Origin of the sequence: Burkholderia sp. Ac-20353 (genome assembly GCF_017104785.1) — a bacterium.
GTDB lineage: Bacteria > Pseudomonadota > Gammaproteobacteria > Burkholderiales > Burkholderiaceae > Burkholderia.
The window spans coordinates 1-47,181 of the sequence record NZ_JAAGPL010000060.1; the positions used below are offsets into that span (position 1 = coordinate 1).

Annotated in this window: 51 protein-coding genes, 4 tRNA genes and 1 rRNA gene; 54 read left to right on the forward strand and 2 right to left on the reverse strand. The window is 62.0% G+C overall.

Annotated features, from left to right (window positions below):
• The 50 genes from rrf to dsbD form a co-directional block, all read left to right on the forward strand.
• Positions 1–102: ribosomal RNA gene (gene rrf / locus G3N94_RS18560) — 5S ribosomal RNA — on the forward strand; the annotation flags it as partial.
• A 1,471-nt stretch (positions 103–1,573) separates the two neighbouring features.
• Positions 1,574–1,659 (forward strand) — tRNA-Tyr (locus tag G3N94_RS18565).
• A 43-nt stretch (positions 1,660–1,702) separates the two neighbouring features.
• A tRNA-Gly gene (locus G3N94_RS18570) sits at positions 1,703–1,776 on the forward strand.
• Between the two features lie 24 nt (positions 1,777–1,800).
• Positions 1,801–1,875: transfer RNA gene (locus G3N94_RS18575), tRNA-Thr, on the forward strand.
• A gap of 63 nt (positions 1,876–1,938) precedes the next feature.
• Positions 1,939–3,129 carry an elongation factor Tu gene (gene tuf / locus G3N94_RS18580; RefSeq protein WP_017333531.1) on the forward strand — a complete coding sequence of 397 codons (1,191 nt, stop codon included), beginning with the start codon at positions 1,939–1,941 and terminating at the stop codon, positions 3,127–3,129.
• A 59-nt stretch (positions 3,130–3,188) separates the two neighbouring features.
• Positions 3,189–3,264 (forward strand) — tRNA-Trp (locus G3N94_RS18585).
• A gap of 43 nt (positions 3,265–3,307) precedes the next feature.
• Positions 3,308–3,688 (forward strand): preprotein translocase subunit SecE, encoded by a 381-nt coding sequence (gene secE / locus G3N94_RS18590; protein ID WP_124599303.1) that lies wholly within the window; start codon positions 3,308–3,310, stop codon positions 3,686–3,688.
• Position 3,689: 1 nt separating this feature from the next.
• Positions 3,690–4,247, forward strand: a complete 558-nt coding sequence (gene nusG, locus G3N94_RS18595; RefSeq protein WP_060001114.1) for a transcription termination/antitermination protein NusG — start codon at positions 3,690–3,692, stop codon at positions 4,245–4,247.
• Between the two features lie 142 nt (positions 4,248–4,389).
• Positions 4,390–4,821: a 50S ribosomal protein L11 gene (rplK, locus tag G3N94_RS18600; protein WP_006477201.1), complete on the forward strand. Its 432-nt coding sequence runs from the start codon at positions 4,390–4,392 to the stop codon at positions 4,819–4,821.
• The gene (gene rplA, locus G3N94_RS18605; protein WP_006482906.1) at positions 4,822–5,520 is read left to right on the forward strand and encodes a 50S ribosomal protein L1; all 699 of its coding nucleotides are present in this window, start codon (positions 4,822–4,824) and stop codon (positions 5,518–5,520) included.
• Between the two features lie 297 nt (positions 5,521–5,817).
• Positions 5,818–6,315, forward strand: coding sequence for a 50S ribosomal protein L10 (rplJ, locus tag G3N94_RS18610; protein ID WP_038715103.1), 498 nt, complete (start codon positions 5,818–5,820; stop codon positions 6,313–6,315).
• A gap of 63 nt (positions 6,316–6,378) precedes the next feature.
• A complete protein-coding gene (gene rplL / locus G3N94_RS18615; RefSeq protein ID WP_011350669.1) occupies positions 6,379–6,753 on the forward strand; it encodes a 50S ribosomal protein L7/L12 in 375 nt (124 codons plus the stop codon).
• Between the two features lie 378 nt (positions 6,754–7,131).
• Positions 7,132–11,238: a DNA-directed RNA polymerase subunit beta gene (rpoB, locus tag G3N94_RS18620; protein ID WP_205794074.1), complete on the forward strand. Its 4,107-nt coding sequence runs from the start codon at positions 7,132–7,134 to the stop codon at positions 11,236–11,238.
• A gap of 21 nt (positions 11,239–11,259) precedes the next feature.
• Positions 11,260–15,513 carry a DNA-directed RNA polymerase subunit beta' gene (gene rpoC / locus G3N94_RS18625; RefSeq protein ID WP_205794075.1) on the forward strand — a complete coding sequence of 1,418 codons (4,254 nt, stop codon included), beginning with the start codon at positions 11,260–11,262 and terminating at the stop codon, positions 15,511–15,513.
• A gap of 236 nt (positions 15,514–15,749) precedes the next feature.
• Positions 15,750–17,597 carry a DNA helicase RecQ gene (gene recQ, locus G3N94_RS18630; protein WP_205794076.1) on the forward strand — a complete coding sequence of 616 codons (1,848 nt, stop codon included), beginning with the start codon at positions 15,750–15,752 and terminating at the stop codon, positions 17,595–17,597.
• 227 nt (positions 17,598–17,824) lie between these two features.
• Positions 17,825–18,205 carry a 30S ribosomal protein S12 gene (gene rpsL / locus G3N94_RS18635; protein WP_006400662.1) on the forward strand — a complete coding sequence of 127 codons (381 nt, stop codon included), beginning with the start codon at positions 17,825–17,827 and terminating at the stop codon, positions 18,203–18,205.
• Between the two features lie 172 nt (positions 18,206–18,377).
• Entirely contained in the window at positions 18,378–18,848 is a 471-nt protein-coding gene (gene rpsG / locus G3N94_RS18640) for a 30S ribosomal protein S7 (RefSeq protein WP_006477195.1), read from the forward strand.
• 123 nt (positions 18,849–18,971) lie between these two features.
• Positions 18,972–21,074, forward strand: coding sequence for an elongation factor G (gene fusA / locus G3N94_RS18645; protein WP_205794077.1), 2,103 nt, complete (start codon positions 18,972–18,974; stop codon positions 21,072–21,074).
• Positions 21,075–21,116: 42 nt separating this feature from the next.
• Positions 21,117–22,307: an elongation factor Tu gene (gene tuf, locus G3N94_RS18650; RefSeq protein WP_017333531.1), complete on the forward strand. Its 1,191-nt coding sequence runs from the start codon at positions 21,117–21,119 to the stop codon at positions 22,305–22,307.
• A 142-nt stretch (positions 22,308–22,449) separates the two neighbouring features.
• Positions 22,450–22,761: a 30S ribosomal protein S10 gene (gene rpsJ, locus G3N94_RS18655; protein WP_004199280.1), complete on the forward strand. Its 312-nt coding sequence runs from the start codon at positions 22,450–22,452 to the stop codon at positions 22,759–22,761.
• Between the two features lie 177 nt (positions 22,762–22,938).
• Positions 22,939–23,589 (forward strand): 50S ribosomal protein L3, encoded by a 651-nt coding sequence (rplC, locus tag G3N94_RS18660; RefSeq protein WP_124599309.1) that lies wholly within the window; start codon positions 22,939–22,941, stop codon positions 23,587–23,589.
• Positions 23,589–24,209: a 50S ribosomal protein L4 gene (gene rplD / locus G3N94_RS18665; RefSeq protein ID WP_042582908.1), complete on the forward strand. Its 621-nt coding sequence runs from the start codon at positions 23,589–23,591 to the stop codon at positions 24,207–24,209. Before rplC ends, rplD begins: the two co-directional genes overlap by 1 nt.
• On the forward strand, positions 24,206–24,520 hold the full coding sequence (gene rplW / locus G3N94_RS18670) for a 50S ribosomal protein L23 (RefSeq protein WP_004199275.1): 315 nt from the start codon (positions 24,206–24,208) through the stop codon (positions 24,518–24,520). The genes rplD and rplW overlap by 4 nt, the downstream gene beginning before the upstream one ends.
• 2 nt (positions 24,521–24,522) lie before the next feature.
• On the forward strand, positions 24,523–25,350 hold the full coding sequence (gene rplB, locus G3N94_RS18675; RefSeq protein ID WP_205794078.1) for a 50S ribosomal protein L2: 828 nt from the start codon (positions 24,523–24,525) through the stop codon (positions 25,348–25,350).
• 10 nt (positions 25,351–25,360) lie between these two features.
• On the forward strand, positions 25,361–25,636 hold the full coding sequence (gene rpsS, locus G3N94_RS18680; protein ID WP_004199273.1) for a 30S ribosomal protein S19: 276 nt from the start codon (positions 25,361–25,363) through the stop codon (positions 25,634–25,636).
• 12 nt (positions 25,637–25,648) lie between these two features.
• Entirely contained in the window at positions 25,649–25,978 is a 330-nt protein-coding gene (gene rplV / locus G3N94_RS18685) for a 50S ribosomal protein L22 (RefSeq protein WP_004199272.1), read from the forward strand.
• 11 nt (positions 25,979–25,989) lie between these two features.
• A complete protein-coding gene (rpsC, locus tag G3N94_RS18690) occupies positions 25,990–26,790 on the forward strand; it encodes a 30S ribosomal protein S3 (protein WP_006400654.1) in 801 nt (266 codons plus the stop codon).
• 2 nt (positions 26,791–26,792) lie between these two features.
• Positions 26,793–27,209: a 50S ribosomal protein L16 gene (gene rplP, locus G3N94_RS18695; protein ID WP_006752927.1), complete on the forward strand. Its 417-nt coding sequence runs from the start codon at positions 26,793–26,795 to the stop codon at positions 27,207–27,209.
• A 9-nt stretch (positions 27,210–27,218) separates the two neighbouring features.
• The gene (rpmC, locus tag G3N94_RS18700; protein WP_006400652.1) at positions 27,219–27,413 is read left to right on the forward strand and encodes a 50S ribosomal protein L29; all 195 of its coding nucleotides are present in this window, start codon (positions 27,219–27,221) and stop codon (positions 27,411–27,413) included.
• Entirely contained in the window at positions 27,410–27,682 is a 273-nt protein-coding gene (gene rpsQ / locus G3N94_RS18705; protein ID WP_047899582.1) for a 30S ribosomal protein S17, read from the forward strand. Before rpmC ends, rpsQ begins: the two co-directional genes overlap by 4 nt.
• Positions 27,683–27,992: 310 nt before the next feature.
• The gene (gene rplN / locus G3N94_RS18710; RefSeq protein ID WP_004197951.1) at positions 27,993–28,361 is read left to right on the forward strand and encodes a 50S ribosomal protein L14; all 369 of its coding nucleotides are present in this window, start codon (positions 27,993–27,995) and stop codon (positions 28,359–28,361) included.
• Between the two features lie 9 nt (positions 28,362–28,370).
• Positions 28,371–28,679, forward strand: a complete 309-nt coding sequence (gene rplX, locus G3N94_RS18715; RefSeq protein ID WP_205794079.1) for a 50S ribosomal protein L24 — start codon at positions 28,371–28,373, stop codon at positions 28,677–28,679.
• A 16-nt stretch (positions 28,680–28,695) separates the two neighbouring features.
• Entirely contained in the window at positions 28,696–29,235 is a 540-nt protein-coding gene (rplE, locus tag G3N94_RS18720) for a 50S ribosomal protein L5 (protein ID WP_004202757.1), read from the forward strand.
• A gap of 7 nt (positions 29,236–29,242) precedes the next feature.
• Entirely contained in the window at positions 29,243–29,548 is a 306-nt protein-coding gene (gene rpsN / locus G3N94_RS18725) for a 30S ribosomal protein S14 (RefSeq protein WP_006400648.1), read from the forward strand.
• A 14-nt stretch (positions 29,549–29,562) separates the two neighbouring features.
• On the forward strand, positions 29,563–29,958 hold the full coding sequence (gene rpsH / locus G3N94_RS18730) for a 30S ribosomal protein S8 (protein ID WP_011350677.1): 396 nt from the start codon (positions 29,563–29,565) through the stop codon (positions 29,956–29,958).
• 18 nt (positions 29,959–29,976) lie between these two features.
• Positions 29,977–30,507, forward strand: coding sequence for a 50S ribosomal protein L6 (rplF, locus tag G3N94_RS18735; protein ID WP_205794080.1), 531 nt, complete (start codon positions 29,977–29,979; stop codon positions 30,505–30,507).
• A 12-nt stretch (positions 30,508–30,519) separates the two neighbouring features.
• Positions 30,520–30,885, forward strand: a complete 366-nt coding sequence (gene rplR, locus G3N94_RS18740; protein WP_006400645.1) for a 50S ribosomal protein L18 — start codon at positions 30,520–30,522, stop codon at positions 30,883–30,885.
• 14 nt (positions 30,886–30,899) lie between these two features.
• Entirely contained in the window at positions 30,900–31,418 is a 519-nt protein-coding gene (rpsE, locus tag G3N94_RS18745) for a 30S ribosomal protein S5 (RefSeq protein ID WP_006752931.1), read from the forward strand.
• Positions 31,419–31,433: 15 nt separating this feature from the next.
• Complete coding sequence (gene rpmD / locus G3N94_RS18750; protein WP_006400644.1) at positions 31,434–31,616, forward strand: 50S ribosomal protein L30; 183 nt, start codon at positions 31,434–31,436, stop codon at positions 31,614–31,616.
• A gap of 26 nt (positions 31,617–31,642) precedes the next feature.
• Positions 31,643–32,077, forward strand: a complete 435-nt coding sequence (gene rplO / locus G3N94_RS18755) for a 50S ribosomal protein L15 (RefSeq protein WP_059759907.1) — start codon at positions 31,643–31,645, stop codon at positions 32,075–32,077.
• A 44-nt stretch (positions 32,078–32,121) separates the two neighbouring features.
• A complete protein-coding gene (secY, locus tag G3N94_RS18760) occupies positions 32,122–33,471 on the forward strand; it encodes a preprotein translocase subunit SecY (protein ID WP_205794081.1) in 1,350 nt (449 codons plus the stop codon).
• 9 nt (positions 33,472–33,480) lie between these two features.
• Positions 33,481–33,699, forward strand: coding sequence for a translation initiation factor IF-1 (gene infA / locus G3N94_RS18765; protein ID WP_004521905.1), 219 nt, complete (start codon positions 33,481–33,483; stop codon positions 33,697–33,699).
• A gap of 20 nt (positions 33,700–33,719) precedes the next feature.
• Entirely contained in the window at positions 33,720–33,836 is a 117-nt protein-coding gene (gene rpmJ, locus G3N94_RS18770) for a 50S ribosomal protein L36 (protein ID WP_004199844.1), read from the forward strand.
• Positions 33,837–33,874: 38 nt separating this feature from the next.
• Positions 33,875–34,240 (forward strand): 30S ribosomal protein S13, encoded by a 366-nt coding sequence (rpsM, locus tag G3N94_RS18775; RefSeq protein WP_205794082.1) that lies wholly within the window; start codon positions 33,875–33,877, stop codon positions 34,238–34,240.
• 28 nt (positions 34,241–34,268) lie between these two features.
• On the forward strand, positions 34,269–34,670 hold the full coding sequence (rpsK, locus tag G3N94_RS18780) for a 30S ribosomal protein S11 (protein WP_010092939.1): 402 nt from the start codon (positions 34,269–34,271) through the stop codon (positions 34,668–34,670).
• Between the two features lie 140 nt (positions 34,671–34,810).
• Positions 34,811–35,434 (forward strand): 30S ribosomal protein S4, encoded by a 624-nt coding sequence (rpsD, locus tag G3N94_RS18785; protein WP_205794083.1) that lies wholly within the window; start codon positions 34,811–34,813, stop codon positions 35,432–35,434.
• A 124-nt stretch (positions 35,435–35,558) separates the two neighbouring features.
• Positions 35,559–36,536 (forward strand): DNA-directed RNA polymerase subunit alpha, encoded by a 978-nt coding sequence (gene rpoA / locus G3N94_RS18790; RefSeq protein ID WP_205794084.1) that lies wholly within the window; start codon positions 35,559–35,561, stop codon positions 36,534–36,536.
• A gap of 138 nt (positions 36,537–36,674) precedes the next feature.
• A complete protein-coding gene (rplQ, locus tag G3N94_RS18795) occupies positions 36,675–37,070 on the forward strand; it encodes a 50S ribosomal protein L17 (RefSeq protein ID WP_006400638.1) in 396 nt (131 codons plus the stop codon).
• 194 nt (positions 37,071–37,264) lie between these two features.
• Positions 37,265–37,591, forward strand: a complete 327-nt coding sequence (gene cutA, locus G3N94_RS18800) for a divalent-cation tolerance protein CutA (RefSeq protein ID WP_205794085.1) — start codon at positions 37,265–37,267, stop codon at positions 37,589–37,591.
• Positions 37,584–39,449: a protein-disulfide reductase DsbD gene (dsbD, locus tag G3N94_RS18805; protein ID WP_205794086.1), complete on the forward strand. Its 1,866-nt coding sequence runs from the start codon at positions 37,584–37,586 to the stop codon at positions 39,447–39,449. The genes cutA and dsbD overlap by 8 nt, the downstream gene beginning before the upstream one ends.
• A 135-nt stretch (positions 39,450–39,584) precedes the next feature.
• Here dsbD and hemB read toward each other — a convergent pair whose 3' ends face one another.
• Positions 39,585–40,583 carry a porphobilinogen synthase gene (gene hemB, locus G3N94_RS18810; RefSeq protein WP_205794087.1) on the reverse strand — a complete coding sequence of 333 codons (999 nt, stop codon included), beginning with the start codon at positions 40,581–40,583 and terminating at the stop codon, positions 39,585–39,587.
• Positions 40,584–40,836: 253 nt separating this feature from the next.
• Positions 40,837–41,496, reverse strand: a complete 660-nt coding sequence (gene yihA / locus G3N94_RS18815) for a ribosome biogenesis GTP-binding protein YihA/YsxC (protein WP_205794088.1) — start codon at positions 41,494–41,496, stop codon at positions 40,837–40,839.
• 215 nt (positions 41,497–41,711) lie between these two features.
• Here yihA and G3N94_RS18820 point away from each other — a divergent pair, with 215 nt between their 5' ends.
• The 4 genes from G3N94_RS18820 to msrP all read left to right on the forward strand — a co-directional run bounded on the left by G3N94_RS18820 (position 41,712) and on the right by msrP (position 47,135).
• Entirely contained in the window at positions 41,712–42,365 is a 654-nt protein-coding gene (locus tag G3N94_RS18820) for a c-type cytochrome (protein ID WP_205794089.1), read from the forward strand.
• Between the two features lie 205 nt (positions 42,366–42,570).
• Complete coding sequence (locus tag G3N94_RS18825; RefSeq protein WP_205794090.1) at positions 42,571–44,775, forward strand: cytochrome c biogenesis protein ResB; 2,205 nt, start codon at positions 42,571–42,573, stop codon at positions 44,773–44,775.
• A gap of 4 nt (positions 44,776–44,779) precedes the next feature.
• Complete coding sequence (gene ccsB, locus G3N94_RS18830; RefSeq protein WP_205794091.1) at positions 44,780–45,970, forward strand: c-type cytochrome biogenesis protein CcsB; 1,191 nt, start codon at positions 44,780–44,782, stop codon at positions 45,968–45,970.
• Between the two features lie 169 nt (positions 45,971–46,139).
• Complete coding sequence (msrP, locus tag G3N94_RS18835) at positions 46,140–47,135, forward strand: protein-methionine-sulfoxide reductase catalytic subunit MsrP (protein ID WP_205794092.1); 996 nt, start codon at positions 46,140–46,142, stop codon at positions 47,133–47,135.
• Positions 47,136–47,181: the final 46 nt, after the last annotated feature.

A 47,181-nucleotide genomic window follows, 5' to 3' on the forward strand; every position in this document is an offset into this window, starting at 1 on the left:
TAGCGAGTCGGTCCCACCCCTTCCCATCCCGAACAGGACCGTGAAACGACTCTACGCCGATGATAGTGCGGATTCCCGTGTGAAAGTAGGTAATCGTCAGGCTCCCCTAAGCCAGAAACCCCCGCCCAAAAGGCGGGGGTTTTTGCATTGGCGCGCCGGAAATGCGTGGGCCCCCCATGCGATACCGTCCCGGTGTCCAGTCCCGCTTCCTCCTTGATGGACCGAACGGCATCCCTGACCTTCGCGCCGTCGCCGTTCCGGCAGTGCGCCGAGGCATCAACTCAGATTCCAGGGCGACGCCGCATCTTTGGATGCCCGGCGGGGCGTCTGGCGCAGCCGGTCGTGCGCCGGCCAGGGTGCCGTGTGATCTTGGCGTCCCGGGGCAGCGGATCGCCGGCCGTGGTGCTCGACGGATCCGCCAGGCGGGCGGTCGCCGTATTGGCGTCCCGTCTCTGGCACCCCAGGGCGTTTTTGACCTCTCCCGATTATCATCCGGCCCCGATGAGCTGCTGCCCGTTTGGCGAACCGTTCGTGTGGCCGGTGTCGTTGCACGAGCGCGGTCGCAAATCATTCGGGGCTCACTCATCGCCCACACTGCGAGGAACCGTAGCGGTCGGCAGTAGCTCGCCGGTATCATCGCGATTCCCGATTCGTCAGGCTACACGGATATTCTCATTGGGGCGGTGTGCGAGGCGTCTGCGGTAGCGTGAGGACGGCGCGCTGCTGCCTCAACACTTCCTCTTTCCGATGATGTTGCACGGTTTCCGCATACGCGTTAAGTGCCGCAAACAGCCGATCCCGCCATGACGAGAACTGCCGCGTCTAACGCAAACCATTGGTGTCTCCGTCGGCCCAGTTGAGGTAACGCGCCCGAGGCAATCATGGCCCTTGAGCGCTTCTTTGACGCCTTTCTTGGCCTGGCCTGGCCGTCTTCACGGAGTCGCGTGTCGCGCGCGTCGATTCGGCCCCGTATGGATGCGCTCAGCTCGATCGAGGCCGCTGGTCCCGATCGAACACGTTGCAGCTCGGGCATCGGTGTATCTGGATAAGCCAGGCGAGAGGGAAATGTGCAGCTCCTCCAGGAGCGGAGCGAGATGTTCTCGCGCGTAGCGCCTTCGAGACCAGCGGGGATCCGCACGGACGTGCGGCAGTGCAAGCGAAACACCACACCGAAACAAAATCGGGCGGTTCGGTGACGTGCCTGCCGGCGTCGGCCGATCGCGCCGGAGGGGCGCGCACCGCCCCGAAATTGCGTCCAGATATGCTCGGCACGAAATTTGCGGGATTTTTGCGTATACCCACTTGGCTTTCTTGCCGGAAGGCCGTATGATGGCGGTCTTCTGATTTTTCGGCGTGAGTGCAAATTCACGTGAGAATCGGAATTTGACGAAGATGTGGGGCAACACCGTGCCAGACATGAACTTCGTCGCTCGCGCAGGGTTCCCCTTGCTGCGATGTCGACGATGGGCTTGTTTGGGGCGAGTCGGCCAGGCACTCTCGGAGAGAATGAAAATAATCTTCGCGATGTGCTTGACACGAGTTCGATGTACCCCCATAATCGTCAGTTCTCTACGGAGGGGTGCCCGAGTGGCTAAAGGGGGCAGACTGTAAATCTGTTGGCTTACGCCTACGTTGGTTCGAATCCAACCTCCTCCACCAAGATATCAACGCAGAGAGCGGCAGGGAATCGTTAGTAGCCCGTGCGGGTGTAGCTCAATGGTAGAGCAGAAGCCTTCCAAGCTTACGACGAGGGTTCGATTCCCTTCACCCGCTCCAGTTCGTGCAGTTGAAGCGTAAAGCGCCCATGTGGCTCAGTGGTAGAGCACTCCCTTGGTAAGGGAGAGGTCGGCAGTTCGATCCTGCCCATGGGCACCAGCAGTATAGTCAGTGTCTGTTTGCGCGCGGCGCAACCTATGAAATTCCTTTTGGGAGTCGAAAATGGCCAAGGGTAAATTCGAGCGGACCAAGCCGCACGTGAACGTTGGTACGATCGGTCACGTTGACCACGGCAAGACGACGCTGACGGCAGCGATCACGACGGTGCTGACGAAGAAGTTCGGCGGCGAAGCGAAGGCATACGACCAGATCGACGCGGCACCGGAAGAAAAGGCGCGCGGCATCACGATCAACACCGCACACGTCGAGTACGAAACGGCTAACCGCCACTACGCACACGTCGACTGCCCGGGCCACGCTGACTATGTGAAGAACATGATCACGGGCGCGGCGCAGATGGACGGCGCGATCCTGGTTTGCTCGGCAGCAGACGGCCCGATGCCGCAAACGCGTGAGCACATCCTGCTGGCACGTCAGGTTGGCGTTCCGTACATCATCGTGTTCCTGAACAAGTGCGACATGGTGGACGACGCTGAACTGCTCGAGCTGGTCGAGATGGAAGTTCGCGAACTCCTGTCGAAGTACGACTTCCCGGGCGACGACACCCCGATCGTGAAGGGTTCGGCGAAGCTGGCGCTGGAAGGCGACACGGGCGAGCTGGGCGAAGTGGCGATCATGAACCTGGCCGACGCACTGGACACGTACATCCCGACGCCGGAGCGCGCGGTTGACGGTGCGTTCCTGATGCCGGTGGAAGACGTGTTCTCGATCTCGGGTCGCGGCACGGTGGTGACGGGTCGCGTCGAGCGCGGCATCGTGAAGGTCGGCGAAGAAATCGAAATCGTCGGTATCAAGCCGACGGTGAAGACGACCTGCACGGGCGTGGAAATGTTCCGCAAGCTGCTGGACCAGGGTCAGGCAGGCGACAACGTCGGTATCCTGCTGCGCGGCACGAAGCGTGAAGACGTGGAGCGTGGCCAGGTTCTGGCGAAGCCGGGTTCGATCACGCCGCACACGCACTTCACGGCTGAAGTGTACGTGCTGAGCAAGGACGAAGGCGGCCGTCACACGCCGTTCTTCAACAACTACCGTCCGCAGTTCTACTTCCGTACGACGGACGTGACGGGCTCGATCGAGCTGCCGAAGGACAAGGAAATGGTGATGCCGGGCGACAACGTGTCGATCACGGTGAAGCTGATTGCGCCGATCGCGATGGAAGAAGGTCTGCGCTTTGCAATCCGCGAAGGCGGCCGCACCGTCGGTGCTGGCGTCGTCGCCAAGATCATCGAGTAAGCCAGTTATTCGTTGATCGACAGTTTTGGGGCTGGCATAAGCCAGTCCCAACATGGTCTAGGGGTATAGCTCAACTGGCAGAGCGTCGGTCTCCAAAACCGAAGGTTGGGGGTTCGATTCCCTCTGCCCCTGCCAAAAAATAGCCACGTGTCCAGCGTGGCGTTTGTTTTAAGGTGTTATGGCGAATCCATCCGTCGAAACTGTAAATACCTCCGGCGATAAGCTGATGCTGGCCCTGGGCGTATTGTTGGTGTTGGCCGGATTCGTGGGCTTCTTCTGGCTCGGTGGCCAGCAATGGTATGTCCGCGGTGCCGCATTGGCGGTAGGTTTGATCGCCGGCGTGGCCGTCGGGCTGATGTCCGCGCCTGGCAAGAGCCTGATCGCTTTTGCCAAGGATTCGTACAAGGAAGTCCGGAAGGTCGTTTGGCCCACCCGCAAGGAAGCAACGCAAACCACGCTCGTCGTGTTCGGTTTCGTGCTCGTGATGGCAATTTTCCTCTGGTTGAGTGACAAATCCATCGAGTGGGTGATTTTCTCGGCGATTCTGGGTTGGAAATGATATGAGCGATATTCCGGCATCCCCGAGCGGAAAGCGTTGGTACGTGGTGCACGCCTACTCCGGCATGGAGAAGAGCGTGCAACGTGCGCTTCAGGAGCGCATCGAACGTGCTGGCATGCAGGACAAATTCGGTCAGATCCTGGTTCCGACCGAAGAAGTGGTCGAAGTCAAGGGCGGCCACAAGGCTGTGACAGAGCGTCGTTTCTTCCCCGGCTACGTGCTGGTAGAGATGGAAATGACGGACGAAACGTGGCACCTCGTGAAGAATACCGCGAAGGTCACCGGTTTCGTCGGCGGTGCGCGTAACCGCCCGACGCCGATTTCCCCCAAGGAAGTCGAGAAGATCATGTCGCAGATGCAGGAAGGCGTCGAGAAACCGCGCCCCAAGACCCTGTTCGAGGTCGGCGAGATGGTTCGGGTCAAGGAAGGCCCGTTCACGGACTTCAATGGCACCGTCGAAGAAGTGAACTACGAAAAATCGCGTGTGCGTGTGTCGGTCACGATCTTCGGTCGCGCTACGCCGGTCGAACTCGAATTCGGCCAGGTCGAAAAAGTTTGATCCCGATTCGGTGGGCAGCCTCGGCTGCCCACCTTCGCGCTTACGGCCCGCGTCATGGCCGTTGAGGAGCGTCAGTAGCCAGCGGCGAAAGCGCGTTATTACTCACCGAACGCCTACTCCGGCGTTCCAATGAGGTTCACAAATGGCAAAGAAGATTATCGGCTTTATCAAGCTGCAGATTCCTGCAGGTAAAGCCAACCCGTCGCCGCCGGTCGGTCCGGCACTGGGCCAGCGCGGCCTGAACATCATGGAGTTCTGCAAGGCGTTCAACGCGCAGACTCAAGGCATGGAGCCGGGTCTGCCGGTGCCGGTGGTCATCACGGCATTCGCTGACAAGAGCTTCACGTTCGTGATGAAGACGCCGCCGGCGACCGTCCTGATCAAGAAGGCGGCGAAGGTGGACAAGGGCTCGAGCAAGCCGCACACCGACAAGGTCGGTTCGATCACGCGCGCTCAAGCTGAAGAAATCGCGAAAACCAAGATGCCGGACCTCACGGCAGCTGACCTGGACGCAGCCGTTCGCACCATCGCTGGTAGCGCACGCTCGATGGGCATCACCGTGGAGGGTGTGTAAATGGCTAAGATCTCCAAGCGCCGTCAGGCATTTGCCGCCAAGGTCGACCGTCAGAAGCTGTACGCGATCGAAGACGCACTGAGCCTCGTGAAGGAATGCGCGAGCGCGAAGTTCGACGAGTCGATCGACGTTGCAGTCCAGCTCGGCATCGATGCAAAGAAGTCGGACCAGGTCGTTCGTGGTTCGGTCGTTCTGCCGGCCGGTACGGGCAAGTCGGTTCGCGTTGCTGTGTTCGCGCAAGGCGAGAAGGCTGAGCAAGCACGTGCAGCAGGCGCGGAAATCGTCGGTATGGAAGACCTGGCAGAGCAGATCAAGGCTGGCCAGATGGACTTCGATATCGTGATCGCTTCGCCGGACACGATGCGTATCGTCGGTACGCTGGGTCAGATCCTCGGCCCGCGCGGCCTGATGCCGAACCCGAAGGTCGGTACCGTGACGCCGGACGTCGCGACCGCCGTCAAGAACGCGAAGGCTGGTCAGGTCCAGTTCCGCGTCGACAAGGCCGGTATCATCCACGCAACGATCGGCCGTGCGTCGTTCGAGCCGACCGCGCTGCGTTCGAACCTGTCGGCGCTGATCGAAGCGCTGCAAAAGGCGAAGCCGGCAACGAGCAAGGGCGTGTACCTGCGCAAGATCGCACTGTCGAGCACGATGGGCGTCGGCGTGCGTGTCGACCAGGCTACGCTGGCCGCGCAGTAAGCAAGAATTCGGGCCGCTTCGCATTGCGTAGCGGCCCTAAAGGGCTTTGGGCGGTTGTTCGTGCTGTTCGGCGGGCAACCGGTTATCAAAGACCGTTGGTGGGAGAGCAGCAGTCAGGCGATCCCTTAATTCAAGCCAACGCAGATGGCGAACCCGAAAAAGTTTTGCAGTGGTGAAGCCGCAGGCCGCGAAGCGATTCGCGGCGTGAGGTGGAAATACTCCTAACGAGGTCGGACGCCGTTGTTGAACGAGGTACGTGAGGTTTCGTGCCGAACGTATCGTTTCTGGAGGCTAACCGTGCCGCTTAATAGAGAAGACAAGCAAGCCGTCGTCGCTGAGGTTGCCGCGCAAGTCGCGAAGGCCCAGACCGTTGTGCTGGCTGAGTATCGTGGAATTGCGGTTGGCGATCTGACCAAGCTGCGCGCGAAAGCGCGTGAGCAACAGGTTTACCTGCGCGTTCTGAAGAACACGCTGGCGCGTCGCGCCGTTGAAGGTACGCCGTTTGCTCCGCTGGCAGAGCAGATGACTGGCCCCCTGATCTACGGCATCTCGGAAGATGCAATTGCTGCTGCGAAGGTCGTCAACGACTTCAGCAAGAGCAATGACAAGTTGGTCATCAAGGCTGGTTCGTTCGATGGCAAGGTGATGGACAAGGCTGGCGTGCAAGCGCTGGCAAGCATCCCGAGCCGTGAAGAACTGCTCTCGAAGCTGCTGTTCGTTATGCAATCGCCTGTTTCCGGCTTTGCGCGCGCTCTGGCCGCGCTGGCTGAGAAGAAGCAAGCCGAAGCTGCGTAATCGAACGTGCATCAGCGTCACTGATCGCTGGCTGTATCCGTATTCAATTTAGGAGTATTTCAAATGGCAATCGCAAAAGAAGACATCCTGGCAGCAGTCGAAGGGATGACCGTTCTGGAACTGAACGAACTGGTCAAGGCGTTCGAAGAGAAGTTTGGCGTGTCGGCAGCTGCTGTTGCAGTCGCTGGCCCGGCAGGCGGCGGCGCTGCTGCTGCTGCTGAAGAGCAGACCGAATTCACGGTCATGCTGCTCGAAGCAGGCGGCAACAAGGTTGCAGTCATCAAGGCAGTTCGCGAACTGACGGGCCTGGGCCTGAAGGAAGCGAAGGACCTGGTTGACGGCGCACCGAAGCCCGTCAAGGAAGCAGTGCCGAAGGCTGCTGCTGACGAAGCCAAGAAGAAGCTGGAAGACGCAGGCGCGAAGGCCGAAATCAAGTAAGTTCCGACGCGCTGTGCGAAGGCTGGCGGTATTTCCACCGCCGGCCTTTTTGTGCTTTGTGGGGACGTTATTCTGGCACTCTTTCGGGAGCCCGAATAATCGCCCCCAGAGGCCAAAGATAACCGCCGAATCGTTGTCATTGCATGGCGATTGGCGTTTCTCTTTGTCTTCTGAAGCGACTGCAGAAGGCAAGTTTGGTCGGGTAGCGGGCAACACAGGCATCCGCTGCCGTCAGCCAGCGGTTGGTAGCGGCCAACCACCAAGCTTCTCGGCTCGTTCAAGCCGTCGGACGGCCATCGGGTCTCAGTCGGTGAACACTCGGGTTTGACACGTCCAGGTATTCCGCCTCGATAGCACCCGCCGTGATTCGGAGATCGTATGCAATATTCCTTCACCGAGAAGAAGCGCATTCGCAAGAGTTTCGCGAAGCGCCCCATCGTTCACCAAGTTCCTTTCTTGCTGGCTACCCAGCTTGAATCATTCAGCACGTTTCTGCAAGCCGATGTTCTGATGGCGCAACGCAAGCCTGAAGGTTTGCAGGCTGCTTTCACATCGGTATTTCCCATTGTTTCGCACAATGGTTTTGCGCGTCTCGAGTTCGTGAGCTACGCGCTGTCCTCGCCGGCGTTCAACATCAAGGAATGCCAGCAGCGAGGCCTGACGTACTGCTCCGCGCTGCGCGCGAAGGTGCGTTTGGTCATCCTCGACAAGGAATCGCCGAACAAGCCGGTCGTCAAGGAAGTGAAGGAGCAGGAAGTGTACATGGGCGAAATTCCGCTCATGACGCCGACGGGCTCGTTCGTCATCAACGGCACCGAGCGTGTGATCGTCTCGCAGCTGCACCGTTCGCCGGGCGTGTTCTTCGAGCACGACAAGGGCAAGACGCACAGCTCGGGCAAGCTGCTGTTCTCGGCACGGATCATTCCGTACCGCGGCTCGTGGCTCGACTTCGAATTCGATCCGAAGGACATCCTGTACTTCCGCGTCGACCGCCGCCGCAAGATGCCGGTCACGATCCTGCTGAAGGCGATCGGCCTCACGCCGGAACAGATCCTCGCGAACTTCTTCGTGTTCGACAACTTCACGCTGATGGGCGAAGGCGCGCAACTCGAGTTCGTGCCGGAGCGCCTGCGCGGTGAAGTCGCGCGTTTCGACATCACGGATCGCGACGGCAAGGTCATCGTCCAGAAGGACAAGCGGATCAACGCGAAGCACATTCGCGATCTCGAAGCCGCGAAGACCAAGTACATCTCGGTGCCGGAAGACTATCTTCTCGGCCGCGTGCTGGCGAAGAACGTCGTCGACGGCGATACGGGCGAATTGATCGCGAACGCGAACGAAGAGATCACGGAAAGCGTGCTCGACAAGCTGCGCGACGCGGGCATCAAGGACATCCAGACGCTCTACACGAACGACCTGGACCAGGGCCCGTACATCTCGTCGACGCTGCGTGTCGACGAAACGGCCGACAAGACGGCTGCGCGCATCGCGATCTACCGCATGATGCGTCCGGGCGAGCCGCCGACCGAAGAAGCGGTCGAGGCGCTGTTCAACCGCCTGTTCTACAGCGAAGAAGCGTACGACCTGTCGAAGGTCGGCCGCATGAAGTTCAACCGCCGCGTCGGCCGTGATGAAATCACCGGCCCGATGACGCTGGACGATGACGACATCCTCGCGACGATCAAGATCCTCGTCGAACTGCGCAACGGCAAGGGCGAAGTGGACGACATCGACCACCTCGGCAACCGTCGCGTGCGTTGCGTCGGCGAACTGGCGGAAAATCAGTTCCGCGCAGGCCTCGTGCGCGTCGAGCGCGCAGTCAAGGAACGCCTCGGCCAGGCCGAAAGCGAAAACCTGATGCCGCACGACCTGATCAACTCGAAGCCGATTTCGTCGGCGATTCGCGAGTTCTTCGGCTCGTCGCAGTTGTCGCAGTTCATGGACCAGACCAACCCGCTGTCGGAAATCACGCACAAGCGCCGTATTTCCGCGCTGGGCCCGGGCGGTCTGACGCGCGAGCGCGCGGGCTTCGAAGTCCGCGACGTGCACCCGACCCACTACGGCCGCGTGTGCCCGATCGAAACGCCGGAAGGTCCGAACATCGGTCTGATCAACTCGCTCGCACTGTACGCGCACCTGAACGAGTACGGCTTCCTCGAGACGCCGTACCGCAAGGTCGTGGACAGCAAGGTGACCGACCAGATCGACTACCTGTCGGCGATCGAAGAAGGCCGCTACATGATCGCGCAGGCGAACGCCGCGATCGACGAGAACGGCCAGTTGATCGACGAACTCGTGTCGTCGCGTGAAGCCGGCGAAACGATGATGGTCACGCCGGACCGTATCCAGTACATGGACGTCGCGCCGTCGCAGATCGTGTCGGTTGCTGCCTCGCTGATTCCGTTCCTCGAGCACGACGACGCGAACCGTGCACTGATGGGCTCGAACATGCAGCGTCAGGCCGTGCCGTGTCTGCGTCCGGAAAAGCCGGTCGTTGGTACGGGCATCGAGCGCACCTGCGCGGTCGACTCGGGCACGACGGTTCAGGCGTACCGCGGCGGTGTGGTCGACTACGTCGACGCAGGCCGTATCGTGATTCGCGTGAACGACGACGAAGCCGTCGCGGGTGAAGTCGGTGTCGACATCTACAACCTGATCAAGTACACGCGTTCGAACCAGAACACGAACATCAACCAGCGTCCGATCGTGAAGATGGGCGACAAGGTCTCGCGCGGCGACGTGCTGGCCGACGGCGCCTCGACGGACCTGGGCGAGCTCGCGCTCGGCCAGAACATGCTGATCGCGTTCATGCCGTGGAACGGCTACAACTTCGAAGACTCGATCCTGATCTCGGAGAAGGTGGTTGCGGACGATCGCTATACGTCGATCCACATCGAAGAGCTGAACGTCGTTGCACGCGACACGAAGCTCGGGCCGGAAGAAATCACGCGCGACATCTCGAACCTGGCTGAAGTCCAGCTCGGCCGTCTCGACGAATCGGGCATCGTGTACATCGGTGCGGAAGTCGAAGCGGGCGACGTGCTGGTCGGCAAGGTCACGCCGAAGGGCGAGACCCAGCTGACGCCGGAAGAGAAGCTGCTGCGCGCGATCTTCGGCGAGAAGGCTTCGGACGTGAAGGACACGTCGCTGCGCGTGCCGTCGGGCATGAGCGGCACCGTGATCGACGTCCAGGTGTTCACGCGTGAAGGCATCCAGCGCGACAAGCGTGCGCAACAGATCATCGACGACGAACTGAAGCGCTATCGTCTCGACCTGAACGACCAGCTGCGCATCGTGGAAGGCGACGCGTTCCAGCGTCTCGCGCGCATGCTCGTGGGCAAGGTCGCGAACGGCGGTCCGAAGAAGCTCGCGAAGGGCACGAAGATCGACCAGGCTTACCTGGAAGACCTCGACCACTACCACTGGTTCGACATCCGCCTCGCGGACGACGAAGCAGCGGCGCAGCTCGAAGCGATCAAGAACTCGATCGAAGAAAAGCGTCACCAGTTCGACCTCGCGTTCGAAGAGAAGCGCAAGAAGCTCACGCAAGGCGACGAACTGCCGCCGGGCGTGCTGAAGATGGTCAAGGTGTACCTCGCGGTCAAGCGCCGTCTGCAGCCTGGCGACAAGATGGCAGGCCGTCACGGTAACAAGGGTGTCGTGTCGAAGATCGTCCCGATCGAAGACATGCCGTACATGGCCGACGGCCGTCCGGCAGACGTGGTGCTGAACCCGCTCGGCGTGCCGTCGCGGATGAACGTGGGCCAGGTTCTGGAAGTGCACCTCGGCTGGGCCGCGAAGGGTCTCGGCTGGCGTATCGGCGAAATGCTGCAGCGTCAGACGAAGATCGAGGAACTGCGCGTGTTCCTGACGAAGATCTACAACGACTCGGGCCGCCAGGAAGATCTGGAAAGCTTCACCGACGACGAGATCCTCGAACTCGCGAAGAACCTGCGCGAAGGCGTGCCGTTTGCAACGCCGGTGTTCGACGGTGCGACCGAGGAAGAAATGGGCAAGATGCTCGACCTCGCGTTCCCGGACGACATCGCGGAACAGCTCGGCATGAACCCGTCGAAGAACCAGGTCCGTCTGTACGACGGCCGCACGGGTGAAATGTTCGAACGTCGCGTGACGCTCGGCTACATGCACTACCTGAAGCTGCACCACTTGGTCGACGACAAGATGCACGCGCGTTCGACCGGCCCGTACTCGCTCGTCACGCAGCAGCCGCTGGGTGGTAAGGCGCAGTTCGGTGGCCAGCGTTTCGGTGAAATGGAAGTGTGGGCACTCGAAGCGTACGGCGCGTCCTACGTGCTGCAGGAAATGCTGACGGTGAAGTCGGACGACGTGAACGGCCGTACCAAGGTTTATGAAAACCTGGTCAAGGGCGATCACGTGATCGACGCCGGCATGCCGGAATCCTTCAACGTGCTCGTGAAGGAAATCCGCTCGCTCGGTATCGACATCGATCTCGACCGCAATTAATCGGACTACGGAGAGAAAGCAATGAAAGCTCTGCTCGATCTATTCAAGCAAGTCCAACAGGAAGAAGTTTTCGACGCGATCAAGATCGGTCTGGCCTCGCCGGACAAGATCCGTTCGTGGTCGTTCGGTGAAGTGAAGAAGCCGGAGACCATCAACTACCGTACGTTCAAGCCGGAACGCGATGGTCTCTTCTGCGCGAAGATCTTCGGGCCGATCAAGGACTACGAGTGCCTGTGCGGCAAGTACAAGCGCCTGAAGCACCGCGGCGTGATCTGCGAGAAGTGCGGCGTCGAAGTGACGCTGGCGAAGGTGCGTCGTGAACGGATGGGCCACATCGAGCTGGCCTCGCCGGTCGCGCACATCTGGTTCCTGAAGTCGCTGCCGTCGCGTCTGGGCATGGTGCTCGACATGACGCTGCGCGACATCGAGCGCGTGCTGTACTTCGAAGCCTACGTGGTGATCGAACCGGGCATGACGCCGCTGAAGGCGCGGCAGATCATGACCGAAGAGGATTACTACAACAAGGTCGAGGAATACGGCGACGAATTCCGTGCCGAGATGGGCGCGGAAGGCGTGCGTGAGCTGCTGCGCGCGATCAACATCGACGAGCAGGTCGAGACGCTGCGCACCGAACTGAAGAACACCGGTTCGGAAGCGAAGATCAAGAAGTACGCGAAGCGCCTGAAGGTCCTCGAGGCATTCCAGCGCTCGGGCATCAAGCCCGAGTGGATGATCCTCGAAGTGCTGCCGGTGCTGCCGCCGGAACTGCGTCCGCTGGTGCCGCTGGACGGCGGCCGTTTCGCGACGTCGGACCTGAACGACCTGTATCGCCGCGTGATCAACCGTAACAACCGGTTGAAGCGTCTGCTCGAGCTGAAGGCGCCTGAAATCATCGTCCGCAACGAAAAGCGGATGCTGCAGGAAGCCGTCGACTCGCTGCTCGACAACGGTCGTCGCGGCAAGGCGATGACGGGCGCGAACAAGCGTCCGCTGAAGTCGCTCGCCGACATGATCAAGGGCAAGGGCGGTCGTTTCCGTCAGAACCTGCTGGGCAAGCGCGTCGACTACTCGGGCCGTTCGGTCATCGTGGTCGGCCCGACGCTGAAGCTGCACCAGTGCGGTCTGCCCAAGCTGATGGCGCTCGAGCTGTTCAAGCCGTTCATCTTCAACAAGCTGGAAGTGATGGGCGTCGCGACGACCATCAAGGCTGCGAAGAAGGAAGTCGAGAACCAGACGCCGGTGGTGTGGGACATCCTCGAAGAGGTGATCCGCGAGCACCCGGTGATGCTGAACCGTGCGCCGACGCTGCACCGTCTCGGTATCCAGGCGTTCGAGCCGGTGCTGATCGAAGGCAAGGCAATCCAGCTGCACCCGCTCGTCTGCGCGGCGTTCAACGCCGACTTCGACGGTGACCAGATGGCCGTTCACGTGCCGCTGTCGCTCGAAGCGCAGATGGAAGCGCGCACGCTGATGCTTGCGTCGAACAACGTGCTGTTCCCGGCCAACGGCGATCCGTCGATCGTGCCGTCGCAGGATATCGTGCTGGGTCTGTACTACGCGACCCGCGAAGCGATCAACGCGAAGGGCGAAGGCCTGTCGTTCACGGGCGTGTCGGAAGTGCTGCGCGCGTACGAGAACAAGGAAGTCGAGCTCGCATCGCGCGTCAACGTGCGGATCACCGAAATGGTCCGCAACGAGGACACGTCGGAAGGCGCGCCGGAATTCGTGCCGAAGATCTCGCTGTACGCGACGACCGTCGGCCGCGCGATCCTGTCGGAGATCCTGCCGCACGGCCTGCCGTTCTCGGTGCTGAACAAGCCGCTGAAGAAGAAGGAAATCTCGCGCCTGATCAACACGGCGTTCCGCAAGTGCGGTCTGCGCGCGACGGTGGTGTTCGCCGATCAGCTGATGCAGTCGGGTTTCCGTCTCGCGACGCGCGCCGGTATTTCGATCTGCGTCGACGACATGCTCGTGCCGCCGCAGAAGGAAACGATCGTCGGCGACGCCGCGAAGAAGGTGAAGGAGTACGACCGCCAGTACATGTCGGGTCTCGTCACCGCGCAGGAACGCTACAACAACGTGGTCGACATCTGGTCGGCGACGTCGGAAGCGGTCGGCAAGGCGATGATGGAGCAGCTGTCGACGGAGCCGGTAACGGACCGCGACGGCAACGAGACGCGCCAGGAATCGTTCAACTCGATCTACATGATGGCCGACTCGGGCGCCCGGGGTTCGGCGGTGCAGATTCGTCAGCTGGCCGGTATGCGTGGCCTGATGGCGAAGCCGGACGGCTCGATTATCGAGACGCCGATTACCGCGAACTTCCGCGAAGGCCTGAACGTGTTGCAGTACTTCATCTCGACCCACGGTGCACGTAAGGGTCTGGCTGATACGGCACTGAAGACCGCGAACTCGGGTTACCTGACGCGTCGTCTCGTCGACGTCACGCAGGATCTGGTGGTGGTCGAGGACGATTGCGGCACGTCGAACGGCGTCGCGATGAAGGCGCTGGTCGAAGGCGGTGAAGTCGTCGAAGCGCTGCGCGACCGTATCCTCGGCCGCGTCGCGGTCGCGGATGTCGTGAATCCGGAAACGCAGGAAACGCTGTACGAATCGGGCACGCTGCTCGACGAAACGGCGGTCGAAGATATCGAACGCCTCGGCATCGACGAAGTGCGCGTGCGCACGCCGCTGACCTGCGAAACGCGTTACGGCCTGTGCGCAGCCTGCTATGGCCGCGACCTCGGCCGCGGCTCGCTCGTGAACGTCGGCGAAGCAGTCGGCGTGATCGCGGCACAGTCGATCGGTGAACCGGGCACGCAGCTGACGATGCGTACGTTCCACATCGGTGGTGCGGCATCGCGTGCGGCAGTGGCTTCGTCGGTCGAAGCGAAGAGCAACGGTATCGTGCGCTTCACGGCGACGATGCGTTACGTCACCAACGCGAAGGGCGAGCAGATCGTCATCTCGCGTTCGGGCGAGGCGCTGATCACCGACGATTTCGGCCGCGAGCGCGAGCGTCACAAAGTGCCGTACGGCGCGACGCTGCTGCAGCTCGATGGCGCGACCATCAAGGCCGGCACGCAGCTCGCGACGTGGGACCCGATGACGCGTCCGATCATCACCGAGTACGGTGGTACGGTGAAGTTCGAGAACGTCGAGGAAGGCGTGACCGTCGCGAAGCAGATCGACGACGTGACCGGTCTGTCGACCCTGGTCGTGATCGACGTGAAGCGTCGCGGTTCGCAGGCGTCGAAGAGCGTGCGTCCGCAGGTGAAGCTGCTCGACGCGAACGGCGACGAAGTGAAGATCCCGGGCACGGAGCATGCGGTGCAGATCGGCTTCCAGGTCGGCGCACTGATCACCGTGAAGGACGGTCAGCAGGTGCAGGTGGGTGAAGTGCTCGCACGTATCCCGACCGAAGCGCAGAAGACGCGTGACATTACCGGCGGTCTGCCGCGGGTGGCGGAACTGTTCGAAGCGCGTTCGCCGAAGGATGCGGGCATTCTCGCGGAAGTCACCGGCACGACGTCGTTCGGCAAGGACACGAAGGGCAAGCAGCGTCTCGTCATCACGGACCTCGAAGGCAATCAGCACGAGTTCCTGATCGCGAAGGAAAAGCAGGTGCTGGTCCACGATGCTCAGGTCGTCAACAAGGGCGAAATGATCGTGGACGGCCCGGCCGATCCGCACGACATCCTGCGTCTGCAGGGTATCGAGGCGCTGTCGCGCTACATCGTCGACGAAGTGCAGGACGTGTACCGACTGCAGGGCGTGAAGATCAACGACAAGCACATCGAGGTGATCGTTCGCCAGATGCTGCGTCGTGTGCAGATCACCGACAACGGCGATACGCGCTTCATCCCGGGCGAACAGGTCGAGCGTTCCGACATGCTGGACGAGAACGATCGCATGATCGCCGAGGACAAGCGTCCGGCGTCGTACGACAACGTGCTCCTCGGTATCACGAAGGCGTCGCTGTCGACCGACTCGTTCATCTCCGCGGCATCGTTCCAGGAAACGACCCGCGTGCTGACCGAAGCGGCGATCATGGGCAAGCGCGACGATCTGCGTGGCCTGAAGGAAAACGTGATCGTCGGCCGTCTGATTCCGGCCGGTACGGGTCTCGCGTTCCACAAGGCGCGCAAGGCGAAGGAATCGTCGGATCGCGAGCGTTTCGACCAGATCGCAGCGGAAGAAGCGTTCGATTTCGGTCCGCCGAGCACGCCGAGCACGCCTGCGGAAGAGCCGCAGCAGCATCCGGCAGCCGAGTAAGGCCGGGCGGCGCGAGCCGCCTTGCTACGCTGTCGCTGAAACCGCCCAGTTTCGACTGGGCGTTTTTTTTTATCCGTCGTTCATGCGCATGACGGGCTTGCAACGGCGCCTGCCGCAGGCCCGTCATGCGCGTGAACGGAACCCGTCCGGATGGCCAACGTTGCGCGATTCGCCGCGCGACTCGCGAGCGGGTTGTTAAAATCCGGGTCATCGTTTTGCCGTCCTCGTTCTCATTCATGTCCCGCGCCCTCGAAATCCTCGACGAAGTCTTTGGTTATCCCGCGTTTCGCGGCCAGCAGGGCGAGATCGTCGAGCACGTCGCCGGCGGCGGCGATTGCCTCGTGCTGATGCCGACGGGCGGCGGCAAGTCGCTGTGCTACCAGATTCCCGCGCTGCTGCGCCGCGAGGCCGGGCAGGGCGCCGGCATCGTCGTGTCGCCGCTGATCGCGCTGATGCAGGACCAGGTCGCCGCGCTGTCCGAAGTCGGCGTGCGCGCGGCCTATCTGAATTCGACACTGTCCGGCGCCGAGGCCGCAGCCACCGAGCGCGCGTTGCGCGAAGGCGAGATCGACCTGCTGTACGTCGCGCCCGAGCGGCTGATGACCGCGCGCTTTCTCGACCTGCTCGAGCGCGCGAAGATCGGCCTGTTCGCGATCGACGAAGCGCATTGCGTGTCGCAATGGGGGCATGACTTCCGCCCGGAATACATCCAGCTGTCGGTGTTGCACGAGCGCTTCCCGGCGGTGCCGCGCATTGCGCTGACGGCAACCGCCGATGCGATCACGCGCGACGAGATCGTCCACCGCCTCGCGCTCGATGACGCGCGCGTGTTCGTGTCGAGCTTCGACCGGCCGAACATCCGCTACCGGATCGTCGAGAAGGACAACGCGCGCGCGCAGCTGCTCGATTTCATCCGCGCCGAGCACACGAACGCGGACGGCACGACCGACGCCGGCGTCGTGTATTGCCTGTCGCGCCGCAAGGTCGAGGAAACCGCCGAATGGCTGAAGGCGCAGGGCGTGCGGGCGCTGCCGTATCACGCGGGCATGGAATTCGAGGTGCGCCAGAAGCACCAGGAAATGTTCCAGCGCGAAGAGGGCATCGTGATGTGCGCGACGATCGCGTTCGGGATGGGGATCGACAAGCCGGACGTGCGCTTCGTGGCCCACCTCGACCTGCCGAAGAGCGTCGAGGGCTATTACCAGGAAACCGGCCGCGCAGGCCGGGACGGCCTGCCGGCGAATGCGTGGATGGCGTACGGCCTCGGCGACGTCGTCCAGCAGCGCAAGATGATCGACGAGTCCGACGCGGACGATGCGCACAAGCGCGTGCAGTCGTCGAAGCTCGACGCGCTGCTCGGCCTGTGCGAGACGATCTCGTGCCGCCGTGTGCGCCTGCTGAACTATTTCGGCGAGGCGAGCCAGCCATGTGGCAACTGCGATACCTGCCTCGAGCCACCCGATTCGTGGGATGCCACCCGCGAGGCACAGATGGCGCTGTCGTGCGCGTTCCGCGCGCAACGCGCGAGCGGCTTCAACTTTGGCGCGAGCCACCTGATCGAAATTCTGCGCGGCAGTCGCAACGAGAAGATCCTGCAGCGCGGTCACGACACGCTCAGCACGTTCGGCATCGGCGCGTCATTGTCGGAGCCGGAATGGCGGGCGATCTTCCGGCAGCTCGTCGCGTACGGCTTGCTCGCCGTCGACCATGGCGGCTTCGGCGCGCTCGTGCTGACCGAGGCCGCGAAGCCCGTGTTGAAGGGTGAGGAAAAGGTCACGCTGCGGCGCTACGTGAAGCCGCAGCGCACGCGGCAGTCGTCGAGCCGCAGCGGCACGCGGGTCGATCCGACGGCCGGCATGGGCACGCGCGAGCGCGCGCGCTGGGACGCGCTACGCGCGTGGCGCGCGGAGACGGCCAAGTCCGACGGCGTGCCGGCCTACGTGATCTTTCACGATGCGACCCTCGCCGAGATCGCGCGCAACGCGCCGGAATCGATCGACGATCTGCGCCACATTCCGGGTATGGGCGTCCGCAAGCTCGAGCGCTTCGGCGACGAGATCATCGACGTCGTCGAATCCGCCTGACGACGGCTTTCGGGTGTGCCCGCGGTACCCGGCGCCAAGCCGGAAAATCACGCAACCCGTTGACTTGCTTGGTATTTCCGGAATATGATGCTAGGTTCCGGTTCTCGGTGGGACAGGTTGTGAGCGAAAGTTCGTGCCCGTTTTCCGGATCCGGAGGTCAATCGCACCTCGATTCTCGCTTTGCCCGAAATCGATGTGCGGATTTTGTTCAATTTCAGGAATAAACAATGCCAACCATCAACCAACTGGTTCGCAAAGGCCGTCAGTCGGAAACGACGAAGAGCAAGAGCCCGGCCCTGCAGGACTGCCCCCAGCGTCGCGGCGTGTGCACCCGTGTGTACACGACGACGCCGAAGAAGCCGAACTCGGCACTCCGTAAGGTCGCCAAGGTTCGTCTGACGAACGGCTTCGAAGTGATTTCGTACATCGGCGGTGAAGGCCACAACCTGCAGGAACACTCGGTTGTGCTGATCCGCGGCGGCCGTGTGAAGGACTTGCCGGGTGTGCGTTACCACATGGTTCGCGGCTCGCTGGATACCCAGGGCGTCAAGGACCGTAAGCAAGCGCGCTCGAAGTACGGCGCGAAGCGTGCAAAGGCTGCCAAGTAAGCAGTTTTTGATCAGGGATCGCCTCATGGCGGTCAAGGCGGGAGTGCCGGATTGCCGGTGCTGTCGAGTAAGTGGTCACCCGGCCAAGCTGGTTAGTCGTGAAGATGTGATCGGGTTTGTTGGTGGCCGCGGAGCTGGATGCAGCTCCAACTGAACAAGTAAAGGAAGAATCATGCCGCGTCGTCGCGAAGTCCCCAAGCGGGAAGTGTTGCCGGATCCGAAGTTCGGCAACGTTGATGTTGCCAAGTTCATGAACATGCTGATGCTGTCCGGCAAGAAGTCGGTCGCAGAGCGCATCGTTTATGGCGCATTCGAACAGATCCAGACCAAGGGTGGCAAGGACCCGCTGGAAGTGTTCACGGTTGCGCTCAACAACGTGAAGCCGGTGGTCGAAGTGAAGAGCCGTCGCGTTGGTGGTGCCAACTATCAGGTTCCGGTCGAAGTGCGTCCGTCGCGTCGTATGGCATTGGCGATGCGCTGGTTGCGTGAGGCTGCGAAGAAGCGCAGCGAGAAGTCGATGGCTCTGCGCCTGGCAGGTGAGCTCTCCGAAGCGGCTGAAGGCCGCGGCGGCGCGATGAAGAAGCGCGATGAGGTTCACCGCATGGCGGAAGCCAACCGCGCGTTCTCGCATTTCCGTTTCTAAGCGCCAGGCTGGGCTTTTAGCGGAAAAAAATTCCGGGCGGGTGCGCTTTTCGAGCGCCTCGCCCGTTTGTGTTGAGGCGAGATGCGACAGGGTCGCATCGCGTCAATCCAGTAGAGGATCAAAGTGGCTCGCAAGACTCCTATCGAGCGCTACCGCAATATCGGTATTAGCGCTCACATCGACGCCGGCAAGACGACGACGACCGAGCGCATTCTGTTTTACACCGGTGTTAACCACAAGATCGGTGAAGTTCACGACGGCGCTGCCACGATGGACTGGATGGAGCAGGAACAGGAGCGTGGCATCACGATCACGTCCGCTGCTACCACGGCCTTCTGGAAGGGCATGGGCGGCAACTATCCGGAACACCGCATCAACATCATCGACACCCCGGGCCACGTCGACTTCACGATCGAAGTGGAGCGTTCGATGCGCGTGCTCGACGGCGCGTGCATGGTGTACTGCGCAGTGGGCGGCGTGCAGCCGCAGTCCGAAACGGTTTGGCGCCAGGCGAACAAGTACAAGGTGCCGCGTCTCGCGTTCGTCAACAAGATGGACCGTACCGGCGCGAACTTCTTCAAGGTCTACGACCAGCTCCGTCTGCGCCTGAAGGCGAACCCGGTTCCGGTCGTGGTGCCGATCGGCGCGGAAGAAAACTTCAAGGGCGTGGTCGACCTCATCAAGATGAAGGCGATCGTTTGGGACGAGGCGTCCCAGGGCACGAAGTTCGACTATGTCGACATCCCGGCTGAACTCGTCGACACGTGCAACGAGTGGCGCGAGAAGATGGTCGAGTCCGCTGCTGAAGCGAACGAAGACCTGATGGAAAAGTACCTCGGCGGCGAAGAGCTGTCGGAGGCTGAAATCATCAAGGCGCTGCGCGACCGTACGATCGCGTGCGAAATCCAGCCGATGCTGTGCGGCACCGCGTTCAAGAACAAGGGCGTGCAGCGCATGCTCGACGCCGTGATCGACTTCCTGCCGTCGCCGGTCGATATTCCGCCGGTTACGGGTGAACTCGAAAACGGCGAGAAGACGGAACGTCGTGCTGCCGACGACGAGAAGTTCGCGGCACTCGCGTTCAAGATCATGACCGACCCGTTCGTCGGCCAGCTGATCTTCTTCCGTGTGTACTCGGGCGTCGTCAATTCGGGCGATACGCTGCTCAACGCGACCAAGGACAAGAAGGAACGTCTCGGCCGTATTCTGCAGATGCACGCGAACCAGCGTGAAGAAATCAAGGAAGTCCGCGCAGGCGACATCGCCGCTGCGGTCGGCCTGAAGGAAGCGACCACGGGCGACACGCTGTGCGATCCGGCACACCCGATCGTGCTCGAGCGCATGATTTTCCCGGAGCCGGTGATTTCGCAGGCTGTCGAGCCGAAGACCAAGGCTGACCAGGAAAAGATGGGCCTCGCGCTCAACCGCCTGGCACAGGAAGACCCGTCGTTCCGCGTGCAAACGGACGAAGAGTCGGGCCAGACCATCATTTCGGGCATGGGCGAGCTCCACCTCGAAATTCTGGTCGACCGGATGAAGCGTGAGTTCGGCGTCGAAGCGACCGTCGGCAAGCCGCAGGTTGCGTACCGCGAAACCATTCGCAAGTCGGCATCGGATGTCGAAGGCAAGTTCGTCAAGCAGTCGGGCGGCCGCGGCCAGTATGGCCACGCTGTCATTACGCTCGAGCGCAGCGAGCAAGGCAAGGGTTACGAGTTCGTCGACGCGATCAAGGGTGGTGTGATCCCGCGCGAATTCATTCCTTCGGTCGACAAGGGTATCCAGGAAACGCTGAAGAGCGGCGTGATGGCCGGCTTCCCGGTGGTCGACGTCAAGGTCACGCTGACGTTCGGTTCGTACCACGACGTCGACTCGAACGAAAATGCGTTCCGCATGGCCGGTTCGATGGCGTTCAAGGAAGCAATGCGCCGCGCCGACCCGGTTCTGCTCGAGCCGATGATGGCCGTGGAAGTGGAAACGCCCGAGGACTACATGGGCAACGTGATGGGCGACCTGTCGGGCCGTCGCGGCATCGTTCAGGGCATGGACGACATGGTCGGCGGCGGCAAGATCGTCCGCGCGGAAGTTCCGCTGTCGGAAATGTTCGGCTACTCGACGTCGCTGCGCTCGCTGACGCAAGGTCGTGCAACGTACACGATGGAGTTCAAGCACTACGCTGAAGCTCCGAAGAACGTTGCCGACGCGATCATCAGCGCGAAGTCGAAGTAAATCAGCAGCTACCAACCGATTATTTTTTGAAAGAAGAGAATCATGGCAAAAGGTAAATTTGAGCGGACCAAGCCGCACGTGAACGTTGGTACGATCGGTCACGTTGACCACGGCAAGACGACGCTGACGGCAGCGATCACGACGGTGCTGACGAAGAAGTTCGGCGGCGAAGCGAAGGCATACGACCAGATCGACGCGGCACCGGAAGAAAAGGCGCGCGGCATCACGATCAACACCGCACACGTCGAGTACGAAACGGCTAACCGCCACTACGCACACGTCGACTGCCCGGGCCACGCTGACTATGTGAAGAACATGATCACGGGCGCGGCGCAGATGGACGGCGCGATCCTGGTTTGCTCGGCAGCAGACGGCCCGATGCCGCAAACGCGTGAGCACATCCTGCTGGCACGTCAGGTTGGCGTTCCGTACATCATCGTGTTCCTGAACAAGTGCGACATGGTGGACGACGCTGAACTGCTCGAGCTGGTCGAGATGGAAGTTCGCGAACTCCTGTCGAAGTACGACTTCCCGGGCGACGACACCCCGATCGTGAAGGGTTCGGCGAAGCTGGCGCTGGAAGGCGACACGGGCGAGCTGGGCGAAGTGGCGATCATGAACCTGGCCGACGCACTGGACACGTACATCCCGACGCCGGAGCGCGCGGTTGACGGTGCGTTCCTGATGCCGGTGGAAGACGTGTTCTCGATCTCGGGTCGCGGCACGGTGGTGACGGGTCGCGTCGAGCGCGGCATCGTGAAGGTCGGCGAAGAAATCGAAATCGTCGGTATCAAGCCGACGGTGAAGACGACCTGCACGGGCGTGGAAATGTTCCGCAAGCTGCTGGACCAGGGTCAGGCAGGCGACAACGTCGGTATCCTGCTGCGCGGCACGAAGCGTGAAGACGTGGAGCGTGGCCAGGTTCTGGCGAAGCCGGGTTCGATCACGCCGCACACGCACTTCACGGCTGAAGTGTACGTGCTGAGCAAGGACGAAGGCGGCCGTCACACGCCGTTCTTCAACAACTACCGTCCGCAGTTCTACTTCCGTACGACGGACGTGACGGGCTCGATCGAGCTGCCGAAGGACAAGGAAATGGTGATGCCGGGCGACAACGTGTCGATCACGGTGAAGCTGATTGCGCCGATCGCGATGGAAGAAGGTCTGCGCTTTGCAATCCGCGAAGGCGGCCGCACCGTCGGTGCTGGCGTCGTCGCCAAGATCATCGAGTAATATCGACGATCCGCCGAGTGGTGTATCATTCGGCGTCTGGTAGTGCCCGGGACCGGGCGCCCACCCTCAGTGGGGGCCCGGTCTTACGTTCTTTTATTGATCTGGCGATGCAATATCGCCTCGCTCTTTTCAAGGAATTGTCATGCAGCAACAAAAAATCCGCATTCGTCTGAAGGCTTTCGACTATCGTCTGATCGATCAATCGGCTGCCGAAATCGTCGACACGGCGAAGCGGACTGGCGCAATCGTCCGTGGCCCGGTGCCGCTGCCGACGCGCATCCAGCGTTTTGACATCCTGCGTTCGCCGCACGTCAACAAGACGTCGCGCGATCAGCTCGAAATCCGTACCCACCAGCGCCTGATGGACATCGTCGATCCGACCGACAAGACGGTCGACGCGCTGATGAAGCTCGACCTGCCGGCTGGCGTCGACGTGGAAATCAAGCTGCAGTAAGGCTTCCAGCGCCGCCCGGCCTGTCGGACGGCGCTAAGTCATTGATTGCTTGCGGAAAACGAACGGCCCGGCTATAATGCTTGGCTTTTCGCGTATTCGCGTAAAAAAGTCGGGCCTTGCGTGCCCGGCATTTTGTAAATCAGCCCCGACCAATCGCAGTCGGGAATGGAGAAAACGATGAGCCTTGGACTCGTAGGTCGCAAGGTTGGTATGACCCGTATCTTCACGGCTGAAGGGGATTCGATTCCCGTCACCGTGCTGGACGTGTCGGACAACCGCGTGACGCAGATCAAGACTGTTGAAACCGACGGCTACACGGCCGTGCAGGTTGCATTCGGCTCCCGTCGTGCATCGCGCGTGACGAAGCCGCTGGCAGGTCATCTTGCCAAAGCCGGTGTCGAAGCCGGTGAAATCCTCAAGGAATTCCGCATCGATGCGGCCAAGGCAGCTGAGCTGTCGAACGGCGCTATCGTTGGTCCGGACCTGTTCGAAGTGGGCCAGAAGGTCGACGTGCAAGGCGTGTCGATCGGTAAGGGCTACGCAGGTACGATCAAGCGTTACAACTTCTCGTCGGGCCGTGCCACGCACGGTAACTCGCGCTCGCACAACGTGCCGGGCTCGATCGGTATGGCGCAGGATCCGGGTCGTGTTTTCCCGGGTAAGCGCATGACGGGTCACATGGGTGACGAGACGGTGACGGTTCAGAATCTCGAAATCGCTCGTATCGACGCAGAGCGCAAGCTGCTGCTGGTCAAGGGCGCGATTCCGGGTGCGAAGGGCGGCAAGGTTTTCGTGACGCCGGCCGTGAAGACCAAGGGGGCGAAATAATGGAACTCAAGCTCCTGAACGCAAATGGTCAGGAAGGTGCAGTGGTTAACGCGTCGGACGTCGTGTTCGGCCGTGACTACAACGAAGCACTGATCCACCAGGTCGTCGTTGCTTACCAGGCGAACGCTCGCCAGGGTAACCGCGCGCAGAAGGATCGTGAGCAAGTCAAGCACACGACCAAGAAGCCGTGGCGCCAGAAGGGTACGGGCCGTGCTCGTGCCGGTATGTCGTCGAGCCCGCTGTGGCGTGGCGGCGGCCGTATCTTCCCGAACTCGCCGGAAGAAAACTTCTCGCACAAGGTCAACAAGAAGATGCATCGCGCAGGTCTCTGCTCGATCTTCTCGCAGCTGGCCCGCGAAGGCCGTCTGTCGGTCGTCGAGGACATCGTTCTCGAAGCGCCGAAGACCAAGCTGCTGGCTGAAAAATTCAAGGCCATGGGTCTCGAATCCGTGTTGATCATCACCGACACGGTCGACGAAAACCTGTACCTGGCTTCGCGCAACCTGCCGCACGTGGCAGTTGTCGAGCCGCGCTACGCTGACCCGCTGTCGCTGATCTACTTCAAGAAAGTGCTGGTCACGAAGGCTGCGGTCGCCCAGATCGAGGAGTTGCTGTCATGAGCGAGATTCGCAAGAACGATCATCGTTTGATGCAGGTCCTGCTCGCACCGGTGATCTCGGAAAAGGCGACGCTGGTTGCCGACAAGAACGAGCAAGTCGTGTTCGAAGTCGCACCGGATGCCACGAAGCAGGAAGTGAAGGCGGCTGTCGAGCTGCTGTTCAAGGTTGAAGTTGATTCCGTCAACGTGCTGGTTCAGAAGGGCAAGCAAAAGCGCTTCGGCCGTTCGATGGGCCGCCGCAAGGACGTGAAGAAGGCGTACGTTTGCCTGAAGCCCGGCCAGGAAATCAACTTTGAAGCGGAGGCCAAGTAATCATGGCAATCGTGAAAGTTAAACCGACTTCGCCGGGTCGCCGCGCGATGGTCAAGGTGGTCAACAAGAATCTGCACAAGGGCAAGCCGCATGCGGCACTGCTCGACACGCAGAGCTCGACCGCCGGCCGTAACAACAACGGTCACATCACCACCCGCCACAAGGGCGGTGGTCACAAGCAGCACTACCGTATCGTCGATTTCCGTCGCACGAAGGACGGCATCCCGGCAAAGGTCGAGCGTCTCGAGTACGACCCGAACCGCAGCGCGAACATCGCGCTGGTGCTGTACGCAGACGGCGAGCGTCGCTACATCATCGCGCCGAAGGGCGTGACGGTTGGCCAGCAGCTGATGTCGGGCTCGGAAGCGCCGATCCGTGCAGGTAACACGCTGCCGATCCGCAACATTCCGGTCGGTACGACGATCCACTGCATCGAGATGCTGCCGGGCAAGGGCGCGCAAATGGCGCGTTCGGCCGGTACGTCGGCCATGCTGCTGGCACGCGAAGGCGTCTACGCGCAGGTTCGTCTGCGTTCGGGCGAAATCCGCCGCGTGCACATCGAGTGCCGTGCAACGATCGGTGAAGTGGGCAACGAAGAGCACAGCCTCCGCCAGATCGGCAAGGCAGGCGCGAACCGCTGGCGCGGTATCCGCCCGACGGTGCGTGGCGTTGCAATGAACCCGGTTGATCACCCGCACGGTGGTGGTGAGGGCAAGACGGCTGCAGGTCGCGACCCGGTGAGCCCGTGGGGCACGCCGACGAAGGGTTACCGCACCCGCAGCAACAAGCGCACGACGACGATGATCGTCCAGCGCCGTCACAAGCGTTAAGGAGTAGGCAATGGCACGTTCTGTTAAAAAAGGTCCGTTCTGCGACGCCCATTTGCTGAAGAAAGTTGAGGCGGCTGCAGCTTCGCGTGACAAGAAGCCGATCAAGACCTGGTCGCGTCGTTCGACGATTCTGCCGGATTTCATCGGCCTGACGATCGCTGTTCACAACGGCCGTCAACACGTTCCGGTGTACATCTCGGAAAACATGGTCGGCCACAAGCTTGGCGAGTTCGCACTGACCCGTACGTTCAAGGGTCACGCGGCCGACAAGAAGGCCAAGAAATAAGGGGCAATCAAGATGGAAGTGAAAGCAATTCATCGCGGTGCCCGCATCTCGGCGCAGAAGACGCGCCTTGTGGCTGACCAGATCCGCGGTTTGCCGGTCGACAAGGCGCTGAACGTTCTGACGTTCTCGCCGAAGAAGGCGGCTGGCATCGTGAAGAAGGTTGTGCTGTCGGCAATCGCGAATGCGGAGCACAACGAAGGCGCTGATATCGACGAGCTCAAGATCAAGAGCATCTACGTCGACAAGGCTGCATCGCTCAAGCGGTTCACCGCGCGCGCCAAGGGCCGCGGCAACCGCATCGAGAAGCAATCCTGTCACATCACTGTGACGGTCGGGAATTAAGGAGCCATACGATGGGACAGAAAATTCATCCGACTGGCTTCCGCCTGGCTGTCAGCCGCAATTGGGCTTCGCGTTGGTACGCGAACAACAACAATTTCGCGGCGATGTTGCAGGAAGACATCGGTGTTCGTGAATACCTGAAGAAGAAGCTGAAGAACGCTTCGGTCGGTCGCGTCGTCATCGAGCGCCCGGCAAAGAATGCGCGCATCACGATTTTCAGCTCGCGTCCGGGTGTCGTCATCGGCAAGAAGGGTGAGGATATCGAACTGCTGAAGACGGAACTGCAACGCCGCATGGGCGTTCCGGTTCACGTCAACATCGAAGAGATCCGCAAGCCGGAAACCGATGCTCAGCTGATCGCTGACTCGATCACGCAACAGCTCGAGCGCCGGATCATGTTCCGTCGCGCGATGAAGCGTGCGATGCAGAACGCGATGCGTCTGGGTGCCCAGGGCATCAAGATCATGAGCGCCGGCCGTCTGAACGGTATCGAAATCGCTCGTACGGAGTGGTATCGCGAAGGTCGCGTGCCGCTTCACACGCTGCGTGCCGATATCGACTACGCGACCTCGGAAGCGAAGACGACCTACGGGATCATCGGCGTCAAGGTGTGGGTTTACAAGGGCGATACCCTTGGCCGCAACGACGCACCGGTGGTGGAAGAAGTAGCCGAAGACAAGCGTCCGCGTCGCAATGCGCGTCCGGGCGACCGTCGTCCGCGCCGTGATGGCGAAGGCGGCGCTCCGGGTGCTCGCCGTGGCGCACCGCGCCGTGGCGCCGGCAAGCCGGAAGACGGCAAGACTGGAGAATAACGATGCTGCAACCGAAACGCAGGAAGTATCGCAAAGAGCAGAAGGGTCGTAACACCGGCAAGGCGACGCGCGGCAACGCAGTGTCGTTCGGTGACTTCGGCCTGAAGGCGATCGGTCGCGGCCGTTTGACCGCGCGTCAAATTGAAGCGGCGCGTCGTGCCATGACGCGTCACATCAAGCGTGGCGGCCGCATCTGGATCCGTATCTTCCCGGACAAGCCGATCTCGCAAAAGCCGGCGGAAGTGCGTATGGGTAACGGTAAGGGTAACCCTGAGTACTACGTCGCAGAGATCCAGCCGGGCAAGATGCTGTATGAAATGGACGGCGTTACCGAAGAACTGGCACGCGAAGCGTTCCGTCTGGCTGCAGCGAAGCTGCCGCTGAAGACGGCATTCATCGTGCGTCAGCTCGGCGCCTAAGGAGAAAACATGAAGGCTTCCGAACTTCTCCAGAAAGACCAGGCCGCGCTCAACAAGGAGCTGGCGGACCTGCTGAAGGCGCAATTCGGCCTGCGCATGCAACTCGCGACCCAGCAGCTCACGAACACGAGCCAGCTGAAGAAGGTTCGTCGCGACATCGCACGTGTGCGGACCGTCATGACTCAGAAGGCGAACCAGAAATGAACGATAGCGTGAAAACCTCGCTGAAGCGGACGCTGGTCGGTCGGGTCGTCAGCAACAAGATGGACAAGACCGTCACCGTGCTGATCGAGCACCGCGTCAAGCACCCGATCTACGGCAAGTATGTCGTGCGCTCGAAGAAGTACCACGCGCACGATGAAGCGAACACCTGCAACGAAGGCGATCTCGTCGAAATCCAGGAAACCCGTCCTGTTTCGAAGACGAAGGCCTGGGCGGTGTCGCGTCTCGTCGAGGCAGCCCGCGTGATCTAAGCGGGCAGGCAGTAGGCAGTAACAGGCACTTCGGCAACGAAGTGCCTGAAATCGCAAAGTTTTTGCTTGCGCGACCGGGATTATTTGTTATAATCTCGGTCTTCCCTCTTTATGGGAGCCCCGTCGCGGGCGAAATTGGTGGGGGAAGCGGACAGGCGCCAGCCTGCTCCGAAAGATTCACCGAATTGCGATGGCGGGTTTCGTTTGCCGTCGCTGCTGTTCCAACCCAAGCAGCCGATTGGCTGACGGGACCAAGACTGACCGTATGCATCATGGTGGTGCATCCGGATTAAGTTGGGAAAGACAAACCATGATCCAGACCGAATCTCGGCTTGAAGTAGCCGACAACACGGGTGCGCGTGAAGTCATGTGCATCAAGGTGCTCGGCGGCTCGAAGCGTCGTTATGCCAGCATTGGCGACATCATCAAGGTGAGCGTCAAAGAGGCAACGCCGCGCGGGCGTGTGAAGAAAGGCGAAATCTACAACGCCGTGGTGGTCCGCACCGCCAAGGGCGTGCGCCGTCAAGACGGCTCGCTGATCAAGTTCGACGGCAACGCCGCTGTGCTTTTGAATAACAAGCTCGAGCCGATCGGCACCCGTATCTTCGGGCCGGTCACGCGTGAGCTGCGTAGCGAACGATTCATGAAGATCGTTTCGCTGGCGCCGGAAGTGCTGTAAGGAGTCGCGATGAACAAGATTCGCAAAGGTGACGAAGTCATCATCGTCGCAGGCAAGGACAAGGGCAAGCGCGGTGTCGTGCTGGCCGTCGGTGCCGAGCATGTGACGGTTGAAGGTATCAATCTCGTCAAGAAGCATGTGAAGCCCAACCCGATGAAGGGTACGACGGGTGGCGTGGAAGCGAAGACGATGCCCCTGCACATCTCGAACGTCGCCCTGGTCGACGCGAATGGCAAGGCGTCGCGTGTTGGCATCAAGGTCGAGGAAGGCAAGAAGGTTCGCTTCCTGAAGACGACCGGTGCCGTACTGAGCGCCTGACGCAGCGGAGTAAAAAATGGCTCGTTTTCAAGAGTTTTACAAAGAAAAGGTTGTGCCCGGCCTGATCGAGAAGTTCGGTTACAAGTCGGTCATGGAAGTGCCGCGCATCACCAAGATCACGCTGAACATGGGTCTTGGCGAAGCTGTCGCTGACAAGAAGATCATCGAGAACGCCGTTGGCGACCTCACGAAGATCGCCGGCCAGAAGCCGGTCGTCACGAAGGCACGCAAGGCAATCGCAGGCTTCAAGATCCGCCAGGGTTACCCGATCGGCGCGATGGTGACGCTGCGTGGCCGCGCGATGTACGAATTCCTCGACCGCTTCGTGACCGTTGCCCTGCCCCGCGTGCGTGACTTCCGCGGTGTGTCGGGTCGTGCTTTCGATGGCCGTGGCAATTACAACATCGGTGTGAAAGAGCAGATCATTTTCCCCGAAATCGATTACGACAAGATCGACGCGCTGCGTGGGCTGAACATCAGCATCACGACGACCGCGAAGACCGACGACGAAGCGAAGGCACTGCTCGCCAGCTTCAAGTTCCCGTTCAGAAACTGAGGTTACCGTGGCTAAACTGGCACTGATCGAACGTGAAAAGAAGCGCGCCCGCCTGGTCGCGAAGTTCGCAGCAAAGCGCGAAGCGCTGAAGGCGATCATCGAAGACCAAAGCAAGTCGGAAGAAGAGCGCTACGAAGCACGCCTGGAGCTGCAGCAACTGCCCCGCAACGCAAACCCGACCCGCCAGCGTAACCGCTGCGCGATTACGGGCCGTCCGCGTGGCACGTTCCGTAAATTCGGCCTCGCGCGCAACAAGATTCGTGAAATCGCATTCCGTGGCGAGATTCCTGGCCTGACCAAGGCGAGCTGGTAATAGGAGAAACGTAAATGAGCATGAGTGATCCTATCGCCGATATGCTGACTCGCATCCGCAACGGGCAGATGGTCGAGAAGGTATCGGTGTCGATGCCCTCGTCGAAAGTCAAGGTTGCAATCGCGCAAGTCCTGAAAGACGAAGGCTATATCGACGATTTCGCCGTGAAGGCGGAAGGTGCGAAGTCCGAACTGAATATCGCGCTGAAGTACTACGCTGGCCGTCCGGTCATCGAACGCATCGAACGCGTGTCGAAGCCTGGCCTGCGCGTGTACCGCGGCCGTAACGACATTCCGCAGGTCATGAATGGCCTCGGTGTGGCAATCGTGTCGACGCCGAAGGGCGTGATGACCGACCGCAAGGCGCGCGCTACGGGCGTCGGCGGCGAAGTCATCTGCTACGTCGCTTAAAGCCGAGGAGAGAGAAACATGTCTCGAGTAGGTAAGAGCCCGATCGCGCTGCAAGGCGCGGAAGTCAAGCTGGCTGACGGTGCGATCACCGTCAAGGGCCCGCTGGGCACCATCACGCAAGCGGTCAACCCGCTCGTGAACGTGGCGAACAACGACGGCACGCTGAATCTGTCGCCGGCGGACGAAAGCCGCGAAGCAAATGCACTGTCGGGCACGATGCGCGCGCTGATCGCGAACATGGTGCACGGCGTGACCAAGGGTTTCGAGCGCAAGCTGACGCTGGTTGGCGTCGGTTATCGTGCGCAAGCGCAAGGCGACAAGCTGAATCTGTCGCTGGGTTTCTCGCACCCGGTGGTGCACCAGATGCCGGAAGGCATCAAGGCTGAAACCCCGACGCAAACCGAAATCGTGATCAAGGGGATCAACAAGCAACAAGTCGGTCAAGTGGCAGCGGAAGTCCGCGGCTACCGTCCGCCGGAGCCCTACAAGGGCAAGGGTGTGCGCTATTCCGACGAGGTTGTGATCCTCAAAGAAACGAAGAAGAAGTAAGGGTGCGCAATCATGGATAAGACTCAATCTCGCCTGCGCCGCGCTCGCCAGACGCGTATCAAGATCGCTGAGCTGCAGGTCGCGCGTCTCGCCGTGCATCGCACGAACACGCACATCTACGCTCAAGTGTTCTCGCCCTGCGGCACCAAGGTGCTGGCCAGCGCGTCGACGCTCGAAGCAGAGGTGCGCGCAGAGCTCGCCGACAAGTCGGGCAAGGGTGGCAACGTTGCTGCTGCGACGCTGATCGGCAAGCGTATTGCCGAGAAGGCCAAGGCCGCCGGCATCGAATCCGTCGCCTTCGACCGCTCGGGCTTCCGCTACCACGGCCGCGTCAAGGCGCTGGCCGAGGCAGCTCGCGAAGCTGGGCTCAAGTTCTAAGGAAGGAATTCGTCATGGCAAAGATGCAAGCGAAAGTTCAGGCTGACGAGCGCGACGACGGCCTTCGTGAAAAGATGATTTCGGTCAACCGCGTGACCAAGGTCGTGAAGGGTGGCCGTATTCTCGGCTTCGCCGCACTGACCGTGGTTGGCGACGGCGATGGCCGCATCGGTATGGGCAAGGGCAAGGCGAAGGAAGTGCCGGTTGCCGTCCAGAAGGCAATGGAACAAGCTCGCCGCAACATGTTCAAGGTGCCGCTCAAGAACGGCACGCTGCAGCACGAAGTGCACGGCAAGCACGGCGCATCCGCTGTCCTCCTCGCTCCGGCGAAGGCAGGTACGGGCGTGATCGCCGGCGGCCCGATGCGCGCAGTGTTCGACGTGATGGGCGTTCAGAACGTCGTGGCCAAGAGCCACGGTTCGACGAACCCGTACAACCTCGTCCGTGCGACGCTGGACGGCCTGCGCAAGCAGTCCACCCCGGCAGACATCGCGGCGAAGCGCGGCAAGTCCGTCGAAGATATTTTGGGCTAAGCCCGGGTGGTCACCATGTCTGAAAAAACTGTCAAGGTTCAGCTCGTAAAGAGCCTGATCGGGACCCGCGAATCGCACCGCGCGACCGTGCGTGGCCTGGGCCTGCGCCGACTCAACTCGGTCAGCGAGCTGCAGGACACGCCGGCGGTCCGCGGCATGATCAACAAGGTCTCGTACCTCGTTAAGGTCATCGCGTAAGCGGCCCTACGGATCAAGGAGTTGATATGGAATTGAATAACCTGAAGCCGGCCGCTGGCGCCAAGCACGCCAAGCGTCGCGTCGGCCGCGGCATCGGTTCGGGCCTCGGCAAGACGGCTGGCCGTGGTCACAAGGGTCAGAAATCGCGTTCGGGCGGCTTTCACAAGGTCGGCTTCGAAGGCGGTCAGATGCCGCTGCAACGTCGTCTGCCGAAGCGCGGCTTCACGTCGCTGACGAAGGAATTCGTCGGTGAAGTGCGTCTGGGCGACCTCGAGAAGCTGCCGGTCGATGAAGTCGATCTGCTCGCACTGAAGCAAGCCGGCCTGGTCGGCGAGCTGACGAAGAGCGCAAAGATCATCGCGACGGGCGAACTGAAGCGCAAAATCGTCGTGAAGGGTCTCGGCGCCACCAAGGGTGCGCGCGCAGCGATCGAAGCGGCTGGCGGTTCGTTTGCCGAGTGACACGCCTAGCGCGTCGTCTCTAGCATTTGCATCGGAGAAAGTACTTGGCTAACAGCCCGAGTCTTGCAAAACCCGGTCGAAGCACGGCGAAGTTCGGCGATCTGCGCCGGCGTGCAATGTTCTTGCTGCTGGCGCTGATCGTCTATCGCATCGGCGCGCACATTCCCGTGCCCGGCATCGATCCGGATCAACTGGCGAAGCTGTTCCAGAGCCAGGCGGGCGGCATCCTTGGCATGTTCAACATGTTCTCGGGTGGCGCGCTTTCCCGCTTCACGATCTTCGCGCTGGGGATCATGCCGTACATCTCGGCGTCGATCATCATGCAGTTGCTGGCGATCGTGTCGCCGCAGCTCGAAGCGCTGAAGAAGGAAGGGCAGGCTGGGCAACGGAAGATCACGCAGTACACGCGGTATTTCACCGTGGTGCTCGCGACCTTCCAGGCGTTCGGTATCGCGGCCGCGCTGGAGAACCAGCCTGGTCTCGTCATCGATCCCGGCATGCTGTTCCGGCTGACGACGGTCGTGACGCTGGTGACCGGCACGATGTTCCTGATGTGGCTGGGTGAGCAGATCACCGAGCGAGGTCTGGGCAACGGTATCTCGATCATCATCTTCGGCGGGATTGCAGCAGGGTTCCCGAATGCCGTCGGTGGGTTGTTCGAGCTGGTGCGTACGGGTTCGATGAGCATCATTTCGGCGATCATCATCGTCGTCCTGATTGCCGCGGTGACTTACCTGGTCGTGTTCATCGAACGCGGTCAGCGCAAGATCCTCGTGAATTACGCGAAGCGCCAGGTCGGCAACAAGATCTACGGCGGGCAGTCGTCCCACCTGCCGCTGAAGCTGAACATGTCGGGCGTGATTCCGCCGATCTTCGCGTCGTCGATCATCCTGTTCCCGGCAACGATTCTCGGCTGGTTCAGCACGGGTCAGCCGTCGGGAAGCTGGTTCTCCAATACGCTGCATGGCGTGGCGGAGGCGCTGAAGCCGGGCCAGCCGGTCTATGTGCTGCTGTACACGCTGGCAATCGTGTTTTTCTGCTTCTTCTACACCGCACTGGTGTTCAACAGCAGGGAAACCGCGGACAACCTGAAGAAGAGCGGCGCGTTCGTGCCGGGCATCCGTCCTGGTGAGCAGACCGCACGATATATCGACCGCATCCTCACGCGTCTGACGCTGGCCGGTGCGATCTACATCGTCTTCGTGTGTCTGCTGCCGGAATTCCTGGTGCTGCGCTGGAACGTGCCGTTTTATTTTGGTGGAACGTCGCTGCTGATCATTGTCGTCGTCACGATGGACTTCATGGCGCAGGTGCAGTCGTACGTTATGTCGCAACAGTATGAGTCGCTGCTCAAGAAGGCCAACTTCAAGGGCGGCAACGTCCCAACGCGTTAAAAAGGACCTATGGCCAAGGACGATGTAATCCAGATGCAGGGTGAGGTGATCGAAAACCTCCCGAATGCGACCTTCCGTGTGAAGCTGGAAAACGGCCATGTCGTGTTGGGGCACATCTCCGGAAAAATGCGGATGCACTACATCCGCATTCTCCCGGGCGACAAGGTGACGGTTGAATTGACGCCTTACGATCTGTCTCGTGCGCGGATCGTGTTCCGGGCGAAGTGATTTGAAAAAAGGGTAATATCATGAAAGTGATGGCATCGGTTAAGCGCATTTGCCGCAATTGCAAGATCATCAAGCGCAAAGGCGTCGTTCGCGTGATCTGCAGCTCGGATCCGCGCCACAAGCAGCGCCAAGGCTGACCGCGCGTTTGTTTGCGCTTTTTGTTTGAGGAAAAACAATGGCTCGTATCGCAGGGGTTAACGTCCCGAATCACCAGCATACCGAAATTGGCCTGACGGCTATCTTCGGTATCGGCCGCACCCGTTCGCGCAGCATCTGCGTGGCAGCTGGCGTCGATTTTTCGAAGAAGGTCAAAGATCTGACCGACGCAGACCTTGAAAAGCTGCGTGAAGAAGTAGGCAAGTTTGTCGTCGAAGGCGATCTGCGCCGTGAAGTGACGATGAACATCAAGCGCCTGATGGATCTCGGCTGCTACCGTGGCGTTCGCCATCGCAAGGGCCTGCCGATGCGCGGTCAGCGTACGCGTACGAACGCACGTACCCGCAAGGGTCCGCGTCGTGCAGCGCAAGCGCTGAAGAAGTAAGCGGAACTGACAGTTACAGGAAAACGTAATGGCTAAGGCTTCGAACACCGCGGCGCAACGCGTTCGCAAGAAGGTCAAGAAGAACGTCGCTGAAGGCGTGGTTCACGTTCACGCGTCGTTCAACAACACGATCATCACGATCACCGATCGCCAGGGCAATGCACTGGCATGGGCGACGTCGGGCGGCCAGGGCTTCAAGGGCTCGCGCAAGTCGACGCCGTTCGCTGCTCAGGTTGCTGCTGAGTCGGCCGGTCGCGTGGCGATGGAATATGGCGTGAAGAATCTGGAAGTGCGGATCAAGGGCCCGGGCCCGGGTCGTGAGTCGGCAGTGCGCGCACTGCACGGCCTCGGCATCAAGATCACCGCGATTTCGGATGTCACTCCGGTTCCGCACAACGGCTGCCGTCCGCCGAAGCGTCGCCGCATCTAACGATGTGCTGGCGCAATGCCTGTCGCCGCTTAGCGTCGACGGGCTGTGCTTTTTTGATTGACTAAGCCCACCGTTCGCCCCAAAGGGCGCGAACTAGCGCGGATTCCGATCCGCGTGAGTGATTGATAAAGGAATGCAAAGTGGCACGTTATATCGGCCCCAAGGCCAAGCTGTCCCGCCGTGAAGGCACCGACCTGTTCCTGAAGAGCGCGCGTCGCTCGCTCGCCGACAAGTGCAAGCTCGACAGCAAGCCCGGCCAGCACGGCCGCATCTCGGGCGCACGTACGTCCGACTACGGCACGCAGCTGCGTGAGAAGCAAAAGGTCAAGCGCATCTACGGCGTGCTGGAGCGTCAGTTCCGCCGCTACTTCGCTGAAGCCGACCGCCGCAAGGGCAACACGGGTGAAAACCTGCTGCAACTGCTCGAGTCGCGCCTCGACAACGTCGTGTATCGCATGGGCTTCGGCTCGACCCGCGCTGAAGCGCGTCAGCTGGTGAGCCACAAGTCGATCACCGTGAACGGCGTCGTCGCGAACGTCCCGTCGCAGCAAGTGAAGGCAGGCGACGTGGTCTCGATCCGCGAAAAGGCGAAGAAGCAGGCGCGTATCGTCGAAGCACTGTCGCTGGCTGAGCAAGGCGGCATGCCGAGCTGGGTTGCGGTCGATGCAAAGAAGTTCGAAGGCACGTTCAAGCAAGTGCCGGAGCGCGCCGACATCGCTGGCGACATCAACGAAAGCCTGATCGTCGAATTGTACTCGCGTTAATCCGATTGACGGCCGAGGTACCCCGATTGCGTACAGCAAGGGGTAGCCTCGGCTGTTTATTTTCAGGGTGTTACCGGTCAGCCTTATCGGTGTAACGAGCCGAGGGTATTGAAAAGGAAAACCTATGCAAACCAGTTTGTTGAAACCCAAGATCATCGCCGTGGAATCGCTGGGCGAGAACCATGCGAAGGTGGTCATGGAGCCGTTTGAACGCGGCTACGGCCACACCTTGGGCAATGCGCTCCGCCGCGTGCTGCTGTCGTCGATGGTGGGCTACGCGCCGACCGAAGTGACGATCGCGGGCGTGGTGCACGAGTATTCGACGCTTGATGGTGTGCAAGAGGACGTCGTCAACCTGCTGCTGAACCTGAAGGGCGTGGTGTTCAAGCTGCACAACCGCGACGAAGTGACGGTAACCCTGCGCAAGGAAGGTGAAGGCGTCGTCACGGCCGGCGATATCGAGCTGGCGCACGATTGCGAAGTCATCAACCCGAATCACGTGATCGCGCATCTGTCGAAGGGCGGCAAGCTCGACGTGCAGATCAAGATCGAGAAGGGCCGCGGCTATGTGCCGGGCAACGTCCGTCGCTATGGCGAAGACACGGCCAAGATCATCGGCCGCATCGTCCTCGACGCGTCGTTCTCGCCGGTTCGCCGCGTGAGCTACGCAGTCGAAAGCGCACGTGTCGAGCAGCGTACCGACCTCGACAAGCTCGTGATGAACATCGAAACGAGCGGCGTGATCACCCCGGAAGAAGCGATCCGTCAATCGGCGCGCATCCTGGTCGACCAGCTGTCCGTGTTCGCGGCGCTGGAAGGCACGGAAGCGGCAGCCGAAGCACCGTCGCGCGCACCGCAGATCGATCCGATCCTGCTGCGTCCGGTGGACGATCTCGAGCTGACGGTTCGTTCGGCGAACTGTCTGAAGGCCGAGAACATCTACTACATCGGCGATCTGATCCAGCGCACGGAAAACGAGCTGCTGAAGACGCCGAACCTCGGTCGCAAGTCGCTCAACGAGATCAAGGAAGTGCTCGCTTCGCGCGGTCTCACGCTGGGCATGAAGCTCGAGAACTGGCCGCCGGCTGGTCTCGACAAGTAAGCCCGGTTGCTGTTGTAACTGGTCAAGATGCGGATTTTCTTTTAGAATCCGCATCTTGCTTTTTTCTGTTACCGGCCCGTGCACCCGTTGGGGTGCGATAGAAGAGCTGGATCAAAACTTTGAATCAAGGAAACTGAAATGCGCCATCGTCATGGTCTGCGGAAACTGAACCGCACGAGCAGCCACCGTCTGGCTATGCTCCGTAACATGTCCAACTCGCTGATCGAGCACGAAGTCATCAAGACGACGCTGCCGAAGGCGAAGGAACTCCGTAAAGTCGTCGAGCCGCTGATCACGCTCGGCAAGAAGCCGTCGCTCGCGAACCGCCGCCTGGCGTTCAACCGCCTGCGCGATCGCGACTCGGTCGCGAAGCTGTTCGACGTGCTCGGTCCGCGTTTCGCGAACCGTCCGGGCGGCTACCTGCGCATCCTGAAGTTCGGCTTCCGCGTCGGCGACAACGCACCGATGGCACTGGTCGAACTGCTGGATCGTCCGGAAGTCGACGAAACGGAAAACGTGCAAGAAGCTGAATAAGCTTCCCGGCACGTCGCAGTAGCAAAAAAGGGTCAAGCATTCGCTTGGCCCTTTTTGCTTGGTGGCCCGGAATGCGGTCGACGGGGTGTGGTCGACTGCCGCAGTCGGTCCGCCGGCACCATCGTGCCGGGTGCGCTACGATACGGGGCAAACAGCGGGTGAATGCGCCGGCGGACGAAACTGGAGGTGCGCGAATGGTCGTGGTGCTGATGCTGACGACGGTGCCGGATGCGGCAACCGCCGACGCGCTCGCCGATGGCGCGCTGGCCGCGCGGCTTGCCGCCTGCGTGTCGCAGCTCGGTACGGTCCGGTCGCGCTATCACTGGGAAGGCAAGATCGAGACGGCCGAAGAGATCCAGCTGCTGTTCAAGACGAGCGCGGTGCGCTCGCTGGAGCTGGAACGCTTCATCCAGTCGCACCATCCTTACGACACCCCTGAAATCGTCTCCTGGCAGGCTGCCGCGTCGCCGGCATACGGCCAATGGGTGACCAGCGAAACTCAACGTCTATTTCATGTTTAACGGTATGGCTGTTCGCGCGCGTGTCGACGCGCTGCGGTTCTTCGCGTTCCTGCTGTCGTTCGCGCTCGCATTCGTGCTGGGCGGGACGTCGCTCGCCCGCGCCGCCGACGATTTCCTCGATCCGTCGGTCGCGTTCAAGTTCAGTTCGAGCGAGTCGCCCGGGCAGGTCGACGTGCGCTTCAGGATCGCCGACGGCTATTACCTGTATCGGGAGCGGTTCGCATTCGCGGTCAAGAGCGGGCAGGCGACGCTCGGCGAACCGCAACTGCCGGCCGGTCACGTGAAGTTCGATCAGACGTTCCAGAAGAACGTCGAAACCTATCGCGGCGACCTCGTGATCCATGTGCCGGTCAAGCAGGCGGCCGGGCCGTTCGAACTCACCGTGACGTCGCAGGGCTGCGCGGACGAGGGCATCTGCTATCCGCCCGCCGAGCATGTCGTCAAAGTTGGCGGCGACGCGCTGGGCGCGGCAACGGCCGCGTCGACTTCGGGCCAGGATGCGGCGGCCGGCAACTGGTTCGACAAGGTCACGAGCGCCGAATACACGCAGTCGCTGCTCGAGGGGCACGGGTTCCTGACGATCATCGCACTGTATTTCGTTGCGGGCGTCGTGCTGAGCCTGCTGCCCTGCTCGTATCCGATGATCCCGATCGTGTCGGCGATCATCATCGGCCAGGGCACGCGCGCGACCCACACGCGAGGCTTTGCGCTGTCGCTTACCTACGTGGTCGGCATGGCGCTCGTCTACACGGTGCTCGGCATCGCGGCCGCGCTGGTCGGGCAGAGCCTCGGCGCGTGGCTGCAGAATCCGTGGGTGCTCGGCAGCTTCGGCGTGCTGCTGACGGCATTTGCGGTGTCGCTGATTTCCGGCGTCGATATCGCATTGCCGCAGCGCTGGCAAAACGGCGCCGCGGACGCGTCGAGCGGCCGCAAGGGCGGGCACTTCGTCGCGGTCGCGGCAATGGGTGCGCTGTCGGCGCTCGTCGTCGGCGCCTGCATGACGGCGCCGCTGTTCGCGGTGCTCGCGTTCATCGCTCATACGGGCAACGCACTGCTCGGCGGCGCGGCGCTGTTCGCGATGGGCCTCGGGCTCGGCGTGCCGCTGCTGGTCGTCGGCGTCGGCGCGGGCGCTTTGCTGCCGCGGGCGGGCGCGTGGATGGACAGTGTGAAGGTGTTCTTCGGCATCGTGCTGCTCGCAGCCGCGCTGTGGATCGTCTGGCCGGTGCTCGGCGGCGCGTTCAGGATGGTGCTGGCCGCGTTGTGGCTGCTGATTGCAGCCGCGGCGCTGGGGCTGTTCACCCCGCATGCGGGCGCGTCGTCCATCTGGCGGCGGCTCGGGCGCGGGCTCGGCGCGGCGCTGACGATCTGGGCGGCGGCCTTGCTCGTCGGGCTGGCCGCAGGGTCGACCGACCCCGTGAAGCCGCTGGCGGTGCTCGCCGCGCGCACGACCGCGTCCGTTTCGGGTGCGCCCGCAGGCGGAGCGTCCGCTGCGCAGGAGGGGCCGGCTTTTGCATCGGTGGGGTCGAATGCCGATCTGGATGCGTTGCTGAAGACTTCAGGCCGGCCGGTGATGCTCGACTTCTACGCCGACTGGTGCGTGAGCTGCAAGGAAATGGAGCATCTGACGTTCACCGATTCGCGCGTGCAGGCGCGGCTCGCGCAACTGCACCTGGTGCGCGCGGACGTCACCGCGAACAACCCGGACGATCAGGCGCTGCTCAAGCGCTTCAACCTGTTCGGGCCGCCGGGAATCATCTTCTTCGACCGTAACGGTAACGAAATCGGCCGGGTGGTCGGCTATCAGGCCGCGGATACGTTCCTGCGCAGTCTCGATCGCGCGGCCGTGCCGTCGGTGTGACGGGCACGTGTCGCCGGCCTCGAGGCGGCGACCGAAACGCACGAACGCCTGCTCCGCATCCGAAGCGACAGGCAAGAAAAAACGGCGACGCACCGAAATGCGTCGCCGTTTTGTTTTTGCGCGAAGGCCTGCGGATCAGCGCTGGGCCTTCAGCAGTCGCGCGGCGTCGAGCGCGAAATAGGTCAGCACGCCATCGGCGCCGGCACGCTTGAATGCGAGCAGCGATTCGAGCACGACCTTGTCGTGGTCGAGCCAGCCGTTCATCGCAGCGGCTTTCAGCATCGCGTATTCGCCGCTCACCTGGTACACGTAGGTCGGGAAGCGGAACTCGTCCTTCACGCGGCGCACGATGTCGAGGTACGGCATGCCGGGCTTGACCATCACCATGTCCGCGCCTTCGTCGATGTCGAGGCGCACTTCGCGCAGCGCTTCGTCGCTGTTCGCCGGATCCATCTGGTAGGTCATCTTGTTGCTCTTGCCGAGATTCGCGGCCGAGCCGACCGCGTCGCGGAACGGGCCGTAGAACGCCGACGCGTACTTGGCCGAATAAGCCATGATGCGCGTATGGATATGACCTTCGCTTTCGAGCATTTCGCGGACCGCGCCGATGCGGCCGTCCATCATGTCCGACGGTGCGACGATATCGACGCCGGCCTCGGCCTGCGCACGCGCCTGCTCGATCAGGATCTCGATGGTGTCGTCGTTGATCACGTAGCCGTTTTCGTCGAGGACGCCGTCCTGGCCGTGGCTCGTGTACGGATCGAGTGCGACGTCGGTCAGCACGCCGAGCTCGGGGAAGCGCTTTTTCAGCTCGCGCACCGCGCGCGGGATCAGGCCTTCGGGGTTGGCCGCCTCGCGGCCGTCGGGCGTCTTCAGCGACGGCTCGATGGCCGGGAACAGCGACAGCACCGGCACGCCCAGCTCGACGCATTGCTCGGCGACGTGCATCAGCAAGTCGACGGACACGCGCTCGACGCCCGGCATCGACGGCACCGGCTGCCGCTCGTTCGTGCCGTCGACGACGAACACCGGATAGATCAGGTCGTCGGTGGTCAGGCGGTTTTCGCGCATCAGGCGGCGGGAGAAGTCGTCGCGGCGCATCCTGCGCGGACGATGAAGCGGATGGAAGCTCATGGCAGTTGGGCAGAAATCAGGACAATAAGGGCCTTACGGAACCCTTAGGTTATTTTCTGGAGCGTTGGTATATGATAGCGATCGAGCGGCACGCCTTGCGTGACGCTCCCCGCTTCTCCTCCCTGAGCGGGTGCCTGTCGTTATTCGATTAGGCTGTTTGACCCGCCGTTCAACGGCGGGTTTTTTTATGCGCAGGTCGAATCGCAGGCACTGTCAGGTGCGCGCCGCCGTTTCCCGGCTGCGCGTTGCCCGGTCATTTTGCTACAGGCTCGGCATTTTCGTCGGCGACGGACGGCCGCAGCCAGCTCTCGATCAGCGCGTGCGCGTCGTCGAGCCCCGTGCGCTTGAGCGCGGAGAACAGCTGGACCGTCAGCTTGCCTTCGACGCCCGAGTCGCGATACGCATCGAGCCCCTTTTGCGTCGTCCGCAGCGCGTTGACGCTTTCCTGGCGCGTCAATTTGTCGCACTTCGTCAGCAGCGTGTGGATCGGCTTGCCGGTCGGCGCGAACCACTCGATCATCCGGCGATCGAGGTCGGTCAGCGGACGGCGGGAATCCATCATCAGGATCAGGCCGCACAGCTGCGAGCGGGTCGCGAGGTAGGTCGACAGCAGCATTTCCCAGTGCGCCTTCGCGGCGCCGGGCACTTCCGCGTAGCCGTAGCCGGGCAGGTCGACGAGATTCGCGACGGGCTCGGCCGCCGGGCCGACCGAGAAGTAGTTGATGTGCTGCGTGCGGCCGGGCGTTTTCGACGCGAACGCGAGCCGTTTCTGGTTGCACAGCACGTTGATCGCCGTCGATTTGCCGGCGTTCGAGCGGCCCGCGAACGCGATTTCCGGCTGCACCGTCGGCGGCAGGTCGCGCAGGTGGTTGACGGTCGTGTAGAAGCGGGCTTGATGGAGCAGAAAGGCCATGGGAACCGGGGACGGACGGGCGGCGCGAGCCGCTTGGTGGAGGCGGGGTAGCCCCGATAGGCGCAGGGGCTTTCAGCGCGATATTGTACAATACGACGGTTTTACCGAAGGCCCCGGGCGCCCGTCTCGCGCGCTTGCGCGGCTTCTGCGGTAGACTGATCGCCGTCGTTTATTGCAGAACCTCAAATTCCCACAAGACGAAACAGGGTGTGCGAATGAATCGACTGTGCAAGTCTCTGGTTGTGCTTCAGTTTGCAGCAGGGTTCGTAGGTTTCGTAGCAGAGGCAACAGCGGCAGATGCGGCCAAGCCGGATCTGGACCGCGGCAAGGCGATCGCGGGACAGGTTTGCGCATCGTGTCATGGCGCCGACGGCAACAGCGCGTCGGGCAGTTTTCCGAAGCTTGCGGGCCAGCATCCCGAGTATCTGGTCAAGCAGCTGAACGATTTCAAGACCCAGTCGGGCGCGAAGGGGCCGGCGCGCACCAATGCCGTGATGGTGGGTTTCGCGAGCGCGTTGAGCGCCGACGACATGCGTAACGTCGCCGCGTATTACGGCTCGCAGGCGACGAAGCTCGGCACCGCGCATGACGCGGCGACCGTGCCGCTCGGGCAGAAGATCTACCGCGGCGGCATCGCGGACAAGGGTGTGCCCGCGTGTGCGAGTTGCCACGGGCCGACGGGGCAGGGGATGCCCGTCCAGTATCCGCGTCTGTCGGGCCAATGGGCGGATTACACGGTTGCCCAGTTGGCGGCGTTCCAGCAGGGGGCTGGCGCCCGTAACAACAACGAGGCGATGCATCAGATCGCATCGCGACTGTCGGACAGCGAGATCAAGGCCGTGGCGGACTATATCGCCGGGCTGCGCTGAGCGTCGGTCGCGAACGGAGTGGCCGGACGCCCGAAGGGCGGTCGGCGTCAGAACAAGAAAAGGGTGGGGCGCCGCATCGTTGCGGCCGCCTTGCCCTTTTTTGTTGTCAGCACTCGCCGGGCCGCCCCAAGAGTGCTGACCGCCCCCTCGGGGGGCAGCGAACATAGTGAGCGTTGGGGGCTGTTTCCCCTTAGTCGGAGTTTGAATGAGCGTTACCACGTCGGGGTTGCAGTCGAAGTCGGGCCAGGGCGCGACGAAACGCGCAGTCGAGCTGTTGAGCTCGATGCGTTTCGCGATCGCACTGCTGGTGGTGCTGTCGATCGCGAGTATCGTCGGCACGGTCCTGACCCAGGACGACCCGTATCCGAACTACGTGAACCAGTTCGGGCCGTTCTGGGCGGACATCTTCCGTTCGCTCGGCCTGTACAACGTGTACAGCGCGTGGTGGTTCATGCTGATCCTGATCTTCCTCGTCGTGTCGATCTCGCTGTGCGTGATCCGCAATGCGCCGAAGATGCTCAAGGATGCGAAGAGCTGGAAGGACAAGGTGCGCGAAGGCAGCCTGCGCGCGTTCCACCACAAGGCCGAATATGCGGCGAGCGGCACGCGCGCGGCGGCAACCGCGACGCTCGCCGCGTTCGTCACGAAGGCCGGCTACAAGCACGTCGTGCGCGAGACCGACGGCGCGACGCTGATCTCCGCGAAGCGCGGTGCGCTGACGAAGTGGGGCTACATCTCCGCGCACCTCGCAATCGTCGTGATCTGCGTCGGCGGCCTGCTCGACAGCAACCTGCCGATCAAATTCCAGATGTGGATGTTCGGCAAGAGCCCCGTCAATACGAGCGCGACGATCAGCGAGATCTCGCCCGACCATCGGCTGTCGGCGTCGAACCCGACGTTCCGCGGCTATGCGTGGGTGCCGGAAGGCCAGTTCGTGTCGACCGCGATCCTGAACCAGCCGAGCGGCTCGCTGATCCAGGACCTGCCGTTCTCGATCCAGCTCAACAAGTTCATCGTCGACTACTACACGACCGGGATGCCGAAGCTGTTCGCGAGCGACATCGTCGTGATCGATCGCGAGACGGGCAAGAAGATTCCGGCACGCGTCGAGGTCAACAAGCCGTTCACGTACAAGGGCGTGTCGATCTACCAGTCGAGCTTCCAGGACGGCGGCTCGCAGATGCAGGTGACCGCGTTCCCGATGACGGGCGACACCGCGAAGACGTTCCCGCTGCAGGGCACGATCGGCAGCTCGGTGCCGCTGCCGGGCGCCGGCGGCGAGACGATCGAATTCTCCGACTTCCGCGCGATCAACGTCGAGAACATGGCCGACGCGAACGGCAAGCCGGACGTGCGCGGCGTCGCGAAGACCGGATCGCTGAAGGAAGCCTTCGACGAGCGGCTCGGCTCGGGCGCGAAGACGTCGAAGCCCGTGCAACTGCACAACATCGGCCCGTCGGTGCAATACAAGGTGCGCGGCAAGGATGGCCAGGCGCGCGAGTTCAACAACTACATGCTGCCGGTCGACATGGGCGGCGAGCGTGTATTCCTCGCCGGCGTGCGTGCAAGCCCGAACGATCCGTTCCGCTACATGCGGATTCCGGCGGACAGCCAGGATTCGATCGGCGAATGGATGCGCGTGCGCGCGGCGCTCGAGGATCCGGCGGTGCGTACGGAGGCGGCGGCCCGCTTCGCGCTGCATTCGCTGCCGGGCAGCGAAGCGGCGCTGCGCGGCCGTCTGCAGGAAAGCGCCGTGAAGGTGCTGACCCTGTTTGCCGCGAGCGACGACAGCGCCGGGCGCGGCGCCGACGGCCAGCCGATGGGCGGCTTCCAGGCCGTCGCGACGTTCATCGACCGCTCGGTGCCGAAGGCCGAGCAGGAGAAGGCGGCCAGCCTGATGCTGCGGATGCTCGAGGGCGCGATGTGGGAGGTCTGGCAGATCGCGCGCGAGCGCGGCGGCGAGCCGCCGGCCCAGCAGGGCGCGGATTCGGTGCGGTTCGTGCAGAGCGCGATCAACGCGCTGTCCGACAGCTTCCTGTATGGTGCGCCGGTCTATCTGCAGCTCGACTCATTCAAGCAGGTGCAAGCTTCGGTATTTCAGTTGACGCGCGCGCCGGGCAAGAATCTGGTGTATCTTGGCAGCCTGCTGCTCGTCGCCGGCATCTTCTCGATGTTCTACGTGCGCGAGCGGCGCCTCTGGTTCTGGCTCAAGGACGCCGGCTCCGGCGTCGATGTGGTGATGGCGATGTCCACGGCCCGCAAGACCTTCGATTTCGAGAAAGAATTCGTGCAGACGCGCGACGCGGCCGGCGCCGCGTTGCACACCGCACCTCGCGATGCCGCGCCGGCTGGTGCGGCATCGGCTTCCCGCCCGCCCGCTGGCGGTGGTTCCGAGAATTCCACCCGGTAACATCATGGATCTCACTCAAGTCTCTCCCGCCCGTGACGCGTCGTCTCGAGCCCCGATTCCGGCGCCGCTGTTCGACGACCGTCCGTTCCTGGCGCGCCTGTCGCCGCTCGACTGGCTGTTCGCGCTGGCGCTGGTGCTCGGCGCGGGCTACGCGTTCGTGCACTACAACGCGCACATGGATTACTACGACAAGGCGGTGCTGATCGGCACCGTTCCGGCGCTCGTCACGCTCGGCTGGCGCTGGAAGCCGGCGCGGCTGTTGATGGCGTCGATCGCGGTGCTGGCGCTGCTGTCGATCCAGATCTACCAGGGCGATCTCGCGCGCGCGGATTCGGCGTTCTTCCTCAAGTATTTCCTGTCGAGCCAGTCCGCGATCCTGTGGATGAGCGCGCTGTTCGTGCTCGCGACGTTCTTCTACTGGATCGGCCTGCTCGCACGCTCGGAATCGGGCTCGGCGATCGGCCAGAAGCTCACGTGGGTCGCCGTGCTGATGGGCTTCACGGGGCTGATGGTGCGCTGGTACGAGTCGTACCTGATCGGCGCCGACGTCGGGCATATTCCCGTGTCGAACCTCTACGAAGTGTTCGTGCTGTTCAGCCTGATCACCGCGCTGCTCTACCTGTATTACGAAGGCCACTACGGCACGCGCGCGCTCGGCGCGTTCGTGCTGCTGGTGATCAGCGCTGCGGTCGGCTTCCTGATGTGGTACTCGGTCGCGCGCGACGCGCAGCAGATCCAGCCGCTCGTGCCGGCGCTGCAGAGCTGGTGGATGAAGATCCACGTGCCGGCGAACTTCATCGGCTACGGCAGCTTCGCGCTGTCGGCGATGGTGTCGGTCGCATACCTGATGAAGGAGCGTGGCGTGCTCGCCGATCGTCTCCCGACGCTCGAGGTGCTCGACGACGTGATGTACAAGTCGATCGCGGTCGGCTTCGCGTTCTTCACGATCGCGACGATCCTCGGCGCGTTGTGGGCGGCCGAGGCATGGGGCGGCTACTGGAGCTGGGACCCGAAGGAAACCTGGGCGCTGATCGTCTGGCTGAACTACGCGGCATGGCTGCACATGCGCCTGATGAAAGGCCTGCGCGGCACGGCCGCCGCATGGTGGGCGCTGACCGGGCTCGTCGTCACGACGTTCGCGTTCCTCGGCGTCAACATGTTCCTGTCGGGGCTGCACAGCTACGGCAAGCTGTAAGATTCGCGACGCTCGTCCGACCAAAGACCGCCGGTGCACAGTGTGCCCGGCGGTTTTCTTTTGTAACGGGCGGGGGATCCGGGCGTCGAACGGCGCATGATCGGGCGGGTCGAACGCGCATTGAGTGTGCATGGAGCGTGCAAAAGGCGCGCGCAGGAGGAGCAGCACGATGTGGATCAAACGGCCATTCCGCAGCGCGTTGAGCGGTGACGACATTCCGCGCAGCGAGATTACGCCGCGCGCGCTATTCGAGAACCGCCGGCGCATGCTGCAGGCGGCCGGCATCGCGGTGGCCGGCGGTGTGCTTGGCCGCAGCGGCGCGGCGCTCGCCGCGTACGCGTCGCCCGATGCGCGGGCGGCGAAACTGGCCGCGAAAACCAATCCGAAGTTTGTCGTCGCCGACAAGGTGACGCCGTTCAAGGACATCACGTCCTACAACAACTTCTACGAGTTCGGCACCGACAAGGGCGACCCGGTGCAAAACGCCGGCACGCTGCGCGCGCGTCCGTGGCGCGTGAGCGTCGAAGGTGAAGTGCAGCATCCGAAGGTGTTCGACCTCGACGAGCTGCTCAGGCTCGCGCCGCTCGAGGAGCGCGTGTATCGGCTGCGCTGCGTCGAAGGCTGGTCGATGGTGGTTCCGTGGATCGGCGTGCCGCTTGCCGAGCTGATCAAGCGCGTGCAGCCGACCGGCAACGCGAAATATGTGCAGTTCATCACGCTCGCCGATCCGTCGCAGATGCCGGGCCTGTCGACGCCGATCCTCGACTGGCCGTATTCGGAAGGACTGCGGATGGACGAGGCGATGCATCCGCTGACGCTCTTGACGATGGGCGTCTACGGGCAGGTGCTGCCGAACCAGAACGGCGCGCCGGTGCGGATCGTCGTGCCGTGGAAGTACGGCTTCAAGAGCGCGAAGTCGCTCGTGAAGATCCGCTTCGTCGACAAGCAGCCGCCGACCAGCTGGAATACCTATGCGCGCAACGAGTACGGGTTCTATTCGAACGTGAATCCGAACGTCGACCACCCGCGCTGGAGCCAGGCGACCGAGCGGCGCATCGGCGAGGACGGGTTCTTCACGCCGAAGCGCAAGACACTGATGTTCAACGGCTACGGCGACCTCGTCGCGTCGATGTATCAGGGCATGGACCTGAAGAAGTACATCTGACGCGACCGGTGAGTAACGATATGTCCCCTTCGACGCTCACGCCCGC

Coding starts and splice junctions, on each gene's coding strand:
- rpsQ (WP_047899582.1), top strand. CDS start 27,410: ATGAACGATAGCGTGAAAACCTCGCTGAAGCGGACGCTGGTCGGTCGG.
- dsbD (WP_205794086.1), top strand. CDS start 37,584: ATGTTTAACGGTATGGCTGTTCGCGCGCGTGTCGACGCGCTGCGGTTC.
- rpsS (WP_004199273.1), top strand. CDS start 25,361: ATGGCACGTTCTGTTAAAAAAGGTCCGTTCTGCGACGCCCATTTGCTG.
- rpsL (WP_006400662.1), top strand. CDS start 17,825: ATGCCAACCATCAACCAACTGGTTCGCAAAGGCCGTCAGTCGGAAACG.
- rplQ (WP_006400638.1), top strand. CDS start 36,675: ATGCGCCATCGTCATGGTCTGCGGAAACTGAACCGCACGAGCAGCCAC.
- rplX (WP_205794079.1), top strand. CDS start 28,371: ATGAACAAGATTCGCAAAGGTGACGAAGTCATCATCGTCGCAGGCAAG.
- tuf (WP_017333531.1), top strand. CDS start 21,117: ATGGCAAAAGGTAAATTTGAGCGGACCAAGCCGCACGTGAACGTTGGT.
- rpsK (WP_010092939.1), top strand. CDS start 34,269: ATGGCTAAGGCTTCGAACACCGCGGCGCAACGCGTTCGCAAGAAGGTC.
- rpsH (WP_011350677.1), top strand. CDS start 29,563: ATGAGCATGAGTGATCCTATCGCCGATATGCTGACTCGCATCCGCAAC.
- rpmC (WP_006400652.1), top strand. CDS start 27,219: ATGAAGGCTTCCGAACTTCTCCAGAAAGACCAGGCCGCGCTCAACAAG.
- rpsC (WP_006400654.1), top strand. CDS start 25,990: ATGGGACAGAAAATTCATCCGACTGGCTTCCGCCTGGCTGTCAGCCGC.
- rpoC (WP_205794075.1), top strand. CDS start 11,260: ATGAAAGCTCTGCTCGATCTATTCAAGCAAGTCCAACAGGAAGAAGTT.
- rplK (WP_006477201.1), top strand. CDS start 4,390: ATGGCAAAGAAGATTATCGGCTTTATCAAGCTGCAGATTCCTGCAGGT.
- cutA (WP_205794085.1), top strand. CDS start 37,265: ATGGTCGTGGTGCTGATGCTGACGACGGTGCCGGATGCGGCAACCGCC.
- rplE (WP_004202757.1), top strand. CDS start 28,696: ATGGCTCGTTTTCAAGAGTTTTACAAAGAAAAGGTTGTGCCCGGCCTG.
- rplF (WP_205794080.1), top strand. CDS start 29,977: ATGTCTCGAGTAGGTAAGAGCCCGATCGCGCTGCAAGGCGCGGAAGTC.
- yihA (WP_205794088.1), bottom strand. CDS start 41,496: ATGGCCTTTCTGCTCCATCAAGCCCGCTTCTACACGACCGTCAACCAC.
- rpsE (WP_006752931.1), top strand. CDS start 30,900: ATGGCAAAGATGCAAGCGAAAGTTCAGGCTGACGAGCGCGACGACGGC.
- rpsG (WP_006477195.1), top strand. CDS start 18,378: ATGCCGCGTCGTCGCGAAGTCCCCAAGCGGGAAGTGTTGCCGGATCCG.
- G3N94_RS18825 (WP_205794090.1), top strand. CDS start 42,571: ATGAGCGTTACCACGTCGGGGTTGCAGTCGAAGTCGGGCCAGGGCGCG.
- rplN (WP_004197951.1), top strand. CDS start 27,993: ATGATCCAGACCGAATCTCGGCTTGAAGTAGCCGACAACACGGGTGCG.
- rpsJ (WP_004199280.1), top strand. CDS start 22,450: ATGCAGCAACAAAAAATCCGCATTCGTCTGAAGGCTTTCGACTATCGT.
- rplD (WP_042582908.1), top strand. CDS start 23,589: ATGGAACTCAAGCTCCTGAACGCAAATGGTCAGGAAGGTGCAGTGGTT.
- rpsM (WP_205794082.1), top strand. CDS start 33,875: ATGGCTCGTATCGCAGGGGTTAACGTCCCGAATCACCAGCATACCGAA.
- ccsB (WP_205794091.1), top strand. CDS start 44,780: ATGGATCTCACTCAAGTCTCTCCCGCCCGTGACGCGTCGTCTCGAGCC.
- rpmD (WP_006400644.1), top strand. CDS start 31,434: ATGTCTGAAAAAACTGTCAAGGTTCAGCTCGTAAAGAGCCTGATCGGG.
- msrP (WP_205794092.1), top strand. CDS start 46,140: ATGTGGATCAAACGGCCATTCCGCAGCGCGTTGAGCGGTGACGACATT.
- infA (WP_004521905.1), top strand. CDS start 33,481: ATGGCCAAGGACGATGTAATCCAGATGCAGGGTGAGGTGATCGAAAAC.
- rplV (WP_004199272.1), top strand. CDS start 25,649: ATGGAAGTGAAAGCAATTCATCGCGGTGCCCGCATCTCGGCGCAGAAG.
- rplC (WP_124599309.1), top strand. CDS start 22,939: ATGAGCCTTGGACTCGTAGGTCGCAAGGTTGGTATGACCCGTATCTTC.
- rplW (WP_004199275.1), top strand. CDS start 24,206: ATGAGCGAGATTCGCAAGAACGATCATCGTTTGATGCAGGTCCTGCTC.
- rpoB (WP_205794074.1), top strand. CDS start 7,132: ATGCAATATTCCTTCACCGAGAAGAAGCGCATTCGCAAGAGTTTCGCG.
- rplA (WP_006482906.1), top strand. CDS start 4,822: ATGGCTAAGATCTCCAAGCGCCGTCAGGCATTTGCCGCCAAGGTCGAC.
- rpoA (WP_205794084.1), top strand. CDS start 35,559: ATGCAAACCAGTTTGTTGAAACCCAAGATCATCGCCGTGGAATCGCTG.
- recQ (WP_205794076.1), top strand. CDS start 15,750: ATGTCCCGCGCCCTCGAAATCCTCGACGAAGTCTTTGGTTATCCCGCG.
- secE (WP_124599303.1), top strand. CDS start 3,308: ATGGCGAATCCATCCGTCGAAACTGTAAATACCTCCGGCGATAAGCTG.
- hemB (WP_205794087.1), bottom strand. CDS start 40,583: ATGAGCTTCCATCCGCTTCATCGTCCGCGCAGGATGCGCCGCGACGAC.
- rplB (WP_205794078.1), top strand. CDS start 24,523: ATGGCAATCGTGAAAGTTAAACCGACTTCGCCGGGTCGCCGCGCGATG.
- nusG (WP_060001114.1), top strand. CDS start 3,690: ATGAGCGATATTCCGGCATCCCCGAGCGGAAAGCGTTGGTACGTGGTG.
- rplO (WP_059759907.1), top strand. CDS start 31,643: ATGGAATTGAATAACCTGAAGCCGGCCGCTGGCGCCAAGCACGCCAAG.
- tuf (WP_017333531.1), top strand. CDS start 1,939: ATGGCCAAGGGTAAATTCGAGCGGACCAAGCCGCACGTGAACGTTGGT.
- G3N94_RS18820 (WP_205794089.1), top strand. CDS start 41,712: ATGAATCGACTGTGCAAGTCTCTGGTTGTGCTTCAGTTTGCAGCAGGG.
- rplP (WP_006752927.1), top strand. CDS start 26,793: ATGCTGCAACCGAAACGCAGGAAGTATCGCAAAGAGCAGAAGGGTCGT.
- rpmJ (WP_004199844.1), top strand. CDS start 33,720: ATGAAAGTGATGGCATCGGTTAAGCGCATTTGCCGCAATTGCAAGATC.
- rplL (WP_011350669.1), top strand. CDS start 6,379: ATGGCAATCGCAAAAGAAGACATCCTGGCAGCAGTCGAAGGGATGACC.
- rplR (WP_006400645.1), top strand. CDS start 30,520: ATGGATAAGACTCAATCTCGCCTGCGCCGCGCTCGCCAGACGCGTATC.